The sequence below is a fragment of the Sphingomonas sp. GW821-FHT10F11 genome (genome assembly GCF_058809095.1).
On sequence record NZ_JBXASH010000002.1, the window covers coordinates 665761 to 720740 of the forward strand.

Sequence of the window (54980 nt, forward strand, 5' to 3'; positions counted from 1 at the left end):
AGCACCGACAACGCCTATCTCAAGGCCGACAGCAGCTCGGTCGCGCCCAAGGTCGGCGGGCTCGTGTCGGCGGTGCTGGTGCGCGACAACCAAGTGGTAAAGGCGGGCGATCCACTGGTGCGGATCGATGCGCAGGAGTTCGATGCGAAGCTCGCCGCTGCCGAGGCGGCGGTGGCGGATGCCGATGCGGGTGTCGCCACCGCGCGGGCTGCGCTGGCCGGACTGAATGCCGCTGAAGGCCTTGCTGCCGCTCAGGTGCGCGCAGCGCAGACCTCGATCCAGTCGGCCGATGCCGAATATAGCCGTGCGGCCGCCGACCGGACTCGCTTCGAGGCGCTGGTGGCGCAGGGTTTCGTCACGCGCCGCGACGTCGAGCGCGTCCGTGCTACGGCAATCGGCGCCCAGTCAGCCCGAGAGCGCGTGCTGGCCGATCGCGACGTCACCAGCGAGCAGGCGGCGGTGACTCATGCCCGTCGTCCGGTGCTGCTCGCGCAACTGGCGCAGGCCGAGGCTGCCGTCCTTCGGGCGCGTGCCGCGCTCGAACTGGCGCGGCAGGATCAGGGTCACACCATCATCCGCGCGCCGATCGATGGCGTGGTGGGCAACCGGCAGGTCCAGACCGGTGACTTCGTCCAGCCGGGATCGCGGATGCTGACCCTGGTACCGTCCCAGGCGCTCTATGTTGTCGCGAACTTCAAGGAGACGCAGACCCGGGCGATGCTCCCCGGCCAGGTCGCGACGATCAAGGTCGACGCGCTGGACGGCGATACGTTGAACGGCAAGGTCGAGAGCTTCGCGCCGGGCTCGGGATCGGAATTCACCTTGCTGCCGTTCGAGCCGGGATCGGGCAACTTCACCAAGATCGTGCAACGCGTGCCGGTACGGATCAGGCTCGATCCGGGGCAGCCGGCGGTGGCGCGGCTGCGGCCGGGGTTGTCGGTGACGGCGAAGGTGAGCTTGCGGTAGTCATCCGCTCGGCGGAATTATCCTACGGGATCGCAAAATCGATATTTGTGGGATAATTGCAGCTGTTCCAGCTCCATCGTCATCCCGGACTTGTTCCGGGATCCACTGTGCTCCTTCCCTAATGCCGTAGATTTTGCGGAACGGTGGATGCCGGAACAAGTCCGGCATGACGGTTGGAATTGATCGATCGCCTGCCCCGACGCGAACGGTAAGCCTCAGGCCCCGATCAATTCCCGCCCGATCAGCATGCGCCTGATCTCGTTCGTCCCCGCGCCGATATCGAGCAGCTTGGCGTCGCGCAGGAAGCGTTCGACCGGCCAGTCCTTGGTGTAGCCCGCGCCGCCCAGCGCCTGAACCGCTTCGCCGGCGACGCGGAAGGCGTTTTCGCTGGCGAGCAGGATCGCGCCGGCGGCGTCGAAGCGGGTGGTCTTGCCGGCGTCGCAGGCGCGGGCGACCGCATAGACATAGGCGCGGGCGGAGTTGAGCGCGACGTACATATCGGCGACCTTGGCCTGCATCAGCTGGAAGGCGCCGATCGGCTTGCCGAACTGTTGGCGCTCGCGAAGGTAGGGGATGACCACATCCAGGCACGCCTGCATGATGCCGAGCTGGATGCCGGCGAGCACGGTGCGCTCATAGTCCAGGCCCGACATCAGCACGCCGACGCCGCCGTTGAGTGGGCCCATGATATTCTCTTCCGGCACTTCGCAGTCGTTGAAGACGAGCTCGGCGGTGGGCGAGCCGCGCATGCCCATCTTGTCGATCTTCTGGCCGATCGAGAAGCCCGGCATGTCCTTCTCGATCAGGAAGGTGGTGATGCCGCGGCTGCCATCCCCGGTCTTGGCATAGACCACCAGGGTGTCGGCATAGGCGGCGTTGGTGATCCAGAACTTCGTCCCGTTGAGCACATAGCCGCCCTGGACCTCGTCGGCGCGGAGCTTCATCGAGACGACGTCGGAACCGGCGCCGGCCTCGGACATGGCGAGGCTGCCGACATGTTCGCCAGAGACGAGCTTGGGGAGATATTTCGCCTTCTGCTCGGGATTGCCCCAGCGGCGGATCTGGTTGACGCAGAGGTTGGAGTGGGCGCCGTAGGACAGGCCGATCGAGGCCGAGGCGCGGCTGACTTCCTCACAGGCGATGACATGCTCGAGATAGCCGAGGCCGAGGCCGCCAAACTCCTCCTCGACGGTGATGCCGTGCAGGCCGAGTTCGCCCATCGCCGGCCACAGCTCGCGCGGGAACCAATCCTCGGCATCGATCTTCGCGGCGAGCGGGGCGATCTTGTCGGTCGCGAAGCGCTGGGTCACATCGCGGATCATGTCCGCATTCTCGCCAAGGGCGAAGTCAAGCGTCATGTCCATACTCGTCTCTCCTGAAACCTGTTGACCGGGCTGTAGCGTCCCGCAATCGCGCGCGCCAGCATTGCGCCCGTGCTGCGAAGAGGCCTAGGTTTGCCGAAAATCCCCGGGGGAATGGAATGAGCAGCCTGTTCAGATTGAAGACGATCGTTGCGGCGGAGGACCAGCCGGAGCAGCACCGGATGGCACGGACCCTGTCCTGGCCGCATCTGGTCGCGATGGGCGTGGGCGCGATCGTCGGCACCGGTATTCTCACCCTGATCGGCGTCGGCGCCGACCGGGCGGGGCCTGCGGTGCTGCTCAGCTTCGCCGTCGCCGGGGCGATCTGCGCCTGCGCCGCGCTCTGCTATGCCGAAATGGCGACGATGATTCCAGCCTCGGGCAGCGCCTATACCTACAGCTATGCGGTGCTGGGCGAGATCATCGCCTGGTTCGTGGGGTGGAGCCTGATCCTCGAATATTCGCTGGTGGTGTCGACCGTCGCGGTCGGCTGGTCGGGTTACGCCGTGGGGTTCCTGAAGGGGCTCGGCATCATCCTGCCCGACTGGATGACTCATGGGCCGACTCTGGTCACGGAAGGCGGCATGCACCTGGCGAATGCGGGCATCAACGTGCCGGCGATCCTGATCATCGCGGTGGTCGCCGGGCTGCTGATGCTCGGCACGCGGGAAAGCGCGCGGATCAACAGCGCGCTGGTGATCCTGAAGATCGCCACTCTGACCCTGTTCGTCGCCGTGGCGCTGCCGCATTTCGATCCGGCCAATCTCCACCCGTTCGCGCCGAGCGGATTCGGCAGCGTGGCTGACGATCACGGCGTGAAATATGGCGTGATGGGCGCAGCGGCGATCATCTTCTTCGCCTTTTACGGGTTCGACGCGATCTCGACCGCGGCGGAGGAAGCGAAGAACCCCGAACGCGACCTAGCGGTCGGCATCGTCGGATCGATGCTGGCCTGTACGCTGATCTACATCATCGTCGCCGCGGCGGCGGTCGGGGCAGTGCATTACACCGTCTTCTCGAAGAGTGCCGAGCCGCTGGCGCTGATCCTGCGGGAACTGGGGAGCGGCGGCGTGGCGACGGTGGTTGCGGCTGCGGCGGCGATTGCGCTTCCAACTGTACTGCTGGCCTTCCTGTACGGGCAGAGCCGCATCTTCCTGGTGATGGCGCGGGACGGGTTCCTGCCGCCCTCGCTTGCCGCGATCTCGAAGCGGGGGACGCCGGCGCGGATCACGGCGGTGACGGCGGTGTTCGTGGCGATCCTGGCCGGGTTGCTGCCGCTGGATGTGATTGCCTCGCTTGCCAATGCCGGGACGCTTGTTGCGTTCGTGGCGGTCGCGGCGTGCGTGCTGGTGTTGCGGCGGAGAAGCCCGGGTGCGCGGCGGCCGTTCCGGACGCCGTTCGCCTGGGTGGTGGCGCCGGGGGCAATCCTGGGGTGCTGCTATCTGTTCATGAGCCTGCAGCATGTGACCCAGGTTTCGTTCCTGGTGTGGAACGGAGTCGGGTTGCTGGTGTATTTTCTCTATGCGCGGGCTCGGGCGGTGGAGGGACAAGGCTGAAAATCTCCCTCTCCCGGCGGGAGAGGGAAGGGTGAGGATGATGGGAAGTGCTTTCCCTTAGTCACCCTCTTCCGGCGCTTCGCGCCACCTTCTCCCGGAGGGAGAAGGGTTTGGTAACGCGATCTGCCGAGCTATTGAATCAACCCGCGCAGACCAGAGCCGCGATCTCGTCGCCCGAGGGCTGGTCGCTCATCGGTTCGATGAACGGCTTGGCCGGGTCCGCTTCCCTTGTGCCGGTCTGGACACCGTTATTGTAGAGCGCGACCCTGCCGAGCATCAGCATCTTGCTCGGGCAATCGAGGATGGCGTCGGCGATCGCCATATGGGTGTCGCCGATCTTGCCCAGGCGCAGGCGGAAGGCCCGCTGGGCGCCCGCCGTCTTGATCGAGCCGGTCTCGACGGCGCTCGAATAGCCCTCGGCCGTCACGAATGTCTTCCAGTCGTCCTCCGCCGCCGCGACGGGCGCGGCGGCGATCGAGAGGGCGAGCGACCAGAAAATCGCCTTACGCATATGTCACTTCCTCAGGCGGCCAGCTTGCGCAGAACATATTGCAGGATGCCGCCATTGAGGAAATATTCCAGCTCGTTGATCGTGTCGATCCGGCAGCGGGTCAGGAAGGTTTCGCTCGTGCCGTCGGCGCGGGTGAGGATCACCCCGACATCCTGGCGCGGGCGGATGTCCGCGACGTGCTGGATGGTGAAGCTCTCCGAACCGTCCAGGCCCAACGTCTGGCGCGTGACGCCCTCGGCGAATTGAAGCGGGAGCACGCCCATGCCCACCAGGTTCGAGCGGTGGATGCGCTCGAAGCTTTCGGTGATGACGGCGCGCACGCCGAGCAGATTGGTGCCCTTGGCCGCCCAGTCGCGCGACGAGCCGGTGCCATATTCCTTGCCGGCGATGACGACGAGCGGCGTGCCGTCCGCCTTGAAACGCATCGCGGCGTCGTAGATCGGCATGACCTCGCCTTCATACCTCGACATGCCGCCTTCGACGCCCGGGACCATCTCGTTCCTGATGCGGATATTGGCGAAGGTGCCGCGCATCATCACGTCATGATTGCCGCGACGCGCGCCATAGCTGTTGAAGTCGGCGCGGCTGACCTGATGCTCCTGCAGATAGGTGCCGGCCGGGCTGTCCGCCTTGATCGAGCCTGCGGGCGAGATGTGGTCGGTGGTGATGGAGTCACCGAGGATCGCGAGCGGGCGCGCCTCGATGATATCCTGCACCGGCGCCGGCGTCATGGTCATGCCGTCGAAATAGGGCGGGTTGGCGACATAGGTGGAACCGGCGCGCCAGGTATAGGTGTCCGAGCCCTCGACCTCGATGCCGCGCCATTTCTCGTCGCCGGCATAGACATTGCCGTAGCGCGACCGGAACATCGAATCGTCGATATTGGCGGCCATCACGTCGGCGATCTCGGCGTTCGAGGGCCAGATGTCCTTGAGATAGACGTCTTCGCCATCCGAGCCCTTGCCAAGCGGCGTCTCGACCATGTCCTCGGTCACCGTGCCCTTGATCGCATAGGCGACAACCAGCGGCGGGGAGGCGAGGAAGTTGGCGCGCACGTCAGGCGAGACGCGGCCTTCGAAGTTGCGGTTGCCCGACAGCACCGAGGCAGCGACGATGTCGTTCTCGTTGATCGCGGTCGACAGTTCGCTGGCGAGCGGGCCGGAATTGCCGATGCAGGTGGTGCAGCCATAGCCGACCAGGTTGAAGCCGAGGGCGTTGAGGTCCTCGGTCAGGCCGGCCTTGTCGAGATAGTCGGTCACCACCTGCGAGCCGGGGGCGAGCGACGTCTTGACCCAGGGCTTGGACGTCAGGCCGCGCGCGCGCGCCTTGCGGGCGACGAGACCGGCGGCGACCAGCACCGAGGGGTTGGAGGTGTTGGTGCAGCTGGTGATCGCGGCGATCACCACATCGCCGTCACCGATATCGTCGACGCGGCCCTCGACCGCGGCGCGAACCGGCTGCTCCTTGTGATAGACCTTGAACAGGTCGCCGTTGAACACCTCATCGACCTTGTTGAGCGAGACGCGGTCCTGCGGGCGCTTCGGACCGGCGAGGCTGGCCTGGACGGTGCTCATGTCGAGCTCGAGCGTGTCGGTGAAGACCGGATCGATGCTGTCCGCGTCGTGCCACAGGCCCTGCGCCTTGCAATATGCCTCGACCAGTTCGACCGTCTCGTCGGGGCGGGCGGTGAGCTTGAGATAGTCGATCGTCTTGGCGTCGATCGGGAAGAAGCCGCACGTCGCGCCATATTCGGGCGCCATGTTGGCGATGGTCGCGCGGTCGGCGAGCGTCATCGAATCGAGGCCCGGGCCGTAGAATTCGACGAAGCGGCCGACCACACCCTTGGCGCGGAGCATCTGGGTGACGGTGAGCACGAGATCGGTGGCGGTGATGCCCTCGTTCATCGCGCCGGTCAGCTTGAAGCCGACGACTTCGGGGATCAGCATCGAGACCGGCTGGCCGAGCATCGCCGCCTCGGCCTCGATCCCGCCGACGCCCCAGCCGAGCACGCCCATGCCGTTGACCATGGTGGTGTGGCTGTCGGTGCCGACCAGCGTGTCGGGATAGGCGATGGTCGCTCCGTCATTCGCCGAGGACCACACGCCCTGGCCGATATATTCGAGGTTCACCTGGTGGCAGATGCCGGTGCCCGGGGGAACGACCTGGAAATTGTCGAGCGCCTTGGAACCCCATTTCAGGAACTCGTAGCGTTCGAAGTTGCGGCTATATTCGAGATCGACATTGTCGCCGAACGCCTTGGGCGTGCCGAACTCGTCGACCATCACCGAATGATCGATGACGAGATGGACGGGGACCAGCGGGTTGATCTTCGCCGCGTCGCCGCCGAGCTTGGTGATCGCATCGCGCATCGCGGCCAGATCGACCACGCACGGAACGCCGGTGAAATCCTGCATCAGCACACGCGCGGGGCGATACTGGATCTCACGGTCCGAGCGGCGCTCCTGCTGCCAGTCGATGATCGCCTTCACGTCGTCGGTGGTGACGGTCTTGCCGTCCTCGAAGCGGAGCATGTTCTCGAGGAGCACTTTCATCGAGAAGGGCAGGCGGCTGATGTCGCCATATTTCTCCGCCGCATCGGCCAGTGAATAATAGTCGTACGACTTCGAGCCGACCTTGAGCGTCTTGCGGGCGCCGAGCGTATCCTGGCCAATGGCGGTCATCCGGGGTGGGTTCCTTCCCTGTCTGGCCGGGCGCGGCGGGGAGGCGGAAGGTTCCGCGCGGGCGCGCCCCGGCATGTGCGAATGCGATGAGTCGCGCGGGCCTTAGCAAGAGGGGTCGGGTTGGGGAAGGGCGGGGATGGGTGTCGCGCGATATCCTGATTTTCCGACGCGATGCGGAGGTGCCGGTAAGGCATGTGGTAGAGCGATCGAAAGACGCGGCGGGGCCGGAATCGGGCCGGCGGCAAGTAATGGCGATAGTTGCGGGCGATTTTCGCGACCCTACGTCCCCATCGAATTTTTCACCTGCGCCCTGGTCGGTGAAATAGCGATATGAAGAATATGGCGTGCGCGGCTCATCGCGAAGCTCGGTTTTCAGTAATTCTGAAATATAATGTGCAGGATTGGATGTACTCGTTGTCGACGGGTTATGAGAATAGATATTGGCGTCGGATATCGACCGAAGGATGCGTGACAGAATCGATTCCAGACGGGGCCTGTCCATGGCCGATAGTGCCTCGACGAGCTTCTCGACGGCCGCGGCCCGCCGTGCGCGTCGGATGGCGTTGATGGACCATTCCTCGGGACGGCGTACGCGCAGCCAGCGGAGCGCGGCCTTTGCGTCAGCGGGGACGTGGCGTTGGCAATAAGCAACGACCGGCGTACCGTCCTTGCGCGGGGTAAAGACGCGCTCGGCCAGATAGTCATAGCCGGTGGCGCGTTTGTAGAGCGAGGGGCGGACAGGACTCGCCGCCTGAGCGCAGCCCATCGCGACCGCGGCCGCAAAATCGGTGTGCCGTTCAAACCAGCGATAAAGCGTCGCCGGGCTGATCGAAAAGAGGCGGGCGAGATCGGCATGGGTTGCGCCCATGCGACAGAGGATGCGTGCCTGCCGGGCATAGCCGGGTTCGTAGGATGAAGGACGTGCCATGACGGCAGCCTGCGCCCGTGGCGCGGAAGATTGAATCGGGCGCGCGGATCGCGTGCGGATGCCGGGTAGCGCGCGGCCCTTTTCGTCAGATCGAGGAAAAGGGGTCAGAGTCATTTATCGGCAAGGCGCCGGCGGGTCGTAAAATGACGCTGCCCCCCTTTTTCTCAAAGGCTCACCCCGGCAGCGTGACCCACACATCGACCGGGGCGACGAACTTGCCCGGCGCGGGCTTGCCCACATCCACGCGTTGCGCAGTCACGCGTTCGCCCGAGGTGAGGACGAAGCCGGCGCCGGGGCGCGGCATGCGGCCGAAGGTCATTTTCTGGATGGGGGCGCCGGTGGCGGCGTTCATGATGGTCGCGATAATGCTCATCGCGAGGTCGATAGCCGCGGTTCGGGCGGGCTGTCGATGGGGGTTCCGCGTCAAATTCTTCCCCTGCCTTCGCCGGGGAAGAAAAGATTCAAGGCGCGGTTTCGTTCGCCGGTGTCTCGTCGCGACGCACGCGCGCGGTCATGCCGGTCGCATCGGCATCTTCCTGCGTCTGGGCGTCGGGATCGGGCGGGGTTTCACGCAGCTCGACGGTGGCGGCGTTGGCGGTTTCGGGTGCCGGCGTTTCCTCGGGAACCACGACGTTCATCGGTTCGGCTTCGTTGGCGATATTCTCTACCGGCGCCGACGATTCGGGCGTCGAATTGTTGCACCCTGCCAACGCGGTCAGCGCCAGCAATCCGGCTGCCAGGCCTGCGATCTTGCCCCGGTTCATCGTCATGATCGTGTCATCTCCTCGAGTTCAGGCAGGACCAGCCGGCCGGACGACCGCGCCTCGATCTTCGCGGCCAGGGACTTGTCCCAGCCATAAGGGTCGGCGCGGAAATTCATCTGGCCGCTCGTGCTGGCGAACGCCGTCCAATAGAGCAAATAGACCTCGACGGGTTTGGTCAAGGTCACGCGCAGCGTCTTGCCCTTCGCCACCTGCGCCGCGATCGCCTCGGGCGGCCAGGCGGGGTCGCCCTTGAGCAGCAGGGCGGCGAGTTCCGCCGGCTTTTCCAGCCGCACGCAGCCATGGCTGGCGAGGCGGCTGAAGCTGGCGAATTTCGCCCGCGACGGCGTGTCGTGGAGATAGACGGCATAGCTGTTGTTGAAGTCGAACTTGAACCGGCCGAGTGCGCTCTGGTCCCCGGCGGCCTGTTGCAGGCGGGTGCCGTCGATCACCTTGAAGCCGTTGCGCTTGAAATAGCCGGGGCTTTTCTTTTCCTTGGGCCACAGCTCGTTCGTCGCGATCGAGGTCGGCACGTTCCAGGGCGGGTTGATGACGATGCTGTTGATCGTCGAGGACAGCATCGGCGTCTCGTCGCCCGGCCGGCCGGTGACCGCGCGCATCGACATGACCGGCGTGTCGCCGTCGAACACGGTCAGCACGGCAGCCGCGATATTGACCTGGATGCGGTCACGCGGAAGCTCCTGCGGCAGCCAGCGCCAGCGCTCCAGATTGGCCATGATCTGGTGGACCCGGTCGATCGCGGGCACGTTGAGCGCGGCGAGCGTCTGGGTGGAGACGACGCCTTGCGGGTTCAGGCCGTAGCGGCGTTGCGCGCGCTGCACCCCTGCGACGAGTTCGGCATCGAAAAGATCGCCGGTGGCAACGACCTGCGCATCCTCGACCGCGAGCCGCTGGCGCAGCGCGAGCACGCGCGGGCCCTTGGCGCCGAGCGTGAGATCGGGGCCGGCGGGAACCGGCTGCCAACCGCCCGCCGCCTCGATCGCGCGGTAATTGGCGAGGCCCTTCAGCAGCCCGTCATAGCCGGCATAGGGCGGCGGCAGATTGGCGATCCAGGATCCCAGCCGGTCGCGCCGGACCGCATCGGCGAAGCCCGGCAGGGGATCGAAGGGCGGTGGGCGCAGGCCCCAGTCGGTGTTGAAATCGGCGGTGTCGAGCCGCCCGGCATGGACGGCGCGGGCATGGTCGAGCACGGCGCGGACCAGCGCGTCATTGTCGAGCTGCGGCGGGGCTGCCTGGGTCTGGGCCTGGGTCGGGGGCGCGGAGCGCAGGCCCTGGGTCATCGCATTGGCATCGAGCACGGCGCGGAGCTGAGCGGCCTGGGCTGGGGTGAGCACGGGCAAAGGGATGGGTGCGGCCGGCAGTATCGGGGGCGCGGGGACGGTGCGGACCACAGGCGGCGGCGCGACCGTCTGCCCGGCCTGGACCGGGGCGGCCAGCAACGCCGGCACGACCATCAACGCCGTGAACCACCGCGCGAGCGCGCCCTGCCTGTCGTTACCGAATTCGCGAGCCATCAGCTTCCTGTCGTTCGTGGCGCCGGCGGCCATGTGGCACGCCGGTGATCGCCCTAATATGAATGGAATAGGGATTTCCAGCGCAGGCCGCCACCCATGGCCACCTTATTGGCTCAAGGCACAGGGGTCGGCGTTGGTTCCGGGCGGTCGTCGATCAGCCAGCTATGGTTCTCGACGATGATCGAATCGACGGGTGTGCCGTCATCGTCTTTCGACGGCTTGAAGCGGAAACGTTCCTTGATCAGCCGGCAGGTCGTCTCGTCGAGTTCGGCGCTGCCGCTGGATCTGGTGACGCTGCACTCGGTCACCCGGCCGCTCACCGCGACGACATAGCGTACCGAGACCGTACCCGAGACCAGCGCTTCCTTCGCGGCGGCCGGATAGTCCGAATCCTTGAGGCGGCCGCGAACCCAGCGCGGCGGCGTTCCGCCGCCGCCGTCCCCGTCGCCGTCGCCCGCCCCGCCGCTGCCGGTGCCGTTCCCGACGCCGCCCGCGCCGGTGCCGGGGCCCGGAACGTCGGAGGCGCCGGTCGAGGCCTGGGCGCCGGTGCCGGGTTTCAGCGCCGCGACGACGGGCGGCGGCACGGTCACCTGGACGATCGGCACCGGTGCGACGATCTCGGTCGCCTTCGACCGCAGGTTTGCGGGCGAGGCGGCGCCTTCGGGTTTCGTGCTACGGATCGGGTGCGGGGTGATCTTCTCGGGTGGCGGCGGCGCCGGTGGGGGAAGCACGCCGAACAGGGTGAGCGGGCTTTCGACCGATCCGGGCAAACGCACGGCCAGTCCGGCGATCAGCGCATAGACCAGCAGCCCCTGCAGCGCGGCGGCGGCGAGCGCGGCCCTGATCCGATCGTTTGGGCTGGATTGCCGATAGGTCATCGTTCGCGGTTTTCCACGGGGAAACAACGATTCGGAATAGAAAAAGAACCCGCGCCTAGCTGCGGAATGCCGCCACCGCCTCGCGATAGCTGCCGGCGAAGCGATCGCCGACGATCCGTGCGGCTTCCGGCACGGCGGCCAGGTTGGCGGCGATCAGTGCTTCGAATTCGGACGGTGCCTCGCCGGTCGCCTCCAGGATCCGCGCACGATAGCCGGCCTCGACCGCATCGGCGCCAAGCCGCCGGTTCTCGCCTTGCGCGTCGGGCAGCCTCGTGACCGCATCGAGCGCGCCGAGCCGGTCGATCATCCGCCAGCCGGGATAAGGATCGGCATCGGCATAGTCATGCACCACGACCTTGTGCGCCGTGCGCGCCGCGAAGCCCGCGATATAGGCGTGGTGGTCGAAACAGTAGAACCAGTAGGGCGCGCCGGGCTCACCCGCGAGCGGATCGGGGATGAACACCATGCCCTTCTTCAGCACCTCGCGCAGCATCACCAGCGTATCGGCATAGACATGATGCTGGAGTTGCGCGTGGAGGCTGGCGAAATAGGCGCCTGGCTCGCGCACGACGATATGCCATTCGATCTCGGTCACGCCCATCGCGGCGGCGGTTGTCTCGATCGTCGTCGCGACGTCCGGATTGAACGGTATCGCTTCCAGGTCTTCCGAGGAGAGGATGACGGTGTCGCACCCGCTGAGCTTCGCTGCGCGCAACATCGTCTCGAGCTGGATCCCGTCGCCGTTCAGCAACGCCCAAGCGGCCTGATGATGCGCCGGATAATGTTTCTGCCGCTGGTACCAGATGCCCTGCGCGGCGAGCGCCGCCGCATTACCGTTGAGCAGATGCTGCAGATAGGTCGAGGCGGTCTTGTGGAAGCCGAGATGGACGATGAGGCGCATGGCCGCGTGCTAGCCAAAGAGGGTTAATGGCTTGATAACCAAAGGTCGCGATATCCGGCGGGTCATCATTGGCCACGGATATACAGATGAACACCGCGCGCGCCCACGACCTCCCGACCCTGCTCGACCGCGCGCCGGACGGGCTTCGCTACCTGTCGCTCGATTGTTTCGACACCCTGCTCTGGCGCGACACCAACGCGCCGACGGATGTGTTCGTCGACCTGAACCTCGACGGCGGGGCGATACAGCCGCGGCGGCGGGCCGAGTCGGCGGCGCGGCGTGCGGTGCGGCTCGATACCGGGCGGACCGAAGTGTCGATCGAGGCGATCCATGCGCGTTTCAATCCGGCGTCGGATGATGCGGCGGCCGTGTCGGTCGCAGCTGAACTCGACGCGGAGGCACGACATTGCTTCGGGTTCGCGCCGATCGTGGCGCTGATCGAGGGCGCGAAGGCGAAAGGCCTGGGGGTCATCATCGTCAGCGATACCTATTTCTCCGAAGCTCAACTCCGGGCGCTGATCGCGGCGGCGGCTGGCGACCATGTCCTTGGCATGATCGATCACGTCTTCTGCTCGTCCGAACACGGCATGAGCAAGGTGAACGGCCTGTTCGAGCCGGTGCTGAAGGCGCTGGGCTGCACGCCGGAGCAGATCCTGCATGTCGGCGACAATCTCAACGCCGACTTCACCGCGCCGGCCGCGCTGGGCATCACCGCGGTGCATTTCGTTCAGTTCGACGAGGAGGCGGGGCATCGGTTCCGCCTGGAGGCGGCGATTGCCGCCGTGCTCGATCCGCGCATTCGCGCCTCCCTGCCGGCGTGGCAGCCGCACCGCGCGGCGGTGTCGCTGCGGACCGATGACGATCCCGCGATAGCGCTGGGGCATGACGTGCTCGGACCGCTGTTCGCCTCCTATGCGGAATGGTTGCAGGGCGAGGTCGCGGCGCTGGCCGGGAAGACGGGCCGGAAGACGCATCTGCTGTTCCTGCTGCGCGACGGCTATCTGCCCGCCCGTGTCCATCGCGCCCTTTTTGGCGAACATGCCGGACAGATGGTCGAGATCAGCCGGATGGCCGCGATGCGCGCCAGCTTCCGCGACGAGGCCGCGATCCGTCGGCATTTATCTCGCGTGCCGCCGGGGTCCGACGCGCGCTCGATCGCCAAGCAATTGCTGTTCAATACGGACGAGATCGCCAAGATCGCGCCGGCCGGCCTGTCGGGTACGGCCCGCGCCTTTGTCCGTTCAATCATGCATCCCGCCAATGTCGCGAAGATCGTCACGCGCTCGGCGCGCTTCGCCGAGCGGTTGGTCGCTCATCTCGAGCGCGCCGGCGTGGCGCAGGGCGATGCCGTGGTGTTCGCCGATCTGGGCTATAACGGCTCGGCGCAGAATCTGATCGAGCCGGTGCTGCGCGAGCGCCTGGGCCTGCATGTCGCCGGCCGCTATCTGGTGCTGCGCGAGGATGCGCCGAGCGGGCTCGACAAGGCCGGTTATTTCGATACGCGCACCAGTGATTTCCGCGTGCTCGATGCGATCTGCGGGCCGATCTCGCTGGTCGAGCAGCTCTGCACCAAGGCGCAGGGGTCGGTCGTCGACTACAAGGCGAACGGCGAACCGATGCGCGCCACGGAAAGCATCAAAACGCTTCAGAGCGCCACGCGCGATACGGTGCAGGCGGCCTGTGTCGCCTATGCCGAGGGCGCGCGGGGTTGTGGCCCGATTTCCCGCGCCGACGGCCCCGAGGCGCGACGTATCGCCGCGACCGGATTGCTCGGGCGGTTGTTGTTCCTGCCGTCGCATGCCGAGCTGGGTGTGCTGGAGGCGTTCGAGCATGATTTCAACTGTGGCAGCAGCCAGCAGGTCAAGCTGATCGATCCGACGGCGTCGCAGGCCGATCTGCGCCGGCGCGGCCTGCTCTATACCGGCTCGGCCGACCGCATGTTCCTGCCCGGCGAGTTCCGCAGGAACGGCCTGCCCCTGAGCCTGTCCTTCCTCGTCACCAGCCGCTTCGGTCTCGATTTCAAGGGCACCGATTTCAGGGGCGACCCGATCGGGCTGCCCGTCATCCTGATGGACCAGCGCGGACAGGCGATCATCGAGGCCAAGGCCTGGGCGACTCATGACGGTTATTATGCCGCGACCGTGCCGGTCGGCCGCGCGGCCTATTCGGTCGCGGTGAGTTGGGGTCAGCTCTACGATTATGTCGAGCTGGAGGAGATGAGCTTCCACCGCGTCGCCGAATTCGCCGAGGCGAGCCCGGACGATCATGCGCCGATCCCGGCGACGATCATCCCCGATGCGATGGAGGGCGTGGGCGGCGGCCTGTACCGCTGCCAGTCGCCGAATGCCTTCACCCTGATGCCGCCGCCTGTGGGAACCGGCGACGATGTGATGCTGCTGAGCATCGTATTCCGCCCGATCGTGCGGCGGGATACGGCGGCGGCGGTCCGCGCGGCGGCCTGAGTTTTCGCACGCCGCTGTTGCGCGGAACCGCCCCGGACCGTAGCGGTTGGGTCGGGACGCCAACAGGAGAATTCACATGCGCATCGTGACGATCGGGGCAGCGGCAATAATGACGTTGGGGCTTTCGGCTTGCGACAAGCATGGCACGGAGGTCGGGGCACCGATCGCCAATGGGGCCGGGGCGACCGCGAGCCTGCGCACCGCCGCCGGCGTCGATGCCGGCCGTGCCACGGCGCGAGAGGTTGCCGGCGGGCTGCGTTTCACCATCGACGCGAAGGGCCTGCCGTCGGGCACCCATGGCGCGCATGTCCATATGACCGGCACCTGTACGCCGCCGGACTTCGCGAGCGCCGGCGGACATTGGAACCCGACCGCGATGAAGCACGGCTCGATGAATCCGGCCGGGCCGCATGAGGGCGACCTGCCCAATCTGATCATCGGCACCGACGGGCGCGGCACGCTGGGCATCACCATCCCCGGCGCAACCATGGCCGGGCTGCTCGACGCGGACGGATCGGCGATCGTGGTGCATGCCAATGCGGACGATTTGATGACCGATCCGTCGGGGAACAGCGGGGCGCGGATCGCGTGCGGGGTGTTCGCGGCAGGCTAAGAACTCCCTCTCCCAGCGGGAGAGGGAATTTAGATCGCTTCCCCTGCCTCCCTTGCCCAATTCTCGCGATTGGCTTCGGCCTTCGGCACCAGCCGATAGGCCGCGATCGCTGCCGCCAGGGTGATCGGCACCGTCAGCAGCAGCGAGAGCACGCCGACCGACAGGCTGCCGCTCAGGGTCGAGACCCGGCCGGCGAGATAGGGGCCCATCGCCAGCCCGAGCAGGGTCGTGCCGATGAAGAAGGTGCCCGTCGCCGTGCCGCGCATCCGCGGCAGGACGAGGTCCTGCATGGTCGCCGCCGAAGCGCCGAGCGCCGATGCCGCCAGGATCTGCGCGACCGGCAGCATCGTGAAATAAAGCCATAGATCGTGCGTGGTGAAGGCGACCCACACCGCCGGCACCGGGGCGACCGCGCCGAAGATGATCACCATCACCCGGCCGTTGGCGAAGCTGCGCCGCAGCCGGTCGGCGACGATGCCGCCGATCGTCACCCCGATGAACCCGCCCGCGGCACCGCCGCCGCCGATCAACAGCCCGGCGGTCGCGGGCGAGGCGGCGAGGTCGCGCAGCGCATGGGGTGCTGCCCAGAAGCTCACGGCATAAGCCAGGAAGGCATTGAGGCCATAGGCAACGACCACGCACAGAAAAGCGGGGTTGCCGACGATCAGGCGGAAGGTCGGCGGATCGCGCCGCTTGAGCGCCGAGGCCCAGGAGAAGACGGCATAGACGCCTATGCCGATCGCGACCCATTGCGGCCAGGGCTCGCCGATCGAGACCAGGCCGAAGACGCAGGCGACGATCGCCGCGAGGCCGATGACATTCACGATCAAGGCGCGTGCGCCGCCGCGCGCCGCGCCGACCAGGGTCAGCGGCGGCAGGATGGTGACGAGTTCCTCGAGGAACTCGCGGAACGGGGCGGGGTGCGGCGCCGGCTCGGGCAGGCCTTCCGAAGCGCCGCGTTTCGGCTCGCGCAGGGTTGCGATCCACAGCGCGACGATCAGGCCGGGAATGCCGACGATCAGGAATGCCGCCTGCCAGCCGTGCAGGCCGAGCGGCCCGCCCTCGGGCCAGGCCTTGTTCCAGCGCTGCACGATCAGCCCGCCGATGCCGAGCGAGAGGCCGCCGCCGACATAGAGGCCGGAGGAATAGATGGCGAGCGCGGTGGCGCGCAGCCGTTTCGGGAAATAATCCGAGATCAGCGAATAGGCCGAGGGGCTGGCGGTCGCCTCGCCGACGCCGACGCCGATCCGGGCCGCCGTCAGCATCGCGCCGTTGCGCGCGAAACCCGAGAAAGCGGTCATGGCCGACCAGAGCGCCAGGCCGATGGTCATCAGCCGCACACGGTTCCAATTGTCGGCGAGACGGCCGAGCGGGATGCCGAACAGCGAATAGAACACGCCGAACGCGGTACCGTAGAGGAAGCCGAGATCCTCGTCCTTGAGCCCGAGGTCGCGCTTGATATCCTCGGCCAGGATCGAGATGATCTGGCGATCGACGAAATTGAGAATGTAGACGAGGAACAGGATACCGAGGACGTACCAGGCATAGGCCGGCGTTCGCGCCGGAGCGCCTGTCGGTGTGGTCGCCATCTCCATCCTCTCGCTATTTTCGGCGATGCTAGGGGCCGTCATCACCCGCTGCAATGGTCGTCATCGTCACAGGCCCGAGCGCTTCAATCCCACCAGAAGAACCACCAGTCGTTCCCCATCAGCGTGGCGGCGAGCGCCGAAAGCGTCCCCACACCCTGGTCGACGATGTCGGCGCAATAGAGATACTGCTCGCGAGCCTGGTCGAGCGCTTCCTCCCTGTTCGCCGGGCGACGCGCGACGCGCAGGTTCATCGTGTCGCCGTTCAGCCCGACCAGCTCGGCACCATAATGGTCGTGCCAGGCCTTGAGCGCAGCGACATGATATTCGGCCGATGGATTGTCGTTCCAGCCGCCCCATCTGAGATGGGCGATCGCTTCCCAGCCATTCGCGGCAGGGATCAGGGCGATATGGACTCGATCGAGCGGACGGCGTTTCAAAATATCCTCGGCGACGGTAAGCGCCAGGCTGGTGTCGACCCGGGCCGGCCAGGCGCCGAGCTCCGGTTCATGATCGGGCTCGACGTCGCCCGCCCGGCCGTTGTCCGCGAGCCATTTGCGGGCTGCCTCGTCTTCCGCCCTCTTGCGCGCGCGCAGGCTTCCCGGATGGTCGAGTGCAGCCGCCGCAGCGAAGATCGCCGTGACGTCACGCTCGTCCAGATCCGCGATCCCCTCGGCGATCCGTGCGAGATCCTCGTCGCTGCCGATGACGACCGGCCAGATTCCGGGCTTCTTCCGTTGCCGCCCCCATTCGGCAAGCGCGGCATTGCCGTGAACGGTGACGAGCGGGAAGGGAAAGACCGGATCCGGCATGGAGGGTGTGGGCCTTTCCTGACCATGAGGTTGCGCCCGAGCGGCGGCACGGAGTCCCACCAGGGTTGCGGCCGCGGCGGCGGCACGAAGCAGGGTGCGGCGGATCATCATGTCCTTGTCCTAAGCGAGCCGCCAGCGCTCCACCACCTCGTATCGCGCGGCCTCGCCGCCGAGATGGCTTTCGAACAGGGTCATATGCTCGATCGTGAAGGGCGGGCTGGCGAGGCCGGCATGCGCCGCCTGCCAGCGCTCGACCTCGGGGCCGAAGCCGGCGCCGCGGCTGATCCTGGCGAGGGTAATGTGGGGCAGATAAGCGCGGCCCTCGGGCGCCAGGCCGAGCCGGACCAGCGCGTGATCGACCTTGCGGTGGAGCGCCGCGAGGGCGTCGTGCGGGGCGATGCCGGCCCAGAGCGCATCGATCCGGCCCTTCTTGTCGAACGCGCCGACGCCCGACAGCGCGATCTCGATCGGCGGTGCATGGACCTGGCCCAGCGCGAGCACGACATCCTCCGCCATGCGCCCATCGACCTCGCCGATATAGCGGACGGTCAAGTGAAGCTGGTCATCGTCCTGCCAGCGCGCCTGGGGCACGCCGTCCATCGTCGCGGCCAGGGCGGCGCGAACCGCGGGCGGCGGGCGCAAGGCGACGAACAGGCGGTGCATGATGCTGATTTTACCGCGCTTACCGGCATTGTCATCCGCAAGCTGGGCAATTGTAATAAAGTGTTGCTGGCCTGTAGTGAGCCCTTGCCGGATTATCTTGAAAACCCCCCTGATAAGGGCGATATTCCCGCTATCCGGTATGATGCCGGGTCAAAGGAGCTTATTCGAAATGGCTAACTGGTCCGACCCCCAATCTGGCGCGACATCGTTCGCGACGGCAGCGGGCGCACGCACCGAGGCGTTTGACGCGGGTCTGCGCCGCTACATGCTGTCGGTCTATAATTACATGTTCTCGGGTATCCTGCTGACGGGTATCGTCGCGATGGGCTTCGCCGCCAGCGGCATGGCCGCTCAGATATTCGGCGGCCCGGGCATCCTGAAGTGGATCATCACCTTCGCCCCGCTCGGCTTCGTGTTCGGCATGAGCTTCGGCGGCGCGCGGATGTCGTCCGGCGCGCTGCAGGCGATGTTCTGGGGCTTTGCGGTGGCGATGGGCCTGTCGCTCTCGACCATCTTCCTCGCTTACACCGGCACCTCGATCGCACAGGCCTTCTTCGCGACGGCGGCGGCGTTCGGCGGTCTCAGCCTCTATGGCTATACCACGAAGAAGGACCTGTCGGCGTTCGGCACGTTCCTGATCATGGGCGTGGTCGGCATCGTCGTGGCGAGCCTGCTCAACCTGTTCTTCCAGTCGAGCGTGCTCTCGCTGGTGATCAGCGTCGTCGGCGTGTTGGTGTTCGCAGGCCTCACCGCCTATGACACGCAGCGCACCAAGAGCATGTACGCTCAGGTCGCAGGCACCGGTGCGGAGCAGCATGTCGTGATCATGTCGGCGCTGAACCTGTACCTCGACTTCATCAACATGTTCCTGTTCATCCTGCGCCTGTTCGGCAACCGGAACTAGGACGCGGTTTAAACGCTCAAGCGAGAGGCCCGGCGGGGAAACCTGCCGGGCCTTTTTCATTCCTTGGACCCCCGCGGAGGCGGCGGGGTACAGCCCCCTGACCTTGGGAAAACCCGATGCGCCTCGCGATCGACGTGATGCTCGACTACTGGATCGAAGACGCCGCCGACGTGCTGCTGCTCGTCGAGGCCGCGGCGATGGCGGATCAGCGGCTCGAACAGCAGGACATGCGTGTCTATTGCAGCGAGCCGCTGCGCGCCGTGGCGGGCGAGGAAGGGATCGGACAGCGGACCTGGGCGCGCGGCGAAGGCAATTTCCGCGTCGAATATCAGGCAGTGGTGGCGATCGAGCGGGCAGTGGCCGACCTGGCGTCGCTGGCGCCGACGCCGGCACGAATGCTGCCGGCCGAGACAATCGCCTATCTGCTGCCCAGCCGTTATTGCGAATCCGACAAGTTCGAGGGCTTTGTCGAGCAGCAGTTCGCGGGACTCGAAGGCGGCATGCTCGCCGCAGCGATGAGCGACTGGGTGCGCGAAAACATCACTTACGCCTCGGGTACCAGCAGTGGGGCGACGACTGCCCTGATGACCTTTGCCGATCGTCGCGGTGTGTGCCGCGACTATGCGCATCTGCTCGTATCGTTGGCCCGGGCGGGCGGCATTCCGGCGCGGTGCGTGTCGGCCTATGCGCCCGGCGTCGATCCGCCCGATTTCCATGCCGTGGCGGAGCTGTGGCTGGCGGGCGCGTGGCATCTGGTCGATGCGACCGGCATGGCATCGTGCGGCGACCTTGCCCGGGTGGCGGTAGGGCGCGATGCGACCGATATCGCCTTCATGACCGTGTTCGGCCGCACGACGATGAACGAGCAGCGCGTTTCGGTGCGCCGGATCGATTGCTGAGCCGATTCCGGCATCATCAAGTCTCACGCGCAGGAACGCTTCCGCTGAGTCGCTCGTTCTCCCCTCGTAACAGCCCAGGAGAGTGGCGATGACCGAGGACCGGAAGATAATCGATCAGAAGACACCCGACAGCCAGGATGTGGCGCCGGGCGACCCCGAAGAGAATGAGGCGATCCATCATCCGCGCCAGGAGGCGGGGCAGGATGCCTCGATCGCCGCCCGGCTCGAGCGCAACCCCGAAAGCAAGGAAGCGCGACTCGATGCCGCGCTGGACGAATCGATGGATGCGTCCGACCCGCCCTCCTCGACTCAGCCGGTGCACAATCACGAGCCGCCGGCGTCCTCCGGCTATGACGCCGAGGAAGAGGCGCGGCTGAAGGAGGAAAAGGCGGGCTGACACCGCCGATCCTTCTCAGGAATAATACAGGGCTTCCGTCACCCCTTCCCGCACCCGCGGGGAGGGGTGGCGTCGTTATATGTTGCGCAACTACCGCACTTGCCGACACTTTTCACTGTGCGGCACACCGTTCGTCGCAACCTTTGTTGCATCGCAGCAGGAACTATGATTCGATGCTTAACGCCGGACGACGGCGCGTTAAGGACCCTGTTAACCATCCTGGCGCATCATCGGCACCGGTTCCACGATTGCGGGGTGGGGTGACGACATGGGTGCCAAGATGAAACCGGCGAATGGCGCGATGACGCTGGCCGAAATGAAGGAATTTGCTGGGTTCAGTTCCTCGACACAGCGCTATATCCGGCGCTCGCTCGACATCGGCCTGGACCGCGACGACGCGATGAGCCGCTGGTCGCGCGATGTCGTGGAAGCCGCCAGCATCCGCGCCCAGGCTCGCCTCTACGCTCGCCTTCCCGACATTCGCGCGATGATCCCCGACGATAGCGGCCTGGATTCGGTCGAGCCGTTCCTCGCGCCGCTGATGACGGTGACGGCGTTCGATCTGGGGCAGGGGCGGCTCACCACCTTTTCGGCCTATCGCTTCCTTTATGAGCGGCTGATCGGCGCCGAGGTGCGGCCCTGGCTGCCGGCGGCCTTCTGCTCGGCGGCGGCGCTGCCCCATCTGCATCCCGATCTGCGGCGCAAATTACTGCAGTCGATCAGCGAAGCGGCCGCAACCGCCTCGGGCTGGTCGAACCGCCAGCCGGCCTTCTTCCCGAAATGGGTGGAGAAGGTCGAGGCAGCCGCCCTGCCGCATTGAGACCGCCTTAAAGCCCCTCCCTTTCAGAGGAGGGGCTTATTTTACCGGCACGCTCTCCATCCGAACTCCCCTCGCTCGGCCTGGTCAAGATGCAGGTGATCCCGGTGCGCCGCATTGTATTCCGGCGAAAGGGTCGTCGAGAACAGCCTGCAGGCGCCGTTGCGCACCTCATGCAGGAAGGTCGCTTCCGGGCCGTTGCCCTTCCAGTTCGCCGCGACGGTGATGCGCTTGCCGCTCGCCAGGCGGAAGCCCGCGATGTCGATCGCGTCGGCGGTGGCGTGCTCGCTCCAGTTGTTGCTGCGGTCGATGCGGCGGCAATTATAGCTGCCGAAATGCTCGATCGAGACGACCGGGCTGCCGAGCAGGCGGCGCGCGGCGCGTTGCACCACATTCCATTCCCAGGCCGACAAGGCCGCCGCGACCGGACAGGACGTGCCGAGATCGGCGGGCGAATAGGGCGTACGGCGCGATCCGCCGGGTGTGAAGCGAACGCCATCGGCATAGCTGCAGGTGCCGTATTTCACCGGGGCCAGCACCTCGTAGCGCACCCCTGCCTTGTCGAGCAGGGCGCGGCATCTGGGGAAATCATGGGTCAGCCCGGCGAGCTTGCGCCCGGTCATCATGCCGATCGGCTGGCCCAGGTCGAGCGGAGTCCAGGGCAGATCCTGCGGTCGGCCGCGCACGGCGGCGAACAGCAACAGGCCGATCGCGAGCACGATCGCGGCGATCGTCATGCCGCCGACCAGCCGCCGTACCGTATGCATCGGCCTCCTCAACCTCTCAGGGCGCTGGTGATCGGCTCGAAGGTGACGGGGTAGCCGAGATCGTCGGGGATACGCAGGTGCAGCACGCCGTCGATATCGTCGGTCCAGGGCGTGACCGGGCGGATCGGATAGCGCGCGGCGTCAGCCGCCGCGTCGTCGAAGCTGGCGAAGCGGGCGAGCCGTTCGAGGTTGCGGCGCGTGGGGAAGATGATCCGCACCCGGCCCGCATCGGCATCGTCGAGTACATTCTGCGCCGTCGACCAGAAGGCGCGGACATTCTCGGTATCGTCGACCACCGGTTCGGACACGCCCTCCGGCATGCGTGCCAGATAGAAGCGGGTGTCGAAAATCCGCATATGCGCATGCGCCGGCAGCCAGCGCGCGAACGGGACGAGCGCGGGATCGAGCGTGAGCCCGGCATGCTTTAGCGCCTCGCCGAACGAGGTCCCGGCGTGCAGCGCGGCGCGCAGGGCGAAGAGGGTCTGGCTATCCGGTACAGGATGCAGCCCGATCGGGACGCCGACCTCCTCGATCGTCTCACGGATCGCGGCGATGCGGGCGGCCATATCCTCCGGTTCCCCGGGGAAGGTCAGCGCGAGCGCATGGTCGCCCGGATCGATCCGCCCGCCCGGGAACACCAGGGCGCCACCGGCGAACACCATCGCTTTGGAGCGCTCGACCATCAGCAGTTCGGGCGCACCCGGCCCCTCGCGGAACAGAACGAGCGTGGCGGCGGGGATGGCTTGCGGCGCGTCGGGCATCGGGCGGGTGTAGGCTGATGGGCCGGGATTGTCATTCCACGGCGCGCATCGGCAGGGGCTCCAAAAAGCATCGAACGGCCCGTCGCCCCCGATTGCGCTGCGGCCCGGGAGTGGCGCATGTTGCATCCACACAGGTCGCAGGGGATTCTCAACATGGCGAAGCTCGGATTTCTGATGGCGGGCGCGTGCGCCCTGGTACTGGCGCAGGCGGGCTTCGCGGCGCCGGGGGACCAGAAGGCGAACGAGGCGGCGTTCGATGCGGGGGTGAGTTCGCAGGACCAGATGGACTGGTTGAAGACCATGTCCTCGGCGCCCAACCATGTCGGCTCTCCGCACGACAAGGCCAATGCGGAGTTCATCCTGGCGAAGTTCAAGGAATGGGGCTGGGACGCGAAGATCGAGACCTTTCAGGTGCTCTATCCGACCCCGATCTCCACCACCGTCGAGATGGTTGCGCCCGAGAAGATCGTGCTCGGCGGCCAGGAGCCCGCGGTGCCGGGCGACGACACCTCGGCCAACCTTGCCGGCGCCTTGCCGCCCTATGTCGCGTTCCAGGGCGACGGCGATGTCACCGGCGACCTGGTCTATGTGAATTACGGCCTGCCCGACGACTACAAGGCGCTGGAGCGGCGCGGCATCGACGTGAAGGGCAAGATCGTCATTGCGCGCTACGGCGCCGGCTGGCGCGGCCTGAAGCCCAAGCTGGCGCAGGAGCATGGCGCGATCGGCTGCATCATCTATTCCGATCCGCAGCAGGACGGCTATGGCGACGGCGACGTCTACCCCAAGGGTGGGGCGCGGCCGGATTTCGGCGTGCAGCGCGGCTCGGTCGCGGACATGACGGTCTATCCGGGCGATCCGTTGACCCCCGGTGTCGGCGCCACGGCCGACGCAAAGCGGATCGACCGCAAGGACGCGGTGACGATCCTGAAGATCCCGGTCCTGCCCATGTCCTATGGCGATGCGAGCAAGCTGCTGTCGCGCCTGGGTGGGCCGCTGGTGGCCGGCGGTGCGCAGGGTGGCCTGCCGATCGCCTATCACACCGGCGGCGACGGCAAGGTGCAGGTACACCTCGCGGTCAAATCCGAATGGTCGCTCAAGACCGTCTATGACGTGATCGCGACGCTCAAGGGATCGGAATATCCCGATCAATGGGTGGTGCGCGGCAACCATCATGACGGCTGGGTGTTCGGCGCGTCCGATCCGCTCTCCGGCAATGTCGCGATGCTGTCCGAGGCGAAGGCGCTGGGCGGGCTGTGGAAGCAGGGCTGGCGGCCGAAACGGACGATCGTCTATGCCAGCTGGGACGCGGAGGAGCCGATGCTGCTCGGATCGACCGAATGGGCCGAGACGCATGCCGCCGAGTTGAAGGCCAAGGCGGTGCTCTACATCAACACTGACGGCAATGGACGCGGCTTCCTGGGTGCCGAGGGCAGCCATGATTTCCAGCATCTGGTCAGTTCGGTTGCGGCCGACGTGACCGATCCGCAGACCGGTGTCAGCGTCGCGGAGCGCGCGCGGGCCGGGGTGCGGGTGCGCGCCTATGACAAGATCGGCCAGGTCAGCGAAGCCGCGCTGGCGGCGGCGGAGAAGGGCGGGGACCTGCCGATCGGCGCGCTGGGGTCGGGATCGGACTATTCGGCCTATCTGCAGCATCTCGGGCTGCCGGCGCTCAATATCGGCTATGGCGGCGAGGAGGAGAGCGGTGGCGTCTATCACTCGGTCTATGACAGCTATCACCACTTCACGACCTTCGACGATCCCGGCCTGAAATATGGCGCTGCGCTGTCCAAGACGGTCGGGCGGCTGGTGTTGCGCGTGGCCGATTCCGATACGCCGCCGCAGCGCTTCGGCGATTTCGCGGACACCATCTCGACCTATCTGACCGAGGTGAAGAAGCTCGCCGAGGACCGCCGCGCCGAGGACCGCAAGCGCGAGAAGCTGCTGACCGAGAAGGCCTTCCTCCTGGCGAGCGATCCGACCAAACCGGTGGCTCCGGTGGGGGCGGAGGCGAAGACGCCGCATATCGAGCTGGCGGCGCTGGAAGACGCGGTCGATCATTTGAAGGCTGCGGCTGCCGCCTATGACAGCGCCTATGCCGACAAGGGCGCGAAGCTCGACCAGGCACGACGAGTGAAGCTCAACGGGCAGCTTCGCGACATCGACCAGCTGCTGCTCGACGAGCGCGGCTTGCCGGGGCGGCCCTGGTACAAGCACCTGATCTACGCGCCGGGCCGTTTCACCGGCTATGGCGCGAAGACCCTGCCCGGCGTGCGCGAGGCGATCGAGGAGCGGCGCTTCGATGACGCCAATGTCTATGCCGGGCGGACGGCCAAGGTGCTCGAGGCCTATGCCGCGCGGCTCGAGGCGGCGAAGGCAACGATCGAAGGGAAATAGGCGGGAGCTTCCCCCTTTTCCGTTCGCCCTGAGCTTGTCGAAGGACTGTTCTTCTTTTCGGCGGTCGAGAAGAAAGTGCAGTGCTTCGACAGGCTCAGCACGAACGGGGTGGGGGAGTGCCAGTAGCCGTCCTGGCTGCAGCCAGCGCTTCCCGTACCCGCGCGAGCGCCGCGGCCTGGGGCTGTTCCTCGCCGAGCAGGGCGAAGGTGCCGTTCAACGCGAATTCGCAATGCCCATGGACCAGCGCCACCAGCGATCGGGCCAGGGCAGGGGCCTCGCCGCGCCGATCCTCGGGCAGCACCAGCGCGATCTCGGTTTCGACGATCCCGGTCAGGCCGCTGCGCAGCCGGCGGTAATCCTCGGGCATCTCGGTGCCGGGCGGCTGGCGGTGGTCGTAGATCGCCATCCACAGATTGGGATTGCGCTCGGCAAAGTCGAAATAGCCTGCAACCAGCGCGGCGATCCGGTCGTCGCCCGCCACCGCCAGCTTCTCGCGCAGCCATGCTGCCCAGAGCACGAACGTGCGGCTGTTGATCGCCAGCAGCAGCGCGTCGAGGCTGCCGAACACATTGTAGATCGTGCCGATCGAATAGCCGATCCGCTTCGCCACCTCGCGGGCGGAGAAGCGGGCATAGCCGGCCTCCGCCATCAGCTCATGGCCTTCGGCGAGTATCAATTCCTCAAGCTGTTCGCGCGAATGATCCGATCTGCGTCCCATATGGGTGAAATAGGGTTAAAATTGAACAGTGTCTAATATATTTATTGAACAGCGCTCAATTTAGGCGCATTTGATCAATGCCCGGCGAGTCGCCGGGTTTCGGACGGGTGATTACCGGATCGGTGCAGACACGCCTTGGTGAAGGCGCGTCGGTCGGCCATGATCGCGCGGTCTGCTGGGAGGCAAGTGAACAATGTCGGCACCCGATTTCTCGCTGCTCGCGAAACGGCGCTTTGCGCCGATGTTCGTCGTCCAGTTCCTGGGGGCGTTCAACGACAATGTCCTGAAATTCGCGATGCTAAGCCTCGCGACCTATACCCTGTTTCCGCAGGATCCGAACCATGTCGCCTTGCTCGGCAACATCGCGACGGGCCTGTTCATCCTGCCCTATTTCCTCTTCTCGGCGATGGCCGGGCAGATCGCCGATGCCTGGGACAAGGCCCGGCTGGTCCGCATCATCAAGGGTGCGGAGGTGCTTATCATGGGGCTGGGGCTGATCGGCTTCTGGTTCCAGTCGGTGCCGGCCTTGATGGCTGCCCTGTTCATGATGGGCATGCATTCGACCTTTTTCGGGCCGGTCAAATATTCGATCCTGCCCCAGCACCTGCACAACAACGAGATCGTCGGCGGCACCGGTCTGATCGAGGGTGGCACTTTCCTCGCCATCCTGGGCGGGCAGTTGCTCGCGGTGACGGGCATCCTGCCGGCCTGGGAGTGCGGGCTGGCGGCGACCGCGCTCGCGGGTCTGGGCTTCGCGGCAAGCTGGGCGATCCCGCCCGCGCCGCCGGCGGCGCCCAATCTGACGATCGATCGCAACCCGTTCCGCAGCACCTGGCAGATCCTGAAATCGGCGCATGCCGGCGAGGGCGTATGGCTGTGCATCCTCGGGATCAGCTGGTTCTTCGCGGTCGGGGCGATCCTCGTCACCAACTTCCTGCCGCTGGTCTCCGGCGCACTGGGCGGCACACAGGGCGTGGTGACGCTGTTCCTGATCATCTTCTCGGTCTCGATCGCGCTCGGCTCGACCATGGTCAACCGGCTGCTCAAGGGCGTGGTGTCGGCGAAATACGTGCCCGCATCGGCGCTGGCGATGGCCGCCTTCATGATCGACCTGTGGCTGGCGACCCGCCATTATCCGATCCCCGGCACGCCGGTGACCTCCTGGGAGTTCGCGAAGAACCCGGGCAATTGGCGCGTGCTGGTCGATCTGGTCGGCATCTCCGCCGCCGGCGGCATGTTCGTCGTGCCGCTGTACGCGATTCTGCAGACGGCGACCGCGCCCGAGGAGCGCTCGCGCATCATCGCCGCCAACAATATCGTCAACGCGGCGATCATGGTCGCGGTGGTCGCGGTCGTCCTGTTCATCCAGGCGCAGGGGGCGAGCATCCCCGGGGTGATCGGCGCGCTCGGCTTCTCCACCATGGCGATCGCGCTCATCTCCTGTTGGCTGTTGCCGGAGACGGTGATCAAGGCGACCCTGCGCGCCATTCTCAAGCTGATCTACCGCATCGAGGTGCACGGTGCCGAGAACATGCCGCAGCCGGGCGACCGCGCGGTGGTGGTGGTCAATCACGTGTCCTGGCTGGACGGGTTGCTGCTCGCGGTGTTCCTGCCCGGCAAGCCAGTGTTCGCGGTGAACAGCAAGGTCGTCACCCTGTGGTGGATCCAGCCCGCGCTCAAGCTGTTTCGCGCCTTCCCGGTCGATCCGACCAATCCGATGTCGGCCAAGTCGATGGTCAAGGCCGTGCGCGGCGGCAATACGCTGGTGATCTTTCCGGAAGGGCGCATCACCGTGACGGGCGCGCTGATGAAGATCTTCGACGGTCCCGGTATGGTCGCCGACAAGGCCGACGCGCCGATCGTGCCGGTACGCATCGACGGGGCGCAGTTCACGCCCTTCTCCTATCTCAAGGGCAAGGTGCGCCAGCGGACCTTCCCGCAGATCAGCCTGACCATCCTGCCGCCGCGCCGCTTCGTGATCGAGGGCCAGATGAGCGCCCGCGCCCGCCGCGCCATCGCGGGACGCCAGCTGTACGACGTGATGAGCGACATGATCTTCGCCACCTCGGACATCGACCGGACGCTGTTCCAGGCACTGCTCGACGCGAAGGACATTCACGGCGGCAAGACCGCAGTGGTCGAGGATATCAAGCGCGATCCCTTGACCTACAAGCGGCTGATCACCGGCAGTCTGGCGCTGGGCCGCGCGTTCGAGCCCGGCACGAAGCAGGGCGAGGCGGTCGGCGTGCTGCTGCCCAATGTATCGAGCGTGGTCGCGAGCTTCTTCGCGCTCCAGGCGATCGGGCGGGTGCCGGCGATGCTCAACTATACGGCTGGTCTCGCCAATCTGAAGGCGGCGTGCGTGGCGGCGGAGATCCGCACCATCGTCACGGCCCGCGCCTTCATCGCGCAGGCCAAGCTCGAGGCGGTGGCCGAGGGGCTGGCGGCGGAAGGCATCACGATCCGCTATCTCGAGGATATCGCCGCAGGGATCGGCGCGGGCGCGAAGCTGCGCGCGCTGCTCGCCACGCGCTTTGCGGGGCGGCTGCATCGCCGTCGCGGCGTCTCGCCCGACAGCGGCGCGGTGATCCTGTTCACCAGCGGATCGGAGGGGCTGCCCAAGGGCGTGGTGCTGACTCACCGCAACCTGCTCGCCAATTGCCTGCAGCTTTCGGCGCGGATCGATTTCAATCAGAGCGACCTGGTACTGAATGCGCTGCCGGTGTTCCATAGTTTCGGTCTGACTGGCGGCACGCTGCTGCCGATCCTGAGCGGCATCAAGACCCTGCTCTATCCGAGCCCGCTGCACTATCGGATCGTGCCGGCGTTGGCTTATGATGCCAATGCGACGATCCTGTTCGGCACGGATACTTTCCTCGCCGGCTATGTGCGGATGGCGCACAGCTACGACTTCTATTCGCTGCGCTACATCTTCGCCGGGGCCGAGCGCGTGCGGGACGAGACGCGGCGTGCCTATGCCGACAAATTCGGTCTGCGCATCCTGGAGGGCTATGGTGCGACCGAGGCGGGGCCGGTGATCGCAGTCAACACGCCGATGTATTTCCGCTCGGGCAGTGTCGGGCGGCTGCTGCCCGGGATCGAGGCGGCGCTTGAGGAGGTGCCGGGCATCCAGGAAGGCGGCCGGCTGTCGATCCGCGGGCCGAACATCATGGCGGGCTATCTCAAGGTCGATGCGCCCGGCCAGCTCCAGCCCCCGGCGGGCGGCTGGCACGATACCGGCGATATCGTCACCATCGATGAGGGCGGCTTCGTCACGATCCGCGGCCGCGCCAAGCGTTTCGCCAAGATCGGCGGCGAGATGATCTCGCTGCCGGCGGTCGAGGGCTATGCCGCGGCGACCTGGCCTGGTGCCGAATATGCCGTCGTCACGCGGCCGGACCCGAAAAAGGGCGAGCAGCTCGTGCTGTTCACCACCCGCGCGGATGCCAAGCCGGCCGACCTGCTCGCCTGGGGCAAGGCGAACGGCGTGGCTGAACTGGCGCTGCCGCGCGATATCCGCGTGGTCGAGGCGCTGCCGGTGCTCGGCACCGGCAAGCTCGATTATGTGACGATGGGCGAGATGGCGGCCGGGGACTGATCGCCCTCGCTCCTCAATCCAGGCCGGTCTTGCCGGGTGCCCAATAGGCCTTTGAACGCAGGCGCGCCGGTGCGACGCCGGCGCCCCGCAACAGCCGGATCAGCCGCTGGATCGCTGCCGCCCGGCCGGTCAGGACGAAGGTGCAAGCGCCTTGCGCAAGGTCGATTAGGCGGCGCTCGATCTCGTCCAGATGCGCCTCGGTATCGGTGCGCTCGACCAGCATGGCCGGGCTCAGGCCGATCTCCCGCAATACCGGGTCGCATTCGGCGATGCTCGAGACTTCGAACAGCAGGTGCGCAGCCACCGGTCCTCGCGCCCCGGCCAGGGCGAGCCCAAGGCCGAACGACGTCTCGTCGCCGAACAGGACGATCGGCCCGGTGTCGCCATCCACATCGAGCGACCGGCGCGGACCGAAGAACTGGCATTTCTCGCCTCCGATCAGCCCCGTCGCCCAGTCGCTACCCGGGCCGTCTCCGTGCGACCAGGCGAGGATCCGGGTGCGACCGCGTTCCACGTCCCACATGGTCGGCGTATAGGTTCGCGCGGTGAGCAGGCCGCCGAGCATCACCTGGATCTTCTGGCCCGGGGTCCAGGCGACCTGTTTCAGCGCTTCCCCTTCGAGGTCGATCAGCCGGAACTGTGCCGATAGCGGCTGAACAGATGTGATGGTGGCCGGGCGCATCAGCCAGCGGATCAGCGCCGTCTCGATCCGGCCGGGTTGCTTCACGCGCCCGGAGGCAGGCGGGATGGGGGCGGATGTCATGCGATCGATCATTGCAACGCCTTTGCGGAAAGTGGCCGGCCCGGGAGACCGGTCCAATTGGCCTATCATGGCCTATTTGCGAATGATTCTCAACAATGATGCGAACGATTCGCAACGAGCGTTCGAGACGCCGCGATCGATACTGTCGGCGATGCTCTGAATGCAGTGAAGGGGCGCGGCGGTCCGGGCATTGCGGGCGCTGGTGGAGCTGAGGGGAATCGAACCCCTGACCTCTGCAGTGCGATTGCAGCGCTCTCCCATCTGAGCTACAGCCCCGCACCCGCTCCGCGCCCATATTCCGGGCCGGAAGCGCGCGTTTAGCGAGCCTTTTCGGGCGATGCAACCGCATCGCCCACAGCCTCCCAACTTTCTCTGCGTCGAACCGCGCGAACGACGCGGCGAGATATCGCTACGCCCGCGTAACTATCGGAACAAACACGGCTTTCGTTCCTTTCTTGGATGGTCGAGCGGACGCGGGAGAGGCGTCTGCCGGCACCCGCAGAATCGAAGGAAGGACGCCGTCATGGACAATGGACGCTATCTCCGAAACACCAACCCGCAGGCCGATTATTCGGATAGCGGAGAGGCCGATTACACCCGCGACTATGGGGCGGGGCAGGACTACACCTATTCGAGCGCCCGCGAATATCAGGCGGCGGGCGAGTTCGCTCGTGGCCGCGGCCGGGACTATGGTCAGCGCGACTTTGGCCAGCGTGATTATGGTCCCCGCGACTATGGCAACTCGGCTTACGGCCGGCGCGAGCAGCGCAATCTTGGCCAGCGCCGTCGCGATGCAGGGTTCCAGGGCGCGTATCGTGGCAGCTATGGTTCGGACGGGCACCGCTTCACCGAGACCGGCGACCGCGACGATGGACGGTCGGACTATGGCCGGGCCGACCTGTATGGCCATCGTGATCGCGGCCGGCCCGGAGGCTATGACTATCAGGACCGCGACTTCTTCAGCCGCGCCGGGGACGAGGTCCGCTCCTGGTTCGGCGACGAAGAGGCCGAGCGCCGCCGCGAGATGGACTCGCGCTATGACGAGCACCGGGGCGGCAGCGGCCGCTGGGACAGCCCCTATGCGCGCGACGACGATTATCATAGCTGGCGCCGCTCGCAGATCGACGCGCTCGACCGCGACTATGACGAATATCGCCGCGAAAACCGGTCGAAGTTCGAGAAGGAGTTCGGCAGCTGGCGCAGCGAGCGACAGACTCAGCGCAGTGCGCTGTCGAAGGTCACCGAGCACATGGAGGTGCTCGGCTCGGACGGCGAGCATGTCGGCACCGTCGACAAGGTGCGCGGCGACCGCGTCATCCTGACCAAGAGCGACGCCGATGCCGGCGGCCGGCATCATTCGATCCCCTCGCGCTGGATCGACTCGGTCGACGATAAGGTGAAGATTCGCAAGACAGCGGAGGATGCGAAAGCGCATTGGCGCGACGAGGAACGCAGCGCGTTCTTCGGCGAGAATCGCGACGAGGATAGCGACAAGGGGCCGCACATCCTCAACCGGAGTTTCTCGGGCACCTATTGAGCCTGAGATTTCCCTGGCCCCTCTCCCCGCAAGGGGGGAGGGGTCTGTTGCGTCGGCATCGTTCGGCCCTTGCCGAAGCATCTTTCGGCGATCCGGCGCTATGGCCGGCGCATGACACATCTTGCCTATGTCCAGCGCTGGTTCCTGACGCCCGAACTCTTCTGTCGACAGCTTGGTGCGGAGCCAGATCTCGGCGTGCGCCTGATCGAAGCCGGCGCGATGCCGGGGGCGATCTATGCCGAGCATGAAGGCGCCTGGTGGAGCGCGCTTGGCGCGACCGAGCCGCCGCCGCCCGGCGGGCTGTGGTATGCTCCGGCTGCCCTGTGGTGGGGTCGCCGGGCGATGTTGAGCCTGAAGCAGGGCCTGTCGGTCGACGAGGCGGCGGCACAGAATCGGGTGCATTTCATCAAGGCATTCGTCCGGGCGCTCGCCGAAGAGCCGCTTGCCCTGATCGCCTTTCCCGATGCCTTCCCGGACCAGCATCTCGATCCCGAAACGGCCGCGCGCTGCGCCGCGGTCGAGTGGGAAAGCTGGATCCGTGGTGGCTATGCCGTCTGCCTGCGCCGTTTCTCCGGCGAGAGCTGCGTGCGCAAGGAATCCCTCGGCAAGCGGATCCGCCTCCATATGGATCAGGCGCCGGGATACCGGCTCGACGACGATAGCCTGTTCGATCTGGTCGAACGGCTGGAGAGCCTGGTGCTGCCCTTTGCGCCGTGGCAGCGCGAGGTGGGAACGCCCGGCCGGGCGATTGACGGGCCGCTTGCGCAACTGGGGCTGGGTGCCGATCTACCCTATGAGGTTGCTGGCAGCCGCTAGAGTTTCGTCATGCCGGACTTGTTCCGGCATCCATCGGGCCGCAGGAGCCGAAGCGTTTGGTACGCGGCACGATGGACCCCGGAACAAGTCCTGGGTGACGAGGAGTCGAGCAGACTAGATCGCCCCGCTGAACGTATCGCACTGGTTCGGATCGCCGCTGTCGAGCCCGCGCCGCAGCCAGGCCTTGCGCTGCGCCGAGCTGCCATGGGTGAAGCTGTCGGGCACCACGCGGCCCTGCGCCTCTTTCTGCAGCGTGTCGTCGCCGATCGCCTGGGCGGCGGTCATGCCTTCCTCCAGGTCGCCCGGCTCCATCCGGTCGCGATTCTGCGCGGCCCAGACGCCGGCAAAACAGTCCGCCTGCAGTTCGAGCCTGACCGACAGCGCATTGCCCTCGGTGCGGCTCGACCGCGCCATCTGCTGCTGGACCTGGTCCGAGGTGCCGAGCAGATTCTGGATGTGGTGGCCGAATTCATGCGCGATCACATAATCCTGCGCGAAATCGCCCTTGGCGCCGAAACGGGTGCCGAGCTCGTCGAAGAAGCTGGTGTCGAGATAGATGCCCTGGTCGCTCGGGCAGTAGAAGGGGCCCATCGCGCTCTGCGCCGCGCCGCAGCCCGACTGGCCCTGGCCGCCATAGAAAACGAGCTTGGGCTGGGCGAAGCGCTCGCCGGCCTTGCTGAACAAGGCCGCCCAGGTCTTGTCGGCCGAACTGAAGGCGTTGCACGCTGCCTTGCTCGCCGGATTGAGGTTGCAGCTCGAAGTCGTATCGCTGCCGGCGACCGGACCGTTGCCGACCCGTTCGGTTGGGGTGGACACCAGGCCGCCACCGCCTCCGGTCAGCGAACCCAAGCCGCCGAACAGCGCGAAGGCGATCAGCAGCACGGCCACGCCGCCGCAACCGAAACGGCTGAACACCAGGGGCAACAGGCCGAACAGCATCCCGCCGCCCCCGCCACCGCCGCCGAACCCGAATCCGCCGCCCTGGCCGCGCTGATCCTCCACATTGATGTTGGGATCGAAATCGTCGAGGCGCATCTTGAGTGTCCCGGGGTTCGTTGCCGATGCGGCATGAATGCGCGGGCGCTCCGGTTGTTGCAAGCGTCGCGCATTTCGCCGTTTCCGGCGTGCCTGACGCGCTTTTCATCAAACGGGCGTTGATCCGGCCGCGCGGGCAGCGCATGTGCGCGTTCGATGGCCGATGCCGAACCCATGAGAGCTTTGCGCCAGGCGGAAGCCCTGCCGCTGCCCGAGTGCGTCGCGCTGGTGCTGCAGGGCGGCGGCGCGCTCGGCAGCTATCAGGCGGGCGTGATCGAGGGACTGCACGCGCGCGGGATCGAGATCGACTGGGTCGCCGGCATCTCGATCGGCGCGGTCAATGCCGCGATCGTCGCGGGCAACCCGCCGCATAAGCGGGTCGAAATGCTCACCGCTTTCTGGGATATGGTGACCTCGTCCCTCCCGAGTTTCCCGATCTATCCCGACGATCATGTGCGCGAATGGCTGCACGAATGGTCGGCGGGCTATGTGATGGCGGCGGGCGTGCCGGGCTTCTTCGCGCCGCGCATGGTCTCGCCGGTATTCGCCGTGCCGGGCACGCCCGAGGCGCTGAGCTTCTACGATTCGACCCCGCTGAAGGAGACGCTCGATTCGCTGGTCGACTGGGATCTGCTGAACGAAGGGTCGGTGCGCCTCTCGGTCGGCGCGGTCGATGTCGAGAGCGGCAATTTCAACTATTTCGACACGAAGACGACGCGGATCGACGCGCGGCACATCATGGCATCGGGCGCTTTGCCGCCGGGCCTGCCGCCGATCGAGATCGACGGGAAATGGTGGTGGGACGGCGGCCTCGTCTCGAACACGCCGCTCACCCATGTGCTCGATAATCAGACCGAGCCCTTGCTCGCCTTCCAGGTCGATCTGTTCGCGGCGGCGGCCGACCGGCCACGGACGATCATGGACGTCGCGGCGCGCGAGAAGGAGATTCGTTTCTCCAGCCGGACGCGCCAGGTGTCGGACCAGGTGATGCGCATCCGCAAGGACCGCGAGATCGCGCGCAAGGTGATCGCGAAGCTGCCCAAGGAAATGCGCAGCGATCCCGATGTGCTTGCGCTCGAGACCTGCTCGGCGGAACATCCGGTCAGCCTCGTTCAGCTCATCTATCGCACCAACGCCTGGGAAGGCGGATCGCGCGATTTCGAGTTCTCGGCCCGCACGATGCGCGAGCATTGGCATGCCGGGCGCGAGGCGGTCGCCGAGACGATGATCAATGCGCGGCTGGTCGCGGAGAATATCGAGACCGGCACGACCGCGGCATTCGACCTGACGGCGAAACCCCCGACCATCTGACCTTCAATCACGGAGAACCCCATGTTCCTCAAGGGCAAGAGCGCGATCATCACCGGTTCCACCTCGGGCATCGGCCTGGCCTATGCCAAGGTACTGGCCGGCGAGGGCGCGAGCGTGATGATCAACGGCTTCGGCGATGCCGCCGCGATCGAGACCGAACGCGCCGCGCTGGAGGCGGTCAGCGGCGCCAAGGCGCTGTACGACGCGGCCGACATGACCGATCCGGCGGCGATCGCCGCGATGGTCAAGCGTTGCCATGACGAACTGAGCGGGCCGGACATCATCATCAACAATGCCGGCATCCAGCATGTCGCGCCGATCGAGGATTTCCCGGCCGACAAGTTCGAGGCGATCATCAAGATCAACCTGACCTCGGCCTGGTACATGATGCAGGCGGCGGTGCCGTACATGAAGGCGGCCAAATGGGGCCGGATCATCTCGACCGCCTCAGCCCATTCGATCGTCGCGAGCCCGAACAAGAGCGCCTATGTAATGGCCAAGTTCGGCATTGCCGGCCTGACCAAGACGATCGCGCTGGAAACCGCCACTCACGGCATCACGGTCAACTGCATCTCGCCCGGCTATGTCTGGACGCCCCTGGTCGAGAATCAGATCCCCGATACGATGAAAGCGCGGAACATGACGCGCGAGCAGGTGCTCAACGACGTGCTGCTCTCCGCCCAGCCGACGCGGGAATTCGTGACGCCGGAGCAGGTCGCGGCGCTCGGCCTGTTCCTGTGCCGGGACGAGGCGAAGTCGATCACCGGCGCGAACCTGTCGGTCGATGGCGGCTGGACCGCTGCCTGAGGGAACCACCCGTGTTCTCCCGGGTTGGCAAGCTGGGCGGGGCGTGGTTAGCTGCGCCCTTGCTGAAGAAAGAACCGGTCGCTTGAAAAGACTCTCCCTCGGCCTGTGCGGCTGCGCCCTTCTTGCCGGCTGTGGCGGAAAGGCGGACAAGCCCGTCGAGGTGGCCGTGGCGCCTCCGGCGCCGGCGGCGATCGTGCCGGTGACGACGCCGCCGCCCTTGCCCGTGACCCTTAAGGCCGCGAGCATGGACTGGCATCAGGTCGCGACCGACAAGGATCGCGAGCGGCTGCGCACCTGGCGCAATGCCTGGATCGCTGCCCTGGCCAAGGTCAGGGCGGCCGGGCGCGGCGCGGATCTGACCGGGCAGGGAGACCTGTTCGAGCCCGATCGCGCGCTGAGCAATGCTTCGCCGCCGCCGGGGCGCTATCGCTGCCGTGTGTTCAAGCTGGGCGCCAACGGCACGGCGATGCGTGATTTCACTGCCTATCCGCCTTATGAATGCCGCATCAACGACGAGGGCGAGGTGTCGAGCCTGTACAAGGTCGGCGGATCGCAGCGGCCGATCGGCCTGCTCTTCCCGGATGGCGGGGCGCGAATGGTTTTCCTCGGCACGATGATGTTCGGCGATGAGAGGAAGCCGATGGATTACGGCCGCGACGACGGCCGCGACATGGCCGGCTATATCGAGCGGGTCGGCGACAAGCGTTGGCGGCTGGTGCTGCCCTGGCCGAAGTTCGAATCGATCGTCGATGTCGTCGAGCTGGTGCCGGCGGACTGACCTGTCCCACGTCACCCTGAAACGAGTTCAGAGTGGCGTCGGACCTATGCTCAGCCCGAATTCCCTGACGATCCACCGATAGAGTTCCGGCGACTTCCCCAAAACCTCGGCTCGCGAGAAAGGCGGCCGCGACAGCCGGCCGTACAGCACCGCACTCGCCGTCATCGCGAAGAACTCGATCGGATGGCTGAGCATATAGGAACGCGCCGGATAGAGCCCCGAAGACCGCGCCTCCGCATAAAAGGCAAGCACATCGGCGTTCCGATACCCATCGGTCATCCGAAGCAGATGATAGCGATGCAGCAATTCATGAAGCAGTACGGGATTGTCGGGCGGCACCGCGCGCCGTTCGAGATGTACGCCATCGGGCGCGATGCGCGACATGCTGCCGGGCATCGTGTCGACCACAATGCGCTGCGTCGCGAAAAAGGCGATGATCTCGGGATCGATCGGCAGGGCCTCGACCAGCGCGATCTGGGCGGAGAGCGCAGCGGCGATCTCCGGCGTTTGCGGGGCACCCTGCCAGTCGATCGGGAAATGCGAAGCGCGCGCCAGCGCGGGGACAGACGGCAACAGCATCATGCAGAAGCCGGCCGCCAGCAGATCGCGGCGGCTGACCCGCATCAGCAGCCGCCGACCGCTTCGTCGGGGTGGAGCGCGGTCGCGTCCTCCCGGCGCTCGGGGCGGATATAGATGGAGGAGAGTTGGGGCAGCGCCGCCTTGAGATCGGTCTCGATCGCCTCGATCAGCAGCTCGGCCTCGCCCATGGTGAGCGTGTCGCGGAAATCGGCGCTGATCGCGACGAAGATCCGGTCGGGCGCGGTGTGCAGCGTGCGGACATGGTTGACCCAGGTAATCTCCGGGCGCGAGTCGACGATCTTGCGCACCTGAGTGACGATAGCGGGGTCGGCGCCTTCGCCGATCAGCAGCCCCTTGGCCTCGCGTGCCAGCAAGGCGGCGACCACGCCGAGCAGCAGGCCGATCGCGATCGAGGCGACGCCGTCGATGCGGGGATCGCCCCAGGCATGGCTTGCCCAGACGCCGACCGCAGCGATCGCAAGGCCCGCCAGCGCCGCCGAATCCTCGAACAGCACGATGAAGCCGGCCGGGTCCTTCGACGCGCGTACCGCCTGCCACCAACTCGTGCCGCGTACCGATCCGGCGAATTCGCGCATGGCGAAGATCCAGGAGGCGCCCTCCATCGCGAAGGCTACCGCCAGCACGACATAGTTGATCGTCGGGTCGCGCAACGGTTCCGGCTCGGCGATATGGACCCAGCCTTCATAGATCGACACGCCCGCGCCGACCGCGAAGATCAGGATCGCGACGACGAAGCTCCAGAAATACAGTTCGCGCCCATAGCCGAAGGGGTGGTCGATATCGGGCGGACGGCGCCCGCGCTTCTGGCCGTAGAGCAGCAGGACCTGGTTCAGGCTGTCGACGACCGAATGGAAGCCCTCGGTCAGCATCGAGGAAGAGCCGGATATGGCGGCGGCGACGAACTTGGCGGCCGCGATGCCGAGATTGGCCGCGAGCGCCGCATAGATGACGAGGTTGGAGCCGTGCTTCGTCGTCGCCAATATGAAGTCCCTTGTTGCAGCGCATCATGCGCACGGCCCGGCCCGGCCGACAAGCGGGATAACGGAAATGCCCGCCGACGTATCCGCCGGCGGGCATCCTTTCCTCCCCAGGAAACTTTCAAGGCGCCGCTTAGACGGCTTCCAAAGGTCGTATACTTTACAAAGGCCTGCCTAGAGGAGCTGGCTTCGACAGGGGCACTAGTGCGGGCAATTGGCGAAGTCAGGCCGGATAGAAGCTATAGCAGTGTCGCGTTGTCGCACATGTGCTCAAGAATTCTGAAATTCTGTAAACTATTGACAAGTGTGCTCGTGCCGAAGAGGGCGGCAGTCGAAGGGGCAGAATATGGCGGACAGGAAACTCTTTGCCGGGCACGCAGTACGGCGCTTGCGGCGTCAGGCTGGCCTGACCCAGGCGGCCATGTCCGACGTGTTGGCGATCTCGCCCAGCTATCTCAATCTGGTCGAGCGCAACCAGCGGCCCTTGTCCGCCTCGTTGCTGGTCAAGCTGGCCGAGAGCTTCGATTTCGATCCGCGCGCCCTGGCCGCCGGTGAGCCTGGCGGAGGGGAGTCGGCGATCCGGCGACGGCTGGCGGACCCCATGTTCGCCGACCTCGAGATCGACCGGAACGAGGTCGAGGAATGGCTGGCGGGCGCGCCGGGCGGGGCGGAGGCATTCGCGCGCGCCTATGACCGGATCGGATCGGGCGCAGCGTCGGGTGAGGCGAGCGCCAGTGATCCGATCGCCGAGGTGCGGCGCGAGATCGAGCGCTGGCGCGGGCATTTCGCCGATCTGGATGCGGCGGCCGAGAAACTGGCCGACGAACTGCGGCTGGGCGCCGGTGACCTTTACGGCGCCATCGCCGAGCGGCTGCGGGTCAAGCATCAACTCACCATCCGCATTCTGCCGGTCGATGTGATGCCCGATCTGCTGCGCCGTCTCGATCTCCACGCCCGGCAACTGCAGTTGAGCGAGATGCTGGACCCTGCCTCGCGCACCTTCGCCGCGGCCTTCCAGCTTGCCCAGATCGAGGCGCGTGGTGAGATCGACGCGCTGGCCAAGGGCGCGAGCTTCACCGATCGCGCGGCCGAGCGGCTCTATCGCCGCCATCTCGCCAGTTATTTCGCCGCGGCGGTGATGATGCCCTATGCCCGCTTTCTCCGCGCCTGCGAGGCGACGGGCTATGATCTGGAACTGCTCCAGCGGCGTTTCGGCGCGGGCTTCGAGCAGGTCGCGCACCGGCTGCCGACCCTGCAGCGCGTCGGCGCGCGCGGGCTGCCCTTCTTCATGGTGCGCATCGACCGGGCCGGCCAGGCGTCGAAGCGCTTCTCCGGCGCGAGCGGATCGCCGCTGGCCGAGGCCGAGGGGCGTTGTCCCCTGTGGCGCATGCACCATGCATTTGATCGGCCCGGCAGCCTTGCCGTGCAACTGGTCGAGCTGGAGGATGGCGCGCGCTGGCTCACCATCGCGCGGACGGTGGCGCCGCAGGGTCGTCGCTATGGCGCGGTGCCGGCCGAGTTCGCCATCGGGCTGGGTGTCGCGGCCGAGTTTGCCGGCAGCCTCGCCACGGCGCGGGGCATCGACCTGAAGGGTGAGGCGACGCCGATCGGCCTTGGCTGCCGGGCCTGCCTGCGCGAGCGCTGTCCCCAGCGGTCCGCGCCGCCGATTGGGCGGGCGCTGCTGATCAACGAGCGCGAGCGGGGGATATCGCCGTTCACCTTCGGTGGCGACTGACGGCGAGTCGATAATTTACAAATTTACATCTAATTCTGGCAGACTGTGACACCTTAACGCGGTTATCCCTCATGTAGAGGGTCCATGGCTTGTCAATTTGTGTACTTATCCTCGCACTTCAGCAAGCGAGGGACGTATCGTGACTTACCAAAGCGACATCGCACAGATCGGCCAGCTCATCGGCGGCAAGAACGGCACCTGGGATGGGATCGATGCCGAAGCGGTGGCGCGCATGCGTGTCCAGAACCGCTTCCGCACCGGGCTCGACATCGCGCGCTACACCGCCGCGATCATGCGCAAGGACATGGCGGCTTATGATGCCGATGCCGCCAATTACACCCAGTCGCTGGGGTGCTGGCACGGCTTTATCGGCCAGCAGAAGATGATCGCCATCAAGAAGCATTTCGGCTCGACCGAGCGGCGCTATCTCTACCTCTCGGGCTGGATGATCGCGGCGCTGCGCTCCGAATTCGGCCCACTGCCCGATCAATCGATGCACGAGAAGACATCGGTCCCGGCGCTGATCGAGGAACTCTATACCTTCCTTCGCCAGGCCGACGCCCGCGAGCTGGGCATGATGTTCCGCGAGATCGATGCGGCGCGCGAAGCGGGCGACCAGATCAAGGAAAAGCAGCTTCTCGCCGCGGTCGAGAATCACCAGACTCATGTCGTGCCGATCATCGCCGACATCGATGCCGGCTTCGGCAATGCCGAGGCGACCTATCTGCTCGCGCGCAAGATGATCGAGGCGGGCGCCTGCGCGCTGCAGATCGAGAACCAGGTCTCCGACGAGAAACAGTGCGGGCATCAGGACGGCAAGGTCACCGTGCCGCATGAGGACTTCCTGGCGAAGGTTCGCGCCTGCCGCTACGCCTTCCTGGAACTCGGCGTCGAGGACGGCATCATCGTCACCCGGACGGATTCGCTGGGTGCGGGCCTGACCAAGCAGATCGCCTTCAGCAAGGAGCCGGGCGATCTGGGCGACCAGTATAACGCCTTTCTCGATTGCGAGGAGATCACGCCGGAGAATGCGCGCAGCGGCGACGTCGTGATCAACCGCGACGGCAAGCTGATGCGGCCGAAACGGCTGGCGTCGAACCTCTACCAATTTCGTGCCGGCTCGGGCGAAGATCGCTGCGTGCTCGACAGCATCACCTCGCTGCAGAACGGCGCCGACCTGTTGTGGATCGAAACGGAGAAGCCGCATATCGAGCAGATCGCGGGCATGGTCGACCGTATCCGTGAGGTTATTCCCAACGCGAAGCTGGTCTACAACAACTCGCCTTCGTTCAACTGGACCTTGAACTTCCGCCAGCAGGTGTTCGATGCCTGGGCCGCTGAGGGCAGGGACGTCTCGGCCTATGACCGGGCACGCCTGATGAGCGTCGATTATGACGGGACCGAACTGGGCGACGAAGCCGATGAGCGTATCCGCACTTTCCAGGCGGACAGCGCGCGCCGGGCGGGCATCTTCCATCACCTTATCACGCTGCCGACCTATCACACCGCAGCGCTGTCGACCGACAATCTCGCCAGGGAGTATTTCGGCGAGGCTGGTATGCTTGGTTATGTCCTGGGCGTGCAGCGCCAGGAGATCCGCCAGGGTATCGCCTGTGTGAAGCACCAGAACATGTCGGGCTCCGACATCGGCGATGACCATAAGGAGTATTTCGCCGGAGAGGCCGCGCTGAAGGCAGGCGGTGTGCACAACACGATGAACCAGTTCGCGGCCTAATACGGATTGTGCGGAATGAGAGCGGCTCGGGGCTAAGGCTCCGGGCCGTTTTCCCTCACCCGTCATGCCGGACTTGTTCCGGCATCCATCATGCCGCGCGAGTGGCGGTTGTTGCGTATGCGGAACCATGGACCCCGGAACAAATCCGGGGTGACGAGTGGGTGTGGCCCCGCGCCTAGATCTTCAACAACAGGATCGGCACGACCGCGCCTGCCACCAGCATGATCGTCGACACCCGCCGCGTCGCGCGGTTGTTGAGCGCGACGATCATGCCCAGCACTGCCGACAGGATCAGCCCGATCGACATGATCACCGCGAAGATCTTGAACGGCAACGCGGAAGGCTTGGGCTTTTGCGCAACCTTGGGAACAGGTTTCGCGACCGGCTTGGCATGCTCATCGGCGCCCGCCGTTTTTGCCTGGGGCAGCCGATCGTCCTTGTGGACGCTGGCCAGCCAGACGATCCAGGTGGGCGGCGTGCTGCCCCAGCCCTTTTCCTCCTGCAGGCGGAACGTCTGCAACGCGCCGCTGAGCGAGAAGAAGATGATCGCCGGCGCCAGGAACATTCCGATATAGAGATGATAGCGGCGGAGCGTCTGCTGGGTCTGGGCTTTCATGAAAAGCGCCCCTAGCAGCCGGCCGCGCAACGGCAAGCACGCAGTTTTTTCGGTCGCGTGTCACAATCGCCGGATCGATCTCGTCCTGTCTTTCGGGAATCGCCCCGAACGAGAGAGAAGGATCATGACGACCCGACTGAACCCGTTCACCCGCCCCGACAGCCCGATCACGCTGTTGGTCGACTTCGGCACCAGGGCAAGCCAGCTCGGCCTCGAAACGGGGCTGATGGAACTGTCAAGACCCGCGCCTCGCAGATCAACGGCTGTGCGGTCTGTCTCGACCTGCATACCCGCGTCGCGCGCAAGCATGGCGAGACCGAGCAGCGGCTCTATATGCTCGACGCTTGGCGCGAAACGCCGCTCTACACCGATCGCGAACGCGCGGCGCTGGCCTGGACAGAGGCATTGACCCGGTTGACCGACGGCCATGCCTCGGATGAGAGTTACGATATGCTGATCGAAGGCGGCAGGATCAAGGCGGTCTATGTCGTGCTCAATCCGGACAAGCTGCGCCATATCGACGGCATGCTGCACTGACGGGCGGCTTCAGCCCGTCGCTGGCCATTCTTGCCTGATCTGCGCGAGCCAGCGGGCGCGCAACTGCCCCGGTCGCGCCGGATAGCGCGTGTCGAGCATCTCCGCGGCGACGATCCGGTCGAGGCGGAAGCTGCGGAAACCGTCGCGCAGCTCGCACCAGGCGATCAGCACCCGGGCGCTGTCGTGATAGCCGATCAGGGCGGGCCAGACGGTGCGGTCGGTCGGCACCCCGTCTTGCGCGCGATAGGAGAGGGCGATCTTGCGGCCCGCGCGGATCGCCTGGCGCAGCATGGTGGCGTCGACCGCGTCTGCGGGCATCTTCCAGGCGGGCGGGGTCCGCGCGGCGGGATCGTCGACCAGCGCCCGCATCTCCGCCGGTACCACGGCCGCGATCTTCGCGATCAGGTTGCGCGCTGCGTTGGCCAGGGCCGAATCGCCATGCCCCGCCACCCATTGCGCGCCGAGCACCGCCGCCTCGACTTCCTCGGGATTGAGCATCAGCGGCGGCAGATCGAACCCGCTTTCCAGGACATAGCCGATCCCGGTCTCGCCCCGGATCGGCACACGCTGCGCCATCAGCGCGGCAATGTCGCGATAGACCGACCGTTTCGACGTCTCGAGTTCGGCCGCGATCGAGTCGGCCGTGATCGGCCGGCGCTCGCGGCGCAGGATCTGGACGATCTCGAACAGGCGGTCGGCGCGGCGCATAATCGGGTCCTAGTGACATACTGCTGCCACCATGCTGGCAGCAGGGTGGCAGTATGTCGATTCCCGCAACCAAGGGAGACCCATCATGCTCAAGACCTATCATGGCAGCTGCCACTGCGGCGCGGTCGCGTTCGAGGCCGATCTCGACCTCGAAGCGGGCACCGGCAAGTGCAATTGCTCGATCTGCACCAAGCGCCGCGGCTGGGGCATGAACATCAAGCCCGACGCCTTCCGCCTGCTCCGGGGCAAGGATGCCTTGTCCGACTATCAGTTCGGCACGCTTTCCGGCCATCACCGTTTCTGCAAGACCTGCGGCTGTGCGCCGTTCGGCGACGGCCATGTCGAGCAGATCGGCGGCGACTATGTCAGCATCGCGGTTAACTGCCTGGACGACGCGACCCCGCAGGAACTGGCCGACGCCCCGGTCAACTATGCCAATGGCCGCGACAATCTCTGGTGGGAGAAGCCTGCGGTGACCGCCTATTTGTAAGGCGAGCCGGCCCCGAGGGGCCGGCCGTCACAGCTTGACGAACGCCAGCGAATTATTGGGGTTCATCGGAATGACGAGCTGGTTGGCCCCTGAGTCGAGGCACATCGATGCCGCATTCGGGATGCCGGTCGCGATCAATTGCGCCGGCTGGCCGGGGCGGAGGCGCGAGACGCCGCCATTCACCACACTGCTGACATATTTGGTGCCGTCGGGCATGATCACGATGCCGTCATTGCCCGGCTGCGCCGCCTTCTCGGTCCTGATCAGCCTGGCGGCGGGCGAGAAGGTGAGCACCGCATCGTCGCCCATGTTCGCCACGACCACATTGCCGTCATTGTCGATCGCGACGCCGTTGGGGCGCGACAGCGGGGCGCCCTCCAGGAAGACGGACGTCTTGCCATCGGGCATGATCCGATAGATTCGCCACGGCGTCTGGGCGTCGGCGCTGCCGGTCTGCGATCCGTAGATGGTGCCGTCCTTGGCGACGGCGATATCGTTGAGCCAGGCGATATCCGGGCTGGCGATCTCGCCCGCCGGGGCGCCGGTCTTGAGGTCGAACATGCGGATCACCGAGGCGCGCTTCGCCCCGTCCGCGGTGTCGCCGTCGCTGTCGGCGAGGTAGAGCTTGCCGTCATGCACGACGCTGCCGAACGGCTGGTTGAGCACCAGCCCGTCGCGTGTCGCGCCGATCCATTTCGACGTGTGCACCGATCCGTCATGGTTGATCAGCGAGACGAAGCCGTCGTTCGGCGCCTCTTTTTGCCCCGCGCCGCGGTTGACCGCGAGGATCAGGTTGCGCGTCTGATCATAGCTGCAGCTCTCGGCATTCACGAGCGCGCCAAAGACCTTCACATTGGACGACATGGGATTGAACTTGCCCTCGGCCGTCACGCCGAGCGGGGCTCCGGCGGCGAAAGGCTGCGGTGCGACGGGAGTGGGGGTCTGCTGCGCTACGGCCGACGTGCCGCCAAGCAGAAGGCTGAGCATGGCCGCGAAAACCGTCTTCATATCCCCATCCTCCCATAAGGTTTTTGAAGTCAGGCGCCGGCGTTGGTCAGGCGGTCCAGTTGCCCCTCGGTCAGGTCCAGGCCGATCGACCCGCCAAGCTCGTCCATCTGCGCGACGCTGGTGGCGCTGGCGATCGGCGCGGTAACGCCGGGCTGCGCCGCGAGCCAGGCGAGCGCGATCTGCGCGAGCGTCGCGCCGGTCTCGGCGGCGACATCGTCCATCGCGGCCAGCACGGCCTTGCCCTTGCCCTCGAGCAGGTCGCCCATCCGCCCGCCGCGCACACTCTTGCCGAGATCGTCGGTCGATCGATATTTGCCGGTAAGGAAGCCCGAGGCGAGCCCATAATAGGGCACCACGCCGATATCGTTGACGACGCAATAATCCTGCAGCTCGCCCTCGAACTTGTGGCGGCTGACCAGATTATATTCGGGCTGAAGCACCTGGTAATGCGGCAGGCCGTGCGCCCTGGCCGCATCGGTCGCCGATTTGAGCCGACCGGCGTGGAAGTTGGACGCGCCGAGCGCGCGGACCTTGCCGGCGTCGATCAGTTTGGCAAAGGCGGCAAGCGCATCCTCCTGCGCGACGGCGTCATCGTCCTGATGCGCGAAATAGAGATCGATCTGCTCGACGCCGAGCCGTTTGAGGGAGGCGTCGGCCGCGGCGGCGATACGTGCCGGCGCCAGCTTCTCGCCACCCTCACCGGGCAGCATGCCGACCTTGGTCGCAATCTGAACCTTGTCGCGCTTGCCGCTGCTGCGCAGCCATTCGCCGATCACGCTTTCGGATTCGCCGCCCTGATGCCCGGGTACCCAGGCCGAATAGACATCGGCGGTGTCGATCATCGTGCCGCCCGCCGCGATGAAGGCGTCGAGCACGGCGAAGCTGGCCGCCTTGTCGGCGGTCCAGCCGAAGACATTGCCGCCGAGCACCAGCGGCGCGATGTGGAGATCGGTTGCGCCCAGGCGGCGGAGCTTGGTCATTGCGCTTCCTCTTCGATCTCGTTCGCCGAAACGGCGTTCATGTCGACGCTGTTGGCGTCTAGCATCGCCGCGGCGTCGTTCAGCGCCCGCGCCTCGGCCGGGGTCGCGGCGCCGGGCGTGTCGTTGCCCCCGCAGGAGGCGAGCAGCAATGCACCGGCCAAAAGCGTGCCGGCCCTGAAACAGGTCATCCGCGTCTCCGTTCGTCCTGAGCTTGTCGAAGGACCGTCCGGCCCGGCAATGTCAAAGTTGAACAAGAAACATTTCGACACGATCGGGGCGGACGGCCGGAATATCAGTCCTCGATCTCGCTGCCGGCTGCCTTCATCGCATTGCCGGTCTTGTCGAGCACCGCATCGGTCTTGTTGCCGATCACGGCACCGGCATTGTCGATCGATGCCTCGGCCGCGCCCAGCGCGCGATCGGCGGCAGCGCCGGTGTCGGCGGCGGCTTCGCTCATCGTCGCATTGGCGTCGGCGGCGATCGTGTCGGCGGCCTGGGCGGTTTCGTTCTGCGCCTTGGGGCTGCAGGCGGCGAGGCCCAGGGCTGCGGTCAGGGCAAGCGGCAGGACCAGGAATTTCGTCATCGGTCGGGCTCCTCTTCTGGGATGCATGTCGGCATCGGCGCGTCACGACGACGCTATCGAAGGGGCCTGACGCGCGCAATGCGCTTCGGTTCCATGGCCTGCGTCGTTGACCTCATATAAAGATATCTTTATATCTACTTCGACAATGACCCTGGCCCTCGACATATTCCGCGCGCTTGCAGACGGCACCCGCCTGCGCATCCTCGCGCTGCTGCGGTCGATGGAGCTGTCGGTCGGTGAGCTGGCACAGGTGCTCGGGCAAAGCCAGCCGCGCGTCAGCCGCCATGTGAAGATTCTGTGCGATGCCGGCCTCGCCGAGCGGCGCAAGGAAGGCAGCTGGGTGTTCGTGGCACTGGGAACGGCGTCGAAGGTCGATCCGGTGCTCGCCTCGCTCGACCAATGGGGCAAGCTCGAACCCGATCATTGGGCGGTCGCCGATGCGGCGCGGCTGGCGGCGGTGCGGGCCGATCGCGCCTCCTCGGCGGCGGGCTGGTTCGAGGCCAATGCCGGGCAATGGGACGCGATCCGATCGCTTCATATCGCCGAGAGCGAGGTCGAGGCAGCGATGTCCGCCGTACTCGGCGATGCGCCGATCGGGCAGCTGATCGATATCGGCACCGGCACCGGCCGGATGCTCGAACTGTTCGCCGGCCGCGCGAGGCACGCGCTGGGCATCGATCGCAGCTCGGAAATGCTGCGGCTCGCCCGTGCCAAGCTGTCCGAACGCGGCCTCGCCAATGCCGAATTGCGCCAGGCCGATCTCTACGCGCTACCGCTGGGCGACGGCGAAGCGGATGCGGCGATCCTCCATCACGTGCTCCATTTCGCGCAGCAGCCCGGTGCGGCGATCGCCGAGGCGGCGCGCGTGCTGTCGGACGGCGGGCGGTTGCTGATCGCCGATTTCGCGCCGCACGACCGCGAGGAACTGCGCACCCGCGACGCGCATACCCGCCTTGGTTTCTCCGACGAGCAGATCGCGGCCTGGTTCGACGCCGCCGGGCTGGTCCCGGCGCGGACCGAGACGCTCGAAGGCGGCGAGCTGACGGTGAAGCTCTGGCTGGCGCGCAAAGCCACCACGCAAAAACAGATACCGGTACGAGAGGTTAAGGCAGCATGACGACCCAGAACCCGCAAAGCGAAGCGCGCCGCGCCCAGGCGTCGCCCTTGTTCGCTGATCTCGCGGGCGACGCTCAGGTGTCGTTCGAATTCTTCCCGCCCAAGACGCCCAAGATGGAAGAGACTCTGTGGGAGGCGGTGAAGACGCTCGAGCCGCTCGCCCCGCGCTTCGTCTCGGTCACTTATGGCGCCGGCGGATCGACCCGCGAGCGCACCCATGCGACGGTCGCGCGCATCCAGCGCGAGACCTCGCTGGCCGCCGCCGCGCACCTCACCTGCGTCGAGGCGAGCAAGGCCGAGATCGACCAGGTCGCCGAGGAATATTGGGCGGCGGGCGTGCGCCACATCGTCGCGCTGCGTGGCGATCCCCCTGTCGCGGGCGCGAAGTTCGTGGCGCACCCGGACGGCTATGAGAATGCGGCGGCTTTGGTCGCAGGCCTGAAGAAACTCCACCCGTTCGAGATCTCGGTCGCTGCCTATCCCGAATGCCACCCCGATTCGCCTGACGCGACGGCGGACATCGACAATCTCAAGCGCAAGCTGGATGCCGGGGCGAACCGCGGGATCACGCAGTTCTTCTTCTCGCCCGAGGCGTTCTTCCGCTTCCGTGACCGCGTCGCGGCGGCCGGTATCACGGCTGAGATCGTGCCCGGCATCCTGCCCGTCTCCAACGTCGCGCAGACTCGCAAGTTCGCGGCGATGTGCGGGGCTGAGATTCCCGACTGGATGGGCCGGCTGTTCGATGGCCTCGACGATCATCCCGCCGCGCGCCAGCTCGTCGCGGCGACCGTCGCCGCCGAGATGTGCCGCCGCCTCTATGCGGGCGATGTGCGCAGCTTCCATTTTTACACGCTCAACCGCGCCGAGCTGAGCTTCGCGATCTGCCACATGCTTGGCCTGCGCGCGAAGGTGCCGGCGCACGAAGCGGCAGCCTGAAGGACATGACCATGACCGCACGCGAAAGACTGCTGGCCGAGGCCGCCAAGCGCATCCTGATCACCGACGGCGCCTTCGGCACCGAGATCCAGAACTGGAAGCTGAACGAGGCGGACTATGCCGGCTCGCTCGGCCTGGCGAAGGACCAGAAGGGCAATAACGACATCCTCGCGCTGACCAAGCCCGAGGTGCCGGAGACGATCACCCGCGAATATCTCGACGCGGGGTCGGACATCGTCTCGACCAACACCTTCAGCGCGAATGTGATCAGCCAGGCCGATTATGCCGCGGAGAGCCTGGTCAAGGAGATCAACATCGCCTCCGCGCAGATCGCCCGCCGGCTCGCCGACGAATATGAAGCGAAGGACGGCCGGCCCCGCTTCGTCGCCGGCGCGATCGGGCCGACCAACAAGACCTTGTCGCTGTCGCCGGACGTCAACGATCCCGGCTTCCGCGAGATCGACTTCGACTACCTGAAGAATGTGTACCGCGAGCAGACCGATGCGCTGCTAGAAGGCGGGGTGGATTTCATCCTGATCGAGACGGTGTTCGATACGCTCAACGCCAAGGCTGGCGTCATGGCGGCACTGGAAGCGGCGGACGATCTCGGGCGTGACGTGCCGATCATGTTGTCGATGACCCTGACCGACCTGTCGGGCCGCAACCTTTCCGGTCACACGGTCGAGGCGTTCTGGCACGCGGTACGGCACGCCAGGCCGATCACCATCGGGCTCAACTGCTCGTTCGGCGCGGAACAGCTTCGCCCCCACGTGCGCACTTTGAGCGACATCGCCGATACGCTGATCATGGTTTATCCGAACGCCGGCCTGCCCAACGAGCTCGGCGAATATGACGAGCAGCCGGTGACCACCGCCGGGCTGGTGCGCGAATGGGCGGCGAACGGCCAGGTCAACATCCTGGGCGGCTGTTGCGGGTCGACCCCGGCGCATATCGCCGCGATCGCCAAGGCGGTGGCCGACCTGGCTCCGCGCACGCCGGTGGTGCCGCCGGTGAAGACCCGCCTTGCCGGGCTGGAGCCTATGACGATGGCGGCTTAACTCCCCTCCCGCTTGCGGGAGGGGCTGGGGGACGGCCTGTCCTCTTCCGCGCCGACCGTGACTTACAAGCCCTCCCCCGACCCCTCCCGCAAGCGGGAGGGGGGAAAGTCGAGAATGACCACTCCCTCCACCGCCCAGTTCGTCAATATCGGCGAGCGCACCAACGTCACCGGATCGGCGCGCTTCAAGAAGCTGATCATGGCGGGTGACTATCCCGCTGCGGTCGAAGTCGCGCTGCAGCAGGTGGAATCGGGTGCGCAGGTGCTCGACGTCAACATGGACGAAGGCCTGCTCGACGCCGAAGTGGCGATGACCACTTTCCTCAAGCTGATCGCCGCCGAGCCCGATATCGCGCGCATCCCCTTCATGATCGACAGCTCGAAATGGTCGGTGATCGAGGCGGGGCTGAAATGCGTCAGCGGCAAGCCGATCGTGAACTCGATCAGCATGAAGGAGGGCGAAGCTCAGTTCCTGTCTCAGGCCAAGAAGGTCATGCAGTACGGCGCGGCCGTCGTCGTCATGGCATTCGACGAGGTAGGTCAGGCGGATACCAAGGCACGCAAGGTCGAGATCTGCGAACGCGCCTATAAGCTGCTGATGGGCATCGGTTTTCCGCCCGAGGACATCATCTTCGATCCCAACATCTTCGCGGTCGCGACGGGAATCGAGGAGCACAACAATTACGGGAATGATTTCATCGAGGCGTGCAAGGAGATCAAGGCGCGGTTGCCGCATTGCCACATCTCCGGCGGGCTTTCGAACCTCAGCTTCTCGTTCCGCGGCAACGAGCCGGTGCGCCGCGCGATGCACTCGGTGTTCCTTTATTATGCGATCCCCGCCGGGCTCGACATGGCGATCGTCAATGCCGGCCAGCTCGACGTGTACGACACGATCGACCCGGAACTGCGCCAGGCCTGTGAGGACGTCGTCCTCAACAAGGACGATGGGGCGACCGAACGGCTGATCGCGCTCGCCGAACGCTACAAGGGCACCGACGAGGTCGCCGAGAAGCAGATGGCGGAATGGCGCGGCTGGCCCGTCGCCAAGCGGCTCGAGCACGCGCTGGTCAAGGGCATCGACGCGCATGTCGTCGACGATACCGAGGAAGCGCGGCTGCTCTATGCCCGGCCGATCGAAGTGATCGAAGGCCCGCTGATGGACGGCATGAACGTCGTCGGCGACCTGTTCGGGTCGGGCAAGATGTTCCTGCCTCAGGTCGTGAAATCGGCGCGCGTGATGAAGAAGGCGGTGGCCCATCTGCTGCCCTTCATCGAGGCGGCCAAGGAGCCCGGCGCGCGCGGCAAGGGCAAGATCATCATGGCGACCGTCAAGGGCGACGTGCATGATATCGGCAAGAACATCGTCGGCGTCGTGCTCCAGTGCAACGGTTTCGACGTGGTCGACATGGGCGTCATGGTGCCTTGGTCGGCGATCCTCGCGGCCGCCAATGAGAATGATGCCGACATGATCGGCCTCTCAGGCCTGATCACCCCGTCTTTGGACGAGATGGTCACGGTCGCCGAGGAGATGAAGCGCGCCGGCATGAAGATGCCGCTGCTGATCGGTGGCGCAACCACGTCGAAGGTCCATACCGCGCTGCGCATCGCACCGGCCTATGACGGCCCGGTCGTGCATGTGCTCGACGCCAGCCGTGCGGTCGGCGTCGCCTCGACCCTGGTCAGCGATACCCAGAAGGACGCCTTCGTCCTCAAGACCGCCGACGAATATGAGGCAGTGCGCGTCGCCCGCGCCGGCCGCACCCAGAGCGAGCTGGTCCCGCTGAAGGTCGCCCGCGACAATGCGTTCGAGGCTGACATGAGTCTCAAGCCGCCGACGCCGCACCAGCCGGGCGTGCATATCTTCCGCGACTGGGACCTGGCCGAGCTTCGCGGGATTATCGACTGGACGCCCTTTTTCCGCGCCTGGGAACTGGCCGGCAACTATCCCGCGATCCTGGAGGACAAGGTCGTCGGCGAAAGCGCGCGCAGCCTGTTCGCCGATGCGAACGCGATGCTCGACAAGATCATCGGCGAGAAATGGTTGACCGCGCGCGCCGTGACGGGGTTGTGGCCCTGCGTACGGCACGAGGACGATATCTTCGTCGATCCCGAGGGCGTGTGGAATCCGGATGAACTTGGCGGACTCGAGCATCTGGGTCTTGTCGAAAATGACGATCTCGTGCGCATCCCGATGCTGCGCCAGCAGATCGCCAAGCGCGAGGGCAGGGCGAACATGTGCCTGTCCGATTTCATTAGCCGCGACGGTGACTGGCTCGGCGGCTTTGCAGTCAGCATCCACGGCATCGAGCCGCATCTCGCGCGCTTCAAGGCAGCGATCGACGATTATTCGGACATCCTGCTGAAGGCACTGGCCGACCGCTTCGCCGAGGCGCTGGCCGAGGCGCTGCACCGCCATGTCCGCACCACCCTCTGGGGCTATGCGCCGGATGAGCAGCTGACCAACGAAGCGCTGATCAAGGAGCAGTATCGCGGCATCCGCCCGGCGCCCGGCTATCCCGCCTGCCCGGATCACAGTCTGAAGCCGACCCTGTTCAAGTTGCTCGACGCGCACCACGCGACCGGCATCTCGTTGACCGAAAGCTTCGCGATGCTGCCGACCGCGGCGGTTTCGGGCTTCTATTTCGGCCACCCGCAGGCGGAGTATTTCGGCGTGGCGCGCGTGGGTCGCGATCAGCTCGAGGAATATGCCGAGCGCCGTGGGATCGATCTCCCGACAGCGGAGCGCTGGCTGCGGCCGAACCTGGACTGATGGATTTGGTTAGCTACTCTCCCCCGTTCGTGCTGAGCTTGTCGAAGCACCGTTCTTCCTTTTAATCGCTGAAAGAAGAACGGCCCTTCGACAAGCTCAGGGCGAACGGAAGGGGAGCGCTACACCTGCACCGAGACCTGTGCGTTCGTAGTTTCAGGCTCCTCAACCATCCCCGCCAGCGCTTGCAGCGCCGCCACATGCCCGCGGAACGCAGCACGCCCCGGGCGGGTCAGCGACGCCCAGGTCCGCTGACGCCCATCCATCGCCGCCTTGCGCAGCCGGACGTAACCGGCCTCGGACAAAGCGGAGAGGTGTTTCGACAGCACGGAATCGCTGACATCGGCGGTCTCGCGCAACATCGCGAACTCGGCGTCCTGCACCGCCGCCAGCACCGCCATGATCTGCAGCCGCGCCGGCGGGTGGATCACCGGATCGAAGGCCAGCCGTGGCACGCTCACGCGGCCACACCCATCTCGCGCCGGAATGCGCGCTGCCACAGGATGCTAGCATAATAAGCGAGCCCCGCAGTGAGTACGCCGATCGCCACTGGCGCCCAGTGGATGCCGCGCTCACGGGCCAGCCAGACGCTGGCGAGATACAAGGCGAGAAAGATCGCCAGCATCGCGAAGGTGATCGGGCGGGTGCGTCCGGAGCGATAGCCGTTGATGAACATGCCCGTCCGCCGGCGATCCCACCGGACGATCAGCGCGACACAGACGATCAGCACCGCTTCCGCCACCAGCGTATAGAGCGTCGGCAAGGCCGGGGTGGCGACCAGGCATCCCATGACGGCGCCGAAGGCCAGATGGCGCGCGGGCGGACAATCCGCCGCAGCGGCCAGTCGGGCCTGCGACGCACGCATCGCGGCCAGTGCCTCGGCTGCGTCGGTGGATGATGTGGACATACGAATCTCCCTTTCCAATGTGGAAAGTGATGCGCTTCACTTTCCATATCGTCAAGTCATAATTTTCCACATTGGAAAGTGATCGGCTTTTCTGTGTGTGACGGAGGCAGGAGGGTTAACCCTCTATTACCCTTCCCATATCTCCCGCTCCGGCGCATTCCCCGCGCGAAGGAGCAAGCCCTATGCGCCGCATCATTCCGTTTATCGCCCTCGCGTTGACCGTGCCTGCCGCCGCCCAGCGTGGCGCGCCTTTCACGATCCAGGAAACCGGCCAGGGCTTCGCGACGATCGACGATGCGGTTCAATCGGTGCGCATGGGCACCGCGACGATCCTGATCGCGCCGGGCATCTATCATCAATGCACCGTGCAGGCGGGTGGGGTGATCACCTTCAAGGCGGTACAGCCCGGCACCGCGATCTTCGACGGCACGACCTGTGAGGGCAAGGCGGCCTTCGTGCTGCGCGGGCAGGGATCGTCCGTCGACGGTCTCGTCTTCCGCAACATGCGCGTGCCCGACGGCAACGGCGCCGGCGTGCGGACCGAGATGGGCAGCCTCACCGTCACCAATTCGATGTTCATGGACAGCCAGGAAGGCATTCTTGGCGGCGAGCCGGTCAACCAGAAGATCGTAATCGACCGCTCGACCTTTGCTGGCCTCGGCCAGTGCGACGAGACGCCCGACTGCGCGCATTCGATCTATCTCGCCAATCAGGGATCGGTCTCGATCACCAATTCGCGCTTCGAACGCGGTACCGGCGGCCATTATGTGAAGCTGCGCATCCCCAACATCTCGATCACCGACAACAGCTTCGACGATACGAGCGGGCGCAAGACCAATTACATGATCGACCTGCCGGAAGGATCCACCGGCCTGATCACCCACAACACCTTCGTCCAGGGACGGCAGAAGGAGAATTGGACCGGCTTCGTGGTGGTTGCGGCGGAAGCGCGCAATTACCGCTCGGCCGGCCTGCGCGTGGAAGGCAATGTCGCGAGCCTCGCCCCGGGCGAGACGCGCAGCCCAGCCTTCGTCGCGGACTACAGCCATGAGCGGCTGGCGGTCGGGGCGAACAAGCTCGGCACCGGCATCCGGATGTTCGAGACGCGCTGAGGCTTTGTCGCAAGATGCGCCGGCGCGCTATAGGCCGGTCATGCCGTATCTCTTCCTTGCCATCGCGATCGCCTCGGAGGTCTGCGCGACCTCCTTCATGAAGCTGTCCGAGGGCTTCACCCGCCCGGTGCCGTCGATCCTCACCGCGATCGGCTATGCCATCGCCTTTTATTTCCTGTCGCTGACCTTGAAGACCGTGCCGACCGGCATCGCCTATGCGATCTGGTCGGGCGTGGGCATCGTCCTGATCGCGGCGATCGCCTGGATCTTTCAGGGACAGAAGCTCGATGCCGCTGCCATCGTCGGCATGGCGCTGATCATCGCTGGCGTCGTCGTGATGAACGTCTTCTTGAAAGCGGCGGCGCACTGATCTTCGGCTATGGCCGTTCAGTCAGCGGTTCGGTTAGCTCGTAATAGGCCGTCCAGATGAGACCGAGTGCAGTCATGCCCAGCCAGAGGACTGCGCCGAACAGCCAGCCGTCGCCCACCGCAAACTCCACGACAAGCCATGCGAGAAGCACCGACGCCATCCCGGTCCGGTAGAATGAGCGGTTCGGCCGCCGCGACCGTGTTTCGAAGAGCCAGCCCACACCAAGG

At 66.0% G+C, this 54980-nt stretch carries 53 protein-coding genes and 1 tRNA gene (2 of these 54 only partly in view); 26 read left to right on the forward strand and 28 right to left on the reverse strand.

Going from position 1 to position 54980, the window contains the following annotated elements:
• On the forward strand, nucleotides 1-966 hold the 3' portion of the coding sequence (locus tag AC1RT8_RS09485) for an HlyD family secretion protein (RefSeq protein WP_493075582.1). The gene continues 138 nt to the left of window position 1, outside the view; the window shows 966 of its 1104 coding nt (coding positions 139-1104); its start codon lies beyond the left edge, outside the window; its stop codon occupies nucleotides 964-966.
• Nucleotides 967-1181: 215 nt separating this feature from the next.
• On the opposite strand, the gene AC1RT8_RS09490 is transcribed toward AC1RT8_RS09485, so the two are convergent.
• Nucleotides 1182-2330 (reverse strand): isovaleryl-CoA dehydrogenase, encoded by a 1149-nt coding sequence (locus AC1RT8_RS09490; protein ID WP_493075360.1) that lies wholly within the window; start codon nucleotides 2328-2330, stop codon nucleotides 1182-1184.
• Nucleotides 2331-2446: 116 nt separating this feature from the next.
• Between AC1RT8_RS09490 and AC1RT8_RS09495 the strand changes: the two genes are divergently transcribed.
• Nucleotides 2447-3883, forward strand: coding sequence for an amino acid permease (locus AC1RT8_RS09495; protein ID WP_493075361.1), 1437 nt, complete (start codon nucleotides 2447-2449; stop codon nucleotides 3881-3883).
• Nucleotides 3884-4022: 139 nt separating this feature from the next.
• On the opposite strand, the gene AC1RT8_RS09500 is transcribed toward AC1RT8_RS09495, so the two are convergent.
• From AC1RT8_RS09500 to AC1RT8_RS09530, 7 genes are all read right to left on the reverse strand, one after another.
• Nucleotides 4023-4394 carry a hypothetical protein gene (locus tag AC1RT8_RS09500; protein WP_493075362.1) on the reverse strand — a complete coding sequence of 124 codons (372 nt, stop codon included), beginning with the start codon at nucleotides 4392-4394 and terminating at the stop codon, nucleotides 4023-4025.
• Between the two features lie 11 nt (nucleotides 4395-4405).
• Nucleotides 4406-7075: an aconitate hydratase AcnA gene (gene acnA / locus AC1RT8_RS09505; protein ID WP_493075363.1), complete on the reverse strand. Its 2670-nt coding sequence runs from the start codon at nucleotides 7073-7075 to the stop codon at nucleotides 4406-4408.
• A gap of 1100 nt (nucleotides 7076-8175) precedes the next feature.
• Nucleotides 8176-8376 (reverse strand): hypothetical protein, encoded by a 201-nt coding sequence (locus AC1RT8_RS09510; protein ID WP_493075364.1) that lies wholly within the window; start codon nucleotides 8374-8376, stop codon nucleotides 8176-8178.
• 88 nt (nucleotides 8377-8464) lie between these two features.
• Nucleotides 8465-8773: a hypothetical protein gene (locus AC1RT8_RS09515; RefSeq protein WP_493075365.1), complete on the reverse strand. Its 309-nt coding sequence runs from the start codon at nucleotides 8771-8773 to the stop codon at nucleotides 8465-8467.
• Nucleotides 8770-10239 (reverse strand): L,D-transpeptidase family protein, encoded by a 1470-nt coding sequence (locus tag AC1RT8_RS09520; RefSeq protein WP_493075583.1) that lies wholly within the window; start codon nucleotides 10237-10239, stop codon nucleotides 8770-8772. Before AC1RT8_RS09520 ends, AC1RT8_RS09515 begins: the two co-directional genes overlap by 4 nt.
• 173 nt (nucleotides 10240-10412) lie before the next feature.
• Nucleotides 10413-11177: an energy transducer TonB gene (locus tag AC1RT8_RS09525; protein ID WP_493075366.1), complete on the reverse strand. Its 765-nt coding sequence runs from the start codon at nucleotides 11175-11177 to the stop codon at nucleotides 10413-10415.
• 55 nt (nucleotides 11178-11232) lie between these two features.
• Nucleotides 11233-12078, reverse strand: coding sequence for a hypothetical protein (locus AC1RT8_RS09530; RefSeq protein WP_493075367.1), 846 nt, complete (start codon nucleotides 12076-12078; stop codon nucleotides 11233-11235).
• Between the two features lie 86 nt (nucleotides 12079-12164).
• Between AC1RT8_RS09530 and AC1RT8_RS09535 the strand changes: the two genes are divergently transcribed.
• Both AC1RT8_RS09535 and AC1RT8_RS09540 read left to right on the forward strand, forming a co-directional pair.
• Nucleotides 12165-14540, forward strand: a complete 2376-nt coding sequence (locus AC1RT8_RS09535) for an HAD family hydrolase (RefSeq protein ID WP_493075368.1) — start codon at nucleotides 12165-12167, stop codon at nucleotides 14538-14540.
• 76 nt (nucleotides 14541-14616) lie between these two features.
• Complete coding sequence (locus AC1RT8_RS09540) at nucleotides 14617-15153, forward strand: superoxide dismutase family protein (protein ID WP_493075369.1); 537 nt, start codon at nucleotides 14617-14619, stop codon at nucleotides 15151-15153.
• Nucleotides 15154-15182: 29 nt separating this feature from the next.
• Here the strand turns inward: AC1RT8_RS09540 and AC1RT8_RS09545 are convergent, their stop codons facing one another.
• The 3 genes from AC1RT8_RS09545 to thpR form a co-directional block, all read right to left on the reverse strand.
• Nucleotides 15183-16742 (reverse strand): MFS transporter, encoded by a 1560-nt coding sequence (locus AC1RT8_RS09545; protein WP_493075584.1) that lies wholly within the window; start codon nucleotides 16740-16742, stop codon nucleotides 15183-15185.
• 83 nt (nucleotides 16743-16825) lie between these two features.
• Complete coding sequence (locus AC1RT8_RS09550) at nucleotides 16826-17662, reverse strand: DUF4253 domain-containing protein (RefSeq protein WP_493075370.1); 837 nt, start codon at nucleotides 17660-17662, stop codon at nucleotides 16826-16828.
• Nucleotides 17663-17671: 9 nt separating this feature from the next.
• Complete coding sequence (gene thpR / locus AC1RT8_RS09555) at nucleotides 17672-18214, reverse strand: RNA 2',3'-cyclic phosphodiesterase (protein ID WP_493075371.1); 543 nt, start codon at nucleotides 18212-18214, stop codon at nucleotides 17672-17674.
• Between thpR and AC1RT8_RS09560 the strand changes: the two genes are divergently transcribed.
• The 5 genes from AC1RT8_RS09560 to AC1RT8_RS09580 all read left to right on the forward strand — a co-directional run bounded on the left by AC1RT8_RS09560 (nucleotide 18209) and on the right by AC1RT8_RS09580 (nucleotide 21234).
• A complete protein-coding gene (locus AC1RT8_RS09560; protein WP_493075372.1) occupies nucleotides 18209-18391 on the forward strand; it encodes a hypothetical protein in 183 nt (60 codons plus the stop codon). The genes thpR and AC1RT8_RS09560 overlap by 6 nt on opposite strands.
• Complete coding sequence (locus AC1RT8_RS09565) at nucleotides 18384-19118, forward strand: Bax inhibitor-1/YccA family protein (protein ID WP_493075373.1); 735 nt, start codon at nucleotides 18384-18386, stop codon at nucleotides 19116-19118. The genes AC1RT8_RS09560 and AC1RT8_RS09565 overlap by 8 nt, the downstream gene beginning before the upstream one ends.
• 116 nt (nucleotides 19119-19234) lie before the next feature.
• Nucleotides 19235-20017: a transglutaminase-like domain-containing protein gene (locus AC1RT8_RS09570; RefSeq protein WP_493075374.1), complete on the forward strand. Its 783-nt coding sequence runs from the start codon at nucleotides 19235-19237 to the stop codon at nucleotides 20015-20017.
• Between the two features lie 88 nt (nucleotides 20018-20105).
• The gene (locus AC1RT8_RS09575; RefSeq protein WP_493075375.1) at nucleotides 20106-20414 is read left to right on the forward strand and encodes a hypothetical protein; all 309 of its coding nucleotides are present in this window, start codon (nucleotides 20106-20108) and stop codon (nucleotides 20412-20414) included.
• Nucleotides 20415-20682: 268 nt separating this feature from the next.
• On the forward strand, nucleotides 20683-21234 hold the full coding sequence (locus AC1RT8_RS09580) for a hypothetical protein (RefSeq protein ID WP_493075377.1): 552 nt from the start codon (nucleotides 20683-20685) through the stop codon (nucleotides 21232-21234).
• Nucleotides 21235-21275: 41 nt separating this feature from the next.
• Here AC1RT8_RS09580 and AC1RT8_RS09585 read toward each other — a convergent pair whose 3' ends face one another.
• Complete coding sequence (locus tag AC1RT8_RS09585; RefSeq protein ID WP_493075378.1) at nucleotides 21276-21998, reverse strand: extensin-like domain-containing protein; 723 nt, start codon at nucleotides 21996-21998, stop codon at nucleotides 21276-21278.
• A gap of 8 nt (nucleotides 21999-22006) precedes the next feature.
• Nucleotides 22007-22759 carry an NUDIX hydrolase gene (locus tag AC1RT8_RS09590; protein WP_493075379.1) on the reverse strand — a complete coding sequence of 251 codons (753 nt, stop codon included), beginning with the start codon at nucleotides 22757-22759 and terminating at the stop codon, nucleotides 22007-22009.
• A gap of 153 nt (nucleotides 22760-22912) precedes the next feature.
• On the opposite strand from AC1RT8_RS09590, the gene AC1RT8_RS09595 reads away from it, so the two are divergent.
• Nucleotides 22913-25156, forward strand: a complete 2244-nt coding sequence (locus AC1RT8_RS09595; protein WP_493075380.1) for a transferrin receptor-like dimerization domain-containing protein — start codon at nucleotides 22913-22915, stop codon at nucleotides 25154-25156.
• A gap of 94 nt (nucleotides 25157-25250) precedes the next feature.
• On the opposite strand, the gene AC1RT8_RS09600 is transcribed toward AC1RT8_RS09595, so the two are convergent.
• Nucleotides 25251-25874 carry a TetR/AcrR family transcriptional regulator gene (locus AC1RT8_RS09600; RefSeq protein WP_493075381.1) on the reverse strand — a complete coding sequence of 208 codons (624 nt, stop codon included), beginning with the start codon at nucleotides 25872-25874 and terminating at the stop codon, nucleotides 25251-25253.
• 193 nt (nucleotides 25875-26067) lie between these two features.
• Here AC1RT8_RS09600 and AC1RT8_RS09605 point away from each other — a divergent pair, with 193 nt between their 5' ends.
• Nucleotides 26068-29472, forward strand: a complete 3405-nt coding sequence (locus AC1RT8_RS09605; protein WP_493075382.1) for an acyl-[ACP]--phospholipid O-acyltransferase — start codon at nucleotides 26068-26070, stop codon at nucleotides 29470-29472.
• 13 nt (nucleotides 29473-29485) lie between these two features.
• Here the strand turns inward: AC1RT8_RS09605 and AC1RT8_RS09610 are convergent, their stop codons facing one another.
• A complete protein-coding gene (locus tag AC1RT8_RS09610) occupies nucleotides 29486-30199 on the reverse strand; it encodes a siderophore-interacting protein (protein ID WP_493075383.1) in 714 nt (237 codons plus the stop codon).
• Between the two features lie 236 nt (nucleotides 30200-30435).
• Nucleotides 30436-30511: transfer RNA gene (locus tag AC1RT8_RS09615), tRNA-Ala, on the reverse strand.
• Nucleotides 30512-30758: 247 nt separating this feature from the next.
• On the opposite strand from AC1RT8_RS09615, the gene AC1RT8_RS09620 reads away from it, so the two are divergent.
• Both AC1RT8_RS09620 and AC1RT8_RS09625 read left to right on the forward strand, forming a co-directional pair.
• Nucleotides 30759-31772 carry a DUF2171 domain-containing protein gene (locus AC1RT8_RS09620; RefSeq protein ID WP_493075384.1) on the forward strand — a complete coding sequence of 338 codons (1014 nt, stop codon included), beginning with the start codon at nucleotides 30759-30761 and terminating at the stop codon, nucleotides 31770-31772.
• 111 nt (nucleotides 31773-31883) lie between these two features.
• Nucleotides 31884-32588: a DUF6058 family natural product biosynthesis protein gene (locus AC1RT8_RS09625; RefSeq protein WP_493075385.1), complete on the forward strand. Its 705-nt coding sequence runs from the start codon at nucleotides 31884-31886 to the stop codon at nucleotides 32586-32588.
• Between the two features lie 114 nt (nucleotides 32589-32702).
• On the opposite strand, the gene ypfJ is transcribed toward AC1RT8_RS09625, so the two are convergent.
• Complete coding sequence (ypfJ, locus tag AC1RT8_RS09630; protein ID WP_493075386.1) at nucleotides 32703-33623, reverse strand: KPN_02809 family neutral zinc metallopeptidase; 921 nt, start codon at nucleotides 33621-33623, stop codon at nucleotides 32703-32705.
• 156 nt (nucleotides 33624-33779) lie between these two features.
• On the opposite strand from ypfJ, the gene AC1RT8_RS09635 reads away from it, so the two are divergent.
• From AC1RT8_RS09635 to AC1RT8_RS09645, 3 genes are all read left to right on the forward strand, one after another.
• Nucleotides 33780-34934 (forward strand): patatin-like phospholipase family protein, encoded by a 1155-nt coding sequence (locus AC1RT8_RS09635; RefSeq protein WP_493075387.1) that lies wholly within the window; start codon nucleotides 33780-33782, stop codon nucleotides 34932-34934.
• A 21-nt stretch (nucleotides 34935-34955) separates the two neighbouring features.
• Nucleotides 34956-35741 carry a 3-hydroxybutyrate dehydrogenase gene (locus tag AC1RT8_RS09640; protein ID WP_493075388.1) on the forward strand — a complete coding sequence of 262 codons (786 nt, stop codon included), beginning with the start codon at nucleotides 34956-34958 and terminating at the stop codon, nucleotides 35739-35741.
• 82 nt (nucleotides 35742-35823) lie between these two features.
• On the forward strand, nucleotides 35824-36519 hold the full coding sequence (locus tag AC1RT8_RS09645) for a DUF4893 domain-containing protein (protein ID WP_493075389.1): 696 nt from the start codon (nucleotides 35824-35826) through the stop codon (nucleotides 36517-36519).
• Between the two features lie 27 nt (nucleotides 36520-36546).
• Here AC1RT8_RS09645 and AC1RT8_RS09650 read toward each other — a convergent pair whose 3' ends face one another.
• Complete coding sequence (locus tag AC1RT8_RS09650) at nucleotides 36547-37143, reverse strand: hypothetical protein (RefSeq protein ID WP_493075390.1); 597 nt, start codon at nucleotides 37141-37143, stop codon at nucleotides 36547-36549.
• Complete coding sequence (locus tag AC1RT8_RS09655; RefSeq protein WP_493075391.1) at nucleotides 37143-38099, reverse strand: cation diffusion facilitator family transporter; 957 nt, start codon at nucleotides 38097-38099, stop codon at nucleotides 37143-37145. The genes AC1RT8_RS09650 and AC1RT8_RS09655 overlap by 1 nt, the downstream gene beginning before the upstream one ends.
• A 343-nt stretch (nucleotides 38100-38442) precedes the next feature.
• Here AC1RT8_RS09655 and AC1RT8_RS09660 point away from each other — a divergent pair, with 343 nt between their 5' ends.
• A complete protein-coding gene (locus AC1RT8_RS09660) occupies nucleotides 38443-39831 on the forward strand; it encodes a helix-turn-helix domain-containing protein (protein WP_493075392.1) in 1389 nt (462 codons plus the stop codon).
• A 139-nt stretch (nucleotides 39832-39970) separates the two neighbouring features.
• Entirely contained in the window at nucleotides 39971-41566 is a 1596-nt protein-coding gene (locus AC1RT8_RS09665) for an isocitrate lyase (protein ID WP_493075393.1), read from the forward strand.
• Between the two features lie 175 nt (nucleotides 41567-41741).
• Here the strand turns inward: AC1RT8_RS09665 and AC1RT8_RS09670 are convergent, their stop codons facing one another.
• Nucleotides 41742-42182, reverse strand: a complete 441-nt coding sequence (locus tag AC1RT8_RS09670) for a hypothetical protein (protein WP_493075395.1) — start codon at nucleotides 42180-42182, stop codon at nucleotides 41742-41744.
• A gap of 57 nt (nucleotides 42183-42239) precedes the next feature.
• Here AC1RT8_RS09670 and AC1RT8_RS09675 point away from each other — a divergent pair, with 57 nt between their 5' ends.
• Nucleotides 42240-42719, forward strand: coding sequence for a carboxymuconolactone decarboxylase family protein (locus AC1RT8_RS09675; RefSeq protein ID WP_493075396.1), 480 nt, complete (start codon nucleotides 42240-42242; stop codon nucleotides 42717-42719).
• Between the two features lie 9 nt (nucleotides 42720-42728).
• Here AC1RT8_RS09675 and AC1RT8_RS09680 read toward each other — a convergent pair whose 3' ends face one another.
• Entirely contained in the window at nucleotides 42729-43427 is a 699-nt protein-coding gene (locus AC1RT8_RS09680) for a helix-turn-helix transcriptional regulator (RefSeq protein ID WP_493075397.1), read from the reverse strand.
• Between the two features lie 85 nt (nucleotides 43428-43512).
• On the opposite strand from AC1RT8_RS09680, the gene AC1RT8_RS09685 reads away from it, so the two are divergent.
• Nucleotides 43513-43917, forward strand: coding sequence for a GFA family protein (locus tag AC1RT8_RS09685; protein WP_493075398.1), 405 nt, complete (start codon nucleotides 43513-43515; stop codon nucleotides 43915-43917).
• A 27-nt stretch (nucleotides 43918-43944) separates the two neighbouring features.
• Here AC1RT8_RS09685 and AC1RT8_RS09690 read toward each other — a convergent pair whose 3' ends face one another.
• From AC1RT8_RS09690 to AC1RT8_RS09705, 4 genes are all read right to left on the reverse strand, one after another.
• A complete protein-coding gene (locus AC1RT8_RS09690) occupies nucleotides 43945-44925 on the reverse strand; it encodes an SMP-30/gluconolactonase/LRE family protein (protein WP_493075399.1) in 981 nt (326 codons plus the stop codon).
• A 29-nt stretch (nucleotides 44926-44954) separates the two neighbouring features.
• Entirely contained in the window at nucleotides 44955-45905 is a 951-nt protein-coding gene (locus AC1RT8_RS09695) for an aldo/keto reductase (RefSeq protein WP_493075400.1), read from the reverse strand.
• Nucleotides 45902-46093 carry a hypothetical protein gene (locus AC1RT8_RS09700; RefSeq protein ID WP_493075401.1) on the reverse strand — a complete coding sequence of 64 codons (192 nt, stop codon included), beginning with the start codon at nucleotides 46091-46093 and terminating at the stop codon, nucleotides 45902-45904. Before AC1RT8_RS09700 ends, AC1RT8_RS09695 begins: the two co-directional genes overlap by 4 nt.
• Nucleotides 46094-46197: 104 nt before the next feature.
• Entirely contained in the window at nucleotides 46198-46488 is a 291-nt protein-coding gene (locus AC1RT8_RS09705) for a hypothetical protein (RefSeq protein WP_493075402.1), read from the reverse strand.
• A gap of 145 nt (nucleotides 46489-46633) precedes the next feature.
• Here AC1RT8_RS09705 and AC1RT8_RS09710 point away from each other — a divergent pair, with 145 nt between their 5' ends.
• The 4 genes from AC1RT8_RS09710 to metH all read left to right on the forward strand — a co-directional run bounded on the left by AC1RT8_RS09710 (nucleotide 46634) and on the right by metH (nucleotide 52367).
• Nucleotides 46634-47605 carry an ArsR/SmtB family transcription factor gene (locus AC1RT8_RS09710; RefSeq protein WP_493075403.1) on the forward strand — a complete coding sequence of 324 codons (972 nt, stop codon included), beginning with the start codon at nucleotides 46634-46636 and terminating at the stop codon, nucleotides 47603-47605.
• Nucleotides 47602-48540 carry a methylenetetrahydrofolate reductase [NAD(P)H] gene (metF, locus tag AC1RT8_RS09715; RefSeq protein WP_493075404.1) on the forward strand — a complete coding sequence of 313 codons (939 nt, stop codon included), beginning with the start codon at nucleotides 47602-47604 and terminating at the stop codon, nucleotides 48538-48540. The genes AC1RT8_RS09710 and metF overlap by 4 nt, the downstream gene beginning before the upstream one ends.
• An 11-nt stretch (nucleotides 48541-48551) precedes the next feature.
• Entirely contained in the window at nucleotides 48552-49598 is a 1047-nt protein-coding gene (locus AC1RT8_RS09720; RefSeq protein ID WP_493075405.1) for a homocysteine S-methyltransferase family protein, read from the forward strand.
• A 114-nt stretch (nucleotides 49599-49712) separates the two neighbouring features.
• Entirely contained in the window at nucleotides 49713-52367 is a 2655-nt protein-coding gene (metH, locus tag AC1RT8_RS09725) for a methionine synthase (protein ID WP_493075406.1), read from the forward strand.
• A gap of 119 nt (nucleotides 52368-52486) precedes the next feature.
• Here the strand turns inward: metH and AC1RT8_RS09730 are convergent, their stop codons facing one another.
• A complete protein-coding gene (locus tag AC1RT8_RS09730; protein WP_493075407.1) occupies nucleotides 52487-52825 on the reverse strand; it encodes a transcriptional regulator in 339 nt (112 codons plus the stop codon).
• Entirely contained in the window at nucleotides 52822-53271 is a 450-nt protein-coding gene (locus tag AC1RT8_RS09735; protein WP_493075408.1) for a hypothetical protein, read from the reverse strand. The genes AC1RT8_RS09730 and AC1RT8_RS09735 overlap by 4 nt, the downstream gene beginning before the upstream one ends.
• Before the next feature lie 182 nt (nucleotides 53272-53453).
• Here AC1RT8_RS09735 and AC1RT8_RS09740 point away from each other — a divergent pair, with 182 nt between their 5' ends.
• On the forward strand, nucleotides 53454-54383 hold the full coding sequence (locus AC1RT8_RS09740; protein WP_493075409.1) for a right-handed parallel beta-helix repeat-containing protein: 930 nt from the start codon (nucleotides 53454-53456) through the stop codon (nucleotides 54381-54383).
• 40 nt (nucleotides 54384-54423) lie between these two features.
• On the forward strand, nucleotides 54424-54753 hold the full coding sequence (locus AC1RT8_RS09745) for an SMR family transporter (RefSeq protein ID WP_493075410.1): 330 nt from the start codon (nucleotides 54424-54426) through the stop codon (nucleotides 54751-54753).
• Nucleotides 54754-54760: 7 nt separating this feature from the next.
• Here the strand turns inward: AC1RT8_RS09745 and AC1RT8_RS09750 are convergent, their stop codons facing one another.
• A protein-coding gene (locus tag AC1RT8_RS09750) for a hypothetical protein (protein ID WP_493075411.1) crosses the window boundary here: on the reverse strand, nucleotides 54761-54980 show its 3' portion. 137 nt of this gene lie beyond the right edge of the window; the window shows 220 of its 357 coding nt (coding positions 138-357); its start codon lies beyond the right edge, outside the window; its stop codon occupies nucleotides 54761-54763.

What these genes read in the sequence shown, in the direction of transcription:
- AC1RT8_RS09565 (WP_493075373.1), top strand. Translation starts at nt 18,384, where the DNA reads ATGGCTAACTGGTCCGACCCCCAATCTGGCGCGACATCGTTCGCGACG.
- AC1RT8_RS09515 (WP_493075365.1), bottom strand. Translation starts at nt 8,773, where the DNA reads ATGACGATGAACCGGGGCAAGATCGCAGGCCTGGCAGCCGGATTGCTG.
- AC1RT8_RS09640 (WP_493075388.1), top strand. Translation starts at nt 34,956, where the DNA reads ATGTTCCTCAAGGGCAAGAGCGCGATCATCACCGGTTCCACCTCGGGC.
- AC1RT8_RS09525 (WP_493075366.1), bottom strand. Translation starts at nt 11,177, where the DNA reads ATGACCTATCGGCAATCCAGCCCAAACGATCGGATCAGGGCCGCGCTC.
- AC1RT8_RS09620 (WP_493075384.1), top strand. Translation starts at nt 30,759, where the DNA reads ATGGACAATGGACGCTATCTCCGAAACACCAACCCGCAGGCCGATTAT.
- AC1RT8_RS09575 (WP_493075375.1), top strand. Translation starts at nt 20,106, where the DNA reads ATGACCGAGGACCGGAAGATAATCGATCAGAAGACACCCGACAGCCAG.
- AC1RT8_RS09510 (WP_493075364.1), bottom strand. Translation starts at nt 8,376, where the DNA reads ATGAGCATTATCGCGACCATCATGAACGCCGCCACCGGCGCCCCCATC.
- AC1RT8_RS09570 (WP_493075374.1), top strand. Translation starts at nt 19,235, where the DNA reads ATGCGCCTCGCGATCGACGTGATGCTCGACTACTGGATCGAAGACGCC.
- AC1RT8_RS09660 (WP_493075392.1), top strand. Translation starts at nt 38,443, where the DNA reads ATGGCGGACAGGAAACTCTTTGCCGGGCACGCAGTACGGCGCTTGCGG.
- AC1RT8_RS09695 (WP_493075400.1), bottom strand. Translation starts at nt 45,905, where the DNA reads ATGACCAAGCTCCGCCGCCTGGGCGCAACCGATCTCCACATCGCGCCG.
- AC1RT8_RS09580 (WP_493075377.1), top strand. Translation starts at nt 20,683, where the DNA reads ATGGGTGCCAAGATGAAACCGGCGAATGGCGCGATGACGCTGGCCGAA.
- AC1RT8_RS09540 (WP_493075369.1), top strand. Translation starts at nt 14,617, where the DNA reads ATGCGCATCGTGACGATCGGGGCAGCGGCAATAATGACGTTGGGGCTT.
- AC1RT8_RS09625 (WP_493075385.1), top strand. Translation starts at nt 31,884, where the DNA reads ATGACACATCTTGCCTATGTCCAGCGCTGGTTCCTGACGCCCGAACTC.
- AC1RT8_RS09745 (WP_493075410.1), top strand. Translation starts at nt 54,424, where the DNA reads ATGCCGTATCTCTTCCTTGCCATCGCGATCGCCTCGGAGGTCTGCGCG.
- metH (WP_493075406.1), top strand. Translation starts at nt 49,713, where the DNA reads ATGACCACTCCCTCCACCGCCCAGTTCGTCAATATCGGCGAGCGCACC.
- AC1RT8_RS09690 (WP_493075399.1), bottom strand. Translation starts at nt 44,925, where the DNA reads ATGAAGACGGTTTTCGCGGCCATGCTCAGCCTTCTGCTTGGCGGCACG.
- thpR (WP_493075371.1), bottom strand. Translation starts at nt 18,214, where the DNA reads ATGCACCGCCTGTTCGTCGCCTTGCGCCCGCCGCCCGCGGTTCGCGCC.
- ypfJ (WP_493075386.1), bottom strand. Translation starts at nt 33,623, where the DNA reads ATGCGCCTCGACGATTTCGATCCCAACATCAATGTGGAGGATCAGCGC.
- metF (WP_493075404.1), top strand. Translation starts at nt 47,602, where the DNA reads ATGACGACCCAGAACCCGCAAAGCGAAGCGCGCCGCGCCCAGGCGTCG.
- AC1RT8_RS09545 (WP_493075584.1), bottom strand. Translation starts at nt 16,742, where the DNA reads ATGGCGACCACACCGACAGGCGCTCCGGCGCGAACGCCGGCCTATGCC.
- AC1RT8_RS09650 (WP_493075390.1), bottom strand. Translation starts at nt 37,143, where the DNA reads ATGCGGGTCAGCCGCCGCGATCTGCTGGCGGCCGGCTTCTGCATGATG.
- AC1RT8_RS09670 (WP_493075395.1), bottom strand. Translation starts at nt 42,182, where the DNA reads ATGAAAGCCCAGACCCAGCAGACGCTCCGCCGCTATCATCTCTATATC.
- AC1RT8_RS09740 (WP_493075409.1), top strand. Translation starts at nt 53,454, where the DNA reads ATGCGCCGCATCATTCCGTTTATCGCCCTCGCGTTGACCGTGCCTGCC.
- AC1RT8_RS09550 (WP_493075370.1), bottom strand. Translation starts at nt 17,662, where the DNA reads ATGATGATCCGCCGCACCCTGCTTCGTGCCGCCGCCGCGGCCGCAACC.
- AC1RT8_RS09595 (WP_493075380.1), top strand. Translation starts at nt 22,913, where the DNA reads ATGGCGAAGCTCGGATTTCTGATGGCGGGCGCGTGCGCCCTGGTACTG.
- AC1RT8_RS09585 (WP_493075378.1), bottom strand. Translation starts at nt 21,998, where the DNA reads ATGCATACGGTACGGCGGCTGGTCGGCGGCATGACGATCGCCGCGATC.
- AC1RT8_RS09530 (WP_493075367.1), bottom strand. Translation starts at nt 12,078, where the DNA reads ATGCGCCTCATCGTCCATCTCGGCTTCCACAAGACCGCCTCGACCTAT.
- AC1RT8_RS09735 (WP_493075408.1), bottom strand. Translation starts at nt 53,271, where the DNA reads ATGTCCACATCATCCACCGACGCAGCCGAGGCACTGGCCGCGATGCGT.
- AC1RT8_RS09685 (WP_493075398.1), top strand. Translation starts at nt 43,513, where the DNA reads ATGCTCAAGACCTATCATGGCAGCTGCCACTGCGGCGCGGTCGCGTTC.
- AC1RT8_RS09720 (WP_493075405.1), top strand. Translation starts at nt 48,552, where the DNA reads ATGACCGCACGCGAAAGACTGCTGGCCGAGGCCGCCAAGCGCATCCTG.
- AC1RT8_RS09710 (WP_493075403.1), top strand. Translation starts at nt 46,634, where the DNA reads ATGACCCTGGCCCTCGACATATTCCGCGCGCTTGCAGACGGCACCCGC.
- acnA (WP_493075363.1), bottom strand. Translation starts at nt 7,075, where the DNA reads ATGACCGCCATTGGCCAGGATACGCTCGGCGCCCGCAAGACGCTCAAG.
- AC1RT8_RS09705 (WP_493075402.1), bottom strand. Translation starts at nt 46,488, where the DNA reads ATGACGAAATTCCTGGTCCTGCCGCTTGCCCTGACCGCAGCCCTGGGC.
- AC1RT8_RS09635 (WP_493075387.1), top strand. Translation starts at nt 33,780, where the DNA reads ATGGCCGATGCCGAACCCATGAGAGCTTTGCGCCAGGCGGAAGCCCTG.
- AC1RT8_RS09520 (WP_493075583.1), bottom strand. Translation starts at nt 10,239, where the DNA reads ATGGTCGTGCCGGCGTTGCTGGCCGCCCCGGTCCAGGCCGGGCAGACG.
- AC1RT8_RS09700 (WP_493075401.1), bottom strand. Translation starts at nt 46,093, where the DNA reads ATGACCTGTTTCAGGGCCGGCACGCTTTTGGCCGGTGCATTGCTGCTC.
- AC1RT8_RS09490 (WP_493075360.1), bottom strand. Translation starts at nt 2,330, where the DNA reads ATGGACATGACGCTTGACTTCGCCCTTGGCGAGAATGCGGACATGATC.
- AC1RT8_RS09535 (WP_493075368.1), top strand. Translation starts at nt 12,165, where the DNA reads ATGAACACCGCGCGCGCCCACGACCTCCCGACCCTGCTCGACCGCGCG.
- AC1RT8_RS09495 (WP_493075361.1), top strand. Translation starts at nt 2,447, where the DNA reads ATGAGCAGCCTGTTCAGATTGAAGACGATCGTTGCGGCGGAGGACCAG.
- AC1RT8_RS09605 (WP_493075382.1), top strand. Translation starts at nt 26,068, where the DNA reads ATGTCGGCACCCGATTTCTCGCTGCTCGCGAAACGGCGCTTTGCGCCG.
- AC1RT8_RS09680 (WP_493075397.1), bottom strand. Translation starts at nt 43,427, where the DNA reads ATGCGCCGCGCCGACCGCCTGTTCGAGATCGTCCAGATCCTGCGCCGC.
- AC1RT8_RS09590 (WP_493075379.1), bottom strand. Translation starts at nt 22,759, where the DNA reads ATGCCCGACGCGCCGCAAGCCATCCCCGCCGCCACGCTCGTTCTGTTC.
- AC1RT8_RS09600 (WP_493075381.1), bottom strand. Translation starts at nt 25,874, where the DNA reads ATGGGACGCAGATCGGATCATTCGCGCGAACAGCTTGAGGAATTGATA.
- AC1RT8_RS09500 (WP_493075362.1), bottom strand. Translation starts at nt 4,394, where the DNA reads ATGCGTAAGGCGATTTTCTGGTCGCTCGCCCTCTCGATCGCCGCCGCG.